The sequence below is a fragment of the Bradyrhizobium sp. Arg237L genome (assembly GCF_029990105.1).
Lineage (GTDB): Bacteria > Pseudomonadota > Alphaproteobacteria > Rhizobiales > Xanthobacteraceae > Bradyrhizobium.
Map to the genome: position 1 here is coordinate 112,941 of NZ_JAQMIL010000003.1, position 57,092 is coordinate 170,032.

The 57,092-nt window shown below is 59.5% G+C and carries 54 protein-coding genes and 2 pseudogenes (1 of these 56 only partly in view); 46 read left to right on the forward strand and 10 right to left on the reverse strand.

The annotated features are described in order from the left end of the window. The 14 genes from OZ411_RS02690 to OZ411_RS02755 all read left to right on the forward strand — a co-directional run. Window positions 1–1,187: the 3' portion of a conjugal transfer protein TraG gene (locus tag OZ411_RS02690; RefSeq protein WP_282526678.1), read on the forward strand. The gene continues 802 nt to the left of window position 1, outside the view; only the last 1,187 of its 1,989 coding nucleotides appear in the window; its start codon lies off the left edge, out of view; its stop codon occupies window positions 1,185–1,187. 6 nt (window positions 1,188–1,193) lie between these two features. Then, window positions 1,194–1,619 (forward strand): CopG family transcriptional regulator, encoded by a 426-nt coding sequence (locus OZ411_RS02695; protein ID WP_282526679.1) that lies wholly within the window; start codon window positions 1,194–1,196, stop codon window positions 1,617–1,619. Window positions 1,620–1,754: 135 nt separating this feature from the next. Then, complete coding sequence (locus OZ411_RS02700) at window positions 1,755–3,083, forward strand: MFS transporter (protein WP_282526680.1); 1,329 nt, start codon at window positions 1,755–1,757, stop codon at window positions 3,081–3,083. 228 nt (window positions 3,084–3,311) lie between these two features. Continuing rightward, window positions 3,312–4,226: a P-type conjugative transfer ATPase TrbB gene (gene trbB, locus OZ411_RS02705; protein WP_282526681.1), complete on the forward strand. Its 915-nt coding sequence runs from the start codon at window positions 3,312–3,314 to the stop codon at window positions 4,224–4,226. Window positions 4,227–4,278: 52 nt separating this feature from the next. Continuing rightward, a complete protein-coding gene (locus OZ411_RS02710; protein WP_282526753.1) occupies window positions 4,279–4,551 on the forward strand; it encodes a TrbC/VirB2 family protein in 273 nt (90 codons plus the stop codon). Continuing rightward, window positions 4,551–4,814 (forward strand): VirB3 family type IV secretion system protein, encoded by a 264-nt coding sequence (locus OZ411_RS02715; protein ID WP_018317694.1) that lies wholly within the window; start codon window positions 4,551–4,553, stop codon window positions 4,812–4,814. The genes OZ411_RS02710 and OZ411_RS02715 overlap by 1 nt, the downstream gene beginning before the upstream one ends. A gap of 10 nt (window positions 4,815–4,824) precedes the next feature. Next, window positions 4,825–7,266, forward strand: a complete 2,442-nt coding sequence (trbE, locus tag OZ411_RS02720) for a conjugal transfer protein TrbE (protein WP_282526682.1) — start codon at window positions 4,825–4,827, stop codon at window positions 7,264–7,266. Next, window positions 7,263–7,994, forward strand: a complete 732-nt coding sequence (trbJ, locus tag OZ411_RS02725; protein ID WP_282526683.1) for a P-type conjugative transfer protein TrbJ — start codon at window positions 7,263–7,265, stop codon at window positions 7,992–7,994. The genes trbE and trbJ overlap by 4 nt, the downstream gene beginning before the upstream one ends. After that, window positions 7,991–8,362 carry a putative entry exclusion protein TrbK-alt gene (trbK-alt, locus tag OZ411_RS02730; protein ID WP_282526684.1) on the forward strand — a complete coding sequence of 124 codons (372 nt, stop codon included), beginning with the start codon at window positions 7,991–7,993 and terminating at the stop codon, window positions 8,360–8,362. The genes trbJ and trbK-alt overlap by 4 nt, the downstream gene beginning before the upstream one ends. Further along, window positions 8,359–9,588 carry a P-type conjugative transfer protein TrbL gene (gene trbL, locus OZ411_RS02735; protein ID WP_282526685.1) on the forward strand — a complete coding sequence of 410 codons (1,230 nt, stop codon included), beginning with the start codon at window positions 8,359–8,361 and terminating at the stop codon, window positions 9,586–9,588. Before trbK-alt ends, trbL begins: the two co-directional genes overlap by 4 nt. Before the next feature lie 97 nt (window positions 9,589–9,685). Beyond that, window positions 9,686–10,369: a conjugal transfer protein TrbF gene (gene trbF, locus OZ411_RS02740; RefSeq protein ID WP_282526754.1), complete on the forward strand. Its 684-nt coding sequence runs from the start codon at window positions 9,686–9,688 to the stop codon at window positions 10,367–10,369. Continuing rightward, complete coding sequence (gene trbG / locus OZ411_RS02745) at window positions 10,366–11,391, forward strand: P-type conjugative transfer protein TrbG (protein ID WP_282526686.1); 1,026 nt, start codon at window positions 10,366–10,368, stop codon at window positions 11,389–11,391. The genes trbF and trbG overlap by 4 nt, the downstream gene beginning before the upstream one ends. Continuing rightward, window positions 11,388–12,599 (forward strand): TrbI/VirB10 family protein, encoded by a 1,212-nt coding sequence (locus OZ411_RS02750; RefSeq protein WP_282526687.1) that lies wholly within the window; start codon window positions 11,388–11,390, stop codon window positions 12,597–12,599. The genes trbG and OZ411_RS02750 overlap by 4 nt, the downstream gene beginning before the upstream one ends. Before the next feature lie 3 nt (window positions 12,600–12,602). Beyond that, complete coding sequence (locus tag OZ411_RS02755) at window positions 12,603–12,848, forward strand: DUF2274 domain-containing protein (protein WP_282526688.1); 246 nt, start codon at window positions 12,603–12,605, stop codon at window positions 12,846–12,848. Here the strand turns inward: OZ411_RS02755 and OZ411_RS02760 are convergent. From OZ411_RS02760 to OZ411_RS02775, 4 genes are all read right to left on the reverse strand, one after another. Continuing rightward, entirely contained in the window at window positions 12,815–13,774 is a 960-nt protein-coding gene (locus OZ411_RS02760; protein ID WP_282526689.1) for a LysR family transcriptional regulator, read from the reverse strand. The genes OZ411_RS02755 and OZ411_RS02760 overlap by 34 nt on opposite strands. Window positions 13,775–13,862: 88 nt before the next feature. After that, complete coding sequence (locus OZ411_RS02765) at window positions 13,863–14,495, reverse strand: acyl-homoserine-lactone synthase (protein WP_282526690.1); 633 nt, start codon at window positions 14,493–14,495, stop codon at window positions 13,863–13,865. A gap of 83 nt (window positions 14,496–14,578) precedes the next feature. Then, window positions 14,579–15,307, reverse strand: a complete 729-nt coding sequence (locus tag OZ411_RS02770) for a LuxR family transcriptional regulator (RefSeq protein ID WP_282526691.1) — start codon at window positions 15,305–15,307, stop codon at window positions 14,579–14,581. A gap of 292 nt (window positions 15,308–15,599) precedes the next feature. Continuing rightward, window positions 15,600–16,142 carry a TetR/AcrR family transcriptional regulator gene (locus tag OZ411_RS02775; protein WP_282526692.1) on the reverse strand — a complete coding sequence of 181 codons (543 nt, stop codon included), beginning with the start codon at window positions 16,140–16,142 and terminating at the stop codon, window positions 15,600–15,602. Window positions 16,143–16,530: 388 nt separating this feature from the next. Between OZ411_RS02775 and OZ411_RS02780 the strand changes: the two genes are divergently transcribed. The 7 genes from OZ411_RS02780 to OZ411_RS02810 all read left to right on the forward strand — a co-directional run bounded on the left by OZ411_RS02780 (window position 16,531) and on the right by OZ411_RS02810 (window position 24,045). Beyond that, entirely contained in the window at window positions 16,531–17,745 is a 1,215-nt protein-coding gene (locus tag OZ411_RS02780; RefSeq protein WP_282526693.1) for an LLM class flavin-dependent oxidoreductase, read from the forward strand. Window positions 17,746–17,796: 51 nt separating this feature from the next. Continuing rightward, window positions 17,797–18,618, forward strand: a complete 822-nt coding sequence (locus tag OZ411_RS02785) for an enoyl-CoA hydratase/isomerase family protein (protein ID WP_282526694.1) — start codon at window positions 17,797–17,799, stop codon at window positions 18,616–18,618. Between the two features lie 55 nt (window positions 18,619–18,673). Then, window positions 18,674–20,569, forward strand: coding sequence for an AMP-binding protein (locus tag OZ411_RS02790; RefSeq protein ID WP_282526695.1), 1,896 nt, complete (start codon window positions 18,674–18,676; stop codon window positions 20,567–20,569). A 13-nt stretch (window positions 20,570–20,582) separates the two neighbouring features. After that, the gene (locus OZ411_RS02795) at window positions 20,583–21,359 is read left to right on the forward strand and encodes a creatininase family protein (protein ID WP_282526696.1); all 777 of its coding nucleotides are present in this window, start codon (window positions 20,583–20,585) and stop codon (window positions 21,357–21,359) included. 14 nt (window positions 21,360–21,373) lie between these two features. Continuing rightward, the gene (locus OZ411_RS02800; RefSeq protein WP_282526697.1) at window positions 21,374–21,877 is read left to right on the forward strand and encodes a flavin reductase family protein; all 504 of its coding nucleotides are present in this window, start codon (window positions 21,374–21,376) and stop codon (window positions 21,875–21,877) included. Window positions 21,878–21,968: 91 nt separating this feature from the next. Continuing rightward, window positions 21,969–22,748, forward strand: coding sequence for an enoyl-CoA hydratase-related protein (locus OZ411_RS02805; protein ID WP_282526698.1), 780 nt, complete (start codon window positions 21,969–21,971; stop codon window positions 22,746–22,748). A gap of 70 nt (window positions 22,749–22,818) precedes the next feature. Then, window positions 22,819–24,045, forward strand: coding sequence for an ABC transporter substrate-binding protein (locus tag OZ411_RS02810; protein ID WP_282526699.1), 1,227 nt, complete (start codon window positions 22,819–22,821; stop codon window positions 24,043–24,045). 60 nt (window positions 24,046–24,105) lie between these two features. Here the strand turns inward: OZ411_RS02810 and OZ411_RS02815 are convergent. After that, window positions 24,106–24,270: pseudogene (locus tag OZ411_RS02815) on the reverse strand (DUF1330 domain-containing protein); the annotation flags it as partial. A 234-nt stretch (window positions 24,271–24,504) separates the two neighbouring features. On the opposite strand from OZ411_RS02815, the gene OZ411_RS02820 reads away from it, so the two are divergent. From OZ411_RS02820 to OZ411_RS02900, 17 genes and pseudogenes are all read left to right on the forward strand, one after another. Then, on the forward strand, window positions 24,505–26,223 hold the full coding sequence (locus OZ411_RS02820; RefSeq protein ID WP_282526700.1) for an ABC transporter ATP-binding protein: 1,719 nt from the start codon (window positions 24,505–24,507) through the stop codon (window positions 26,221–26,223). Next, window positions 26,220–26,489, forward strand: coding sequence for a hypothetical protein (locus OZ411_RS02825; protein ID WP_282526701.1), 270 nt, complete (start codon window positions 26,220–26,222; stop codon window positions 26,487–26,489). Before OZ411_RS02820 ends, OZ411_RS02825 begins: the two co-directional genes overlap by 4 nt. Before the next feature lie 111 nt (window positions 26,490–26,600). Beyond that, a complete protein-coding gene (locus OZ411_RS02830) occupies window positions 26,601–27,287 on the forward strand; it encodes an ABC transporter ATP-binding protein (RefSeq protein WP_282526702.1) in 687 nt (228 codons plus the stop codon). 21 nt (window positions 27,288–27,308) lie between these two features. Next, window positions 27,309–28,706, forward strand: a complete 1,398-nt coding sequence (locus OZ411_RS02835) for an ABC transporter permease subunit (protein ID WP_282526703.1) — start codon at window positions 27,309–27,311, stop codon at window positions 28,704–28,706. A gap of 8 nt (window positions 28,707–28,714) precedes the next feature. Further along, on the forward strand, window positions 28,715–30,130 hold the full coding sequence (locus OZ411_RS02840) for a DUF3526 domain-containing protein (RefSeq protein ID WP_282526704.1): 1,416 nt from the start codon (window positions 28,715–28,717) through the stop codon (window positions 30,128–30,130). 108 nt (window positions 30,131–30,238) lie between these two features. Continuing rightward, a complete protein-coding gene (locus OZ411_RS02845; protein ID WP_282526705.1) occupies window positions 30,239–32,011 on the forward strand; it encodes an ABC transporter ATP-binding protein in 1,773 nt (590 codons plus the stop codon). Window positions 32,012–32,117: 106 nt separating this feature from the next. Next, window positions 32,118–32,429, forward strand: a complete 312-nt coding sequence (locus tag OZ411_RS02850) for a hypothetical protein (protein WP_282526706.1) — start codon at window positions 32,118–32,120, stop codon at window positions 32,427–32,429. Window positions 32,430–33,119: 690 nt separating this feature from the next. Next, a complete protein-coding gene (locus OZ411_RS02855; protein ID WP_282526707.1) occupies window positions 33,120–33,665 on the forward strand; it encodes a TetR/AcrR family transcriptional regulator in 546 nt (181 codons plus the stop codon). A 57-nt stretch (window positions 33,666–33,722) separates the two neighbouring features. Continuing rightward, window positions 33,723–34,368 (forward strand): annotated as a pseudogene (locus OZ411_RS43335) (ATP-binding protein). An 84-nt stretch (window positions 34,369–34,452) separates the two neighbouring features. Further along, entirely contained in the window at window positions 34,453–36,120 is a 1,668-nt protein-coding gene (locus tag OZ411_RS02865) for a transposase family protein (protein WP_282526708.1), read from the forward strand. Between the two features lie 274 nt (window positions 36,121–36,394). Next, window positions 36,395–37,552, forward strand: coding sequence for a thiolase family protein (locus OZ411_RS02870; RefSeq protein ID WP_282526709.1), 1,158 nt, complete (start codon window positions 36,395–36,397; stop codon window positions 37,550–37,552). A 2-nt stretch (window positions 37,553–37,554) separates the two neighbouring features. Next, window positions 37,555–37,980 carry an OB-fold domain-containing protein gene (locus OZ411_RS02875; protein ID WP_282526710.1) on the forward strand — a complete coding sequence of 142 codons (426 nt, stop codon included), beginning with the start codon at window positions 37,555–37,557 and terminating at the stop codon, window positions 37,978–37,980. A 2-nt stretch (window positions 37,981–37,982) separates the two neighbouring features. Continuing rightward, window positions 37,983–39,512, forward strand: a complete 1,530-nt coding sequence (locus OZ411_RS02880; RefSeq protein ID WP_282526711.1) for a class I adenylate-forming enzyme family protein — start codon at window positions 37,983–37,985, stop codon at window positions 39,510–39,512. Window positions 39,513–39,530: 18 nt separating this feature from the next. Continuing rightward, window positions 39,531–40,151: a TetR/AcrR family transcriptional regulator gene (locus OZ411_RS02885; protein ID WP_282526712.1), complete on the forward strand. Its 621-nt coding sequence runs from the start codon at window positions 39,531–39,533 to the stop codon at window positions 40,149–40,151. 249 nt (window positions 40,152–40,400) lie between these two features. Continuing rightward, window positions 40,401–41,492 (forward strand): ABC transporter substrate-binding protein, encoded by a 1,092-nt coding sequence (locus OZ411_RS02890; protein ID WP_282526713.1) that lies wholly within the window; start codon window positions 40,401–40,403, stop codon window positions 41,490–41,492. Between the two features lie 403 nt (window positions 41,493–41,895). After that, window positions 41,896–42,426 carry a cupin domain-containing protein gene (locus tag OZ411_RS02895; protein ID WP_282526714.1) on the forward strand — a complete coding sequence of 177 codons (531 nt, stop codon included), beginning with the start codon at window positions 41,896–41,898 and terminating at the stop codon, window positions 42,424–42,426. 197 nt (window positions 42,427–42,623) lie between these two features. Next, the gene (locus OZ411_RS02900; protein ID WP_282526715.1) at window positions 42,624–44,021 is read left to right on the forward strand and encodes an aspartate ammonia-lyase; all 1,398 of its coding nucleotides are present in this window, start codon (window positions 42,624–42,626) and stop codon (window positions 44,019–44,021) included. A 17-nt stretch (window positions 44,022–44,038) separates the two neighbouring features. Here the strand turns inward: OZ411_RS02900 and OZ411_RS02905 are convergent, their stop codons facing one another. After that, on the reverse strand, window positions 44,039–44,488 hold the full coding sequence (locus OZ411_RS02905) for a carbon monoxide dehydrogenase subunit G (RefSeq protein WP_282526716.1): 450 nt from the start codon (window positions 44,486–44,488) through the stop codon (window positions 44,039–44,041). Window positions 44,489–44,606: 118 nt separating this feature from the next. Then, on the reverse strand, window positions 44,607–45,383 hold the full coding sequence (locus OZ411_RS02910) for an aspartate dehydrogenase (RefSeq protein ID WP_282526717.1): 777 nt from the start codon (window positions 45,381–45,383) through the stop codon (window positions 44,607–44,609). Between the two features lie 121 nt (window positions 45,384–45,504). Here OZ411_RS02910 and OZ411_RS02915 point away from each other — a divergent pair, with 121 nt between their 5' ends. Next, window positions 45,505–46,923 carry an aldehyde dehydrogenase family protein gene (locus OZ411_RS02915; protein ID WP_282526718.1) on the forward strand — a complete coding sequence of 473 codons (1,419 nt, stop codon included), beginning with the start codon at window positions 45,505–45,507 and terminating at the stop codon, window positions 46,921–46,923. A gap of 16 nt (window positions 46,924–46,939) precedes the next feature. Here the strand turns inward: OZ411_RS02915 and OZ411_RS02920 are convergent, their stop codons facing one another. Both OZ411_RS02920 and OZ411_RS02925 read right to left on the reverse strand, forming a co-directional pair. Next, window positions 46,940–47,854, reverse strand: a complete 915-nt coding sequence (locus OZ411_RS02920; protein ID WP_282526719.1) for an alpha/beta hydrolase — start codon at window positions 47,852–47,854, stop codon at window positions 46,940–46,942. A 7-nt stretch (window positions 47,855–47,861) separates the two neighbouring features. Continuing rightward, window positions 47,862–48,815 (reverse strand): amidohydrolase family protein, encoded by a 954-nt coding sequence (locus OZ411_RS02925; RefSeq protein ID WP_282526720.1) that lies wholly within the window; start codon window positions 48,813–48,815, stop codon window positions 47,862–47,864. Between the two features lie 186 nt (window positions 48,816–49,001). Here OZ411_RS02925 and OZ411_RS02930 point away from each other — a divergent pair, with 186 nt between their 5' ends. From OZ411_RS02930 to OZ411_RS02960, 7 genes are all read left to right on the forward strand, one after another. Next, window positions 49,002–49,859, forward strand: a complete 858-nt coding sequence (locus OZ411_RS02930) for a xanthine dehydrogenase family protein subunit M (protein WP_282526721.1) — start codon at window positions 49,002–49,004, stop codon at window positions 49,857–49,859. Between the two features lie 9 nt (window positions 49,860–49,868). After that, entirely contained in the window at window positions 49,869–50,345 is a 477-nt protein-coding gene (locus OZ411_RS02935) for a (2Fe-2S)-binding protein (RefSeq protein WP_282526722.1), read from the forward strand. Then, complete coding sequence (locus OZ411_RS02940; protein WP_282526723.1) at window positions 50,342–52,633, forward strand: xanthine dehydrogenase family protein molybdopterin-binding subunit; 2,292 nt, start codon at window positions 50,342–50,344, stop codon at window positions 52,631–52,633. The genes OZ411_RS02935 and OZ411_RS02940 overlap by 4 nt, the downstream gene beginning before the upstream one ends. A gap of 137 nt (window positions 52,634–52,770) precedes the next feature. Next, window positions 52,771–53,475, forward strand: a complete 705-nt coding sequence (locus tag OZ411_RS02945; RefSeq protein WP_282526724.1) for a TetR/AcrR family transcriptional regulator — start codon at window positions 52,771–52,773, stop codon at window positions 53,473–53,475. Between the two features lie 332 nt (window positions 53,476–53,807). Continuing rightward, window positions 53,808–54,653 (forward strand): ABC transporter ATP-binding protein, encoded by an 846-nt coding sequence (locus OZ411_RS02950; protein WP_282526725.1) that lies wholly within the window; start codon window positions 53,808–53,810, stop codon window positions 54,651–54,653. Further along, a complete protein-coding gene (locus tag OZ411_RS02955) occupies window positions 54,650–55,435 on the forward strand; it encodes an ABC transporter permease (RefSeq protein ID WP_282526726.1) in 786 nt (261 codons plus the stop codon). Before OZ411_RS02950 ends, OZ411_RS02955 begins: the two co-directional genes overlap by 4 nt. A gap of 22 nt (window positions 55,436–55,457) precedes the next feature. Beyond that, window positions 55,458–56,558 carry an ABC transporter substrate-binding protein gene (locus tag OZ411_RS02960; protein WP_282526727.1) on the forward strand — a complete coding sequence of 367 codons (1,101 nt, stop codon included), beginning with the start codon at window positions 55,458–55,460 and terminating at the stop codon, window positions 56,556–56,558. 40 nt (window positions 56,559–56,598) lie between these two features. Here the strand turns inward: OZ411_RS02960 and OZ411_RS02965 are convergent, their stop codons facing one another. Beyond that, on the reverse strand, window positions 56,599–57,090 hold the full coding sequence (locus tag OZ411_RS02965; RefSeq protein WP_282526728.1) for a hypothetical protein: 492 nt from the start codon (window positions 57,088–57,090) through the stop codon (window positions 56,599–56,601). Between the last annotated feature and the right edge of the window lie 2 nt (window positions 57,091–57,092).

A 57,092-nucleotide genomic window follows, 5' to 3' on the forward strand; every position in this document is an offset into this window, starting at 1 on the left:
CCTTGGCCGGCGTCGCAGCCTTCCTGTCCGATCCGAAGCGGCCGATCGAGGCGACGCTGAAGGCGATGATGACCACGCCGCACCTCAGCGAGCAGGGTTCTCACCCCGTGGTCGCCTCGACCGCGCGCGAGCTCCTGAACAAGTCCGAGAATGAGCGCTCCGGTGTCCTGTCCACCGCGATGTCGTTCCTCGGGCTCTACCGCGATCCCGTGGTGGCCCAGGTGACTTGCCGTTGCGACTGGCGGATCGCGGATCTGATCGCAGATAGCCGCCCGACGACGCTTTATCTCGTGGTGCCGCCCTCGGATATCTCACGGACCAAGCCCTTGATCCGGCTGGTGCTGAACCAGATCGGTCGTCGCCTGACCGAGGATTTGCACGCCCGCGACCGCCGACATCGAGTCCTGATGATGCTCGACGAGTTCCCTGCACTAGGGCGGCTTGATTTTTTCGAGTCCGCGCTCGCCTTCATGGCGGGATACGGCATCAAGAGTTTCTTGATCGCGCAGTCGCTGAATCAGATCGAGAAGGCCTACGGGCCCAATAACGCCATCCTCGACAATTGCCACGTCCGTGTCAGCTTCGCGACCAATGACGAGCGGACCGCGAAGCGGGTCTCCGATGCGCTCGGCACGGCGACGGAGATGAGGGCCATGAAGAACTACGCCGGGCACAGGCTGAACCCCTGGCTGGGGCACCTGATGGTCTCGCGCCAGGAGACGGCAAGGCCCCTTTTGACCCCGGGCGAGGTCATGCAGCTTCCGCCGATGGACGAGATCGCGATGGTGGCGGGCACGCCGCCGATCCGGGCCAAGAAGGTCCGCTATTACGAGGATAGGCGGTTCACCGAGCGGGTTCTGCCGCCGCCGGATCCGGCGAGCGCCGGCCGATCATCGCGAACGGACGGTTGGTCAGCGCTAGGACCATTGAAGCCGACGGCAGGTCCAACTGCCAAAGCCGCGGAGGTCGAGGAAGACACGGCGAACAGCGGCCTGCGCCGTGAGCCCGAACTCCCTGATCACGTCGCGATCGCCAAGGAGACGACCGAGCCGACGCCGGCGGAGGAATTTGCCGCCGTTCTTGACGATGACGAGGATGCGGTCCGCCAGTCGCGGCTCATACGCCAACAGATGCGCGGCGTTGCTCGTCAGGTCGCCATGGACCCGAATGACGGTATGGAGCTCTGAGGCATTATGCGCGACCGGATGAACGTCTACTTCCCGCCAGAACTGCTGAAACAGATCTCGGAGCTCGCCGATCGCAAGAAGCTTTCCCGGTCGGCGATCGTGGAAGCGGCCGTTGTTTCGTTTCTGTCACCGGATGGAGCGGACAGGCGTGAGGCAGCGTTCGCCCGTCGCCTCGATCGGCTGTCGCGCCAGATGCAAAGGCTGGAGCGCGACGTGGGCTTGACAGCCGAAAGCCTGGCGCTCTTCATTCGGTTCTGGCTGACGATCACGCCGCCACTTCCCAACGATGCGCAGGCGGCCGCGCAGGCAAAGGGGCGGGAGCGCTTTGAAGGATTTGTTGAGGCACTCGGGCGCCGCTTGCAAAAGGGGCAAAGCTTTCTGCGCGAGATTCCAGAAGATATCCGCCGTCAGGAGCCGGCCGAAGAAGCCTGATTGAACCATGTAAAACGACCGTTTCGTCGGTCCCTTCTTTTTCTTCGCTAGCCTACGACCGCAGCGATTTAGCTGAACTGGCAAAAAGCTGGACGCGCTATCGGCTCGAACGAGCTGACAGCGAGAGGGGCCGGCATGCAAATCTCAAAAGGATGGTGTGGAATCGCGCGCGTTTTTCTCCCTTTTGCTGCTGGATACTATCTTTCGTATCTGTTTCGAACGATCAATGCTTTGATCGCCAGTCATCTCAGCTCGGACACCGGGCTTGGGACTGCCGACCTCGGGTTGCTTACGTCAGTCTATTTTCTTGTTTTCGCGGCGGCTCAGATCCCCGTCGGTATGTTGTTGGACCGCTTTGGTCCGCGTGGCGTCCAAAGTGTTCTGCTCTTGCTCGCAGCATTCGGCGCCGGACTGTTCGCGGTCTCGACCGGCTTCCTGTCGCTTTTGATCTCGCGTGCAATGATCGGGCTTGGTGTGGCGGCGGCGCTGACGGCAGGACTGAAGGTCATCATCCTTTGGTTCCCCAGGGAACGAGTTAGCTTGCTGAACGGCTACATGGTCATGCTTGGATCGCTCGGAGCAGTGACCGCGACCGCTCCCGTCGAATATCTCCTCGCCTGGATGGGTTGGCGGCAGCTCTTTGGAATCCTGGCTGTCGCTACCGGTGCCACGGCCGTGCTCATCTATCTCGCCGTGCCAGAGCGAGACGCTGCCCCATCGATAGCGCGCACAACTCTTAGCTCCGTATTCGGTGATCGGCGCTTCTGGCGCATTGCCCCGTTGTCGGCGACTTGCGTTGGATCGGCCTGGTCCCTGCAGGGATTGTGGGCATCGCCGTGGCTGACAGACGTAGAGGGGCTTGATCGCGCAAGTCTCGTCAGACAGCTGCTCGTGATGTCGATCGCACTTAGCGGGGGTGCCTGGTTATTTGGTACGACGGTTCATCACATCAGACGAAGAGGAGTTGGGGCGGAGGCGATATTCGTGATGGTTGCAGTGCTGTTTATCGCAGCCGAGTTAGCCTTGATCCTGCGAGCGCCGTTGCCATCCATCTTGCCCTGGTCCGTTGTCGCAATTGTCGGAACGGCAACCGTGGTCAGCTTCACGGTGATAGCGGATTACTTTCCGCCGGAATTGGCCGGTCGTGCTAATGGAGCCTTGAACGTCTTGCACTTTGGTTGGGCATTTCTGGCGCAATACGCAACAGGACTTGTTCTGGAGCAATGGTCCCCGAATGATGGTCATAGGCCCGTCCAAGCCTATCAAGTCGCGTTCGGTCTCAACGTAGCAGTGCAGATCGCGACGTTGGTCTGGTTCGCGCTGCCCTGGCGCCGATCTATCGCTTCGTGGATGAGTTCAATCCTCGTCTTCAAGCCGGCTGATGTTTCCTACGCTGTCGAGTCAGTTGGGTTGTATGAGGATTCGGTCATTCTCCTGCCTGCGGATGACGATGCGGAGTGGTGAGCAGCAACTCGCGGCGAACGGATACGATTAAGTAGCCGTCAAATATCAGTTCTCAGTCTTTCTTTTTCTACGCTAACCTACGATCACCGAAAGCGCTTGTTGCGCCAGGTCCGTTGGTGCCTTTTCTAATCATCCCTATCTGAGGGCCTCCGTAGACACCCTCATTCAGTGGGGGCGGCGGTGGCAATCCATTCCTTTCAATCGGAAGCGAATTCGCGTGGTGCGCGAATGCTGCGTAGTGCCTTTGGCGCCGCGATCACTGGCTACCTCGAAGACGAATCGATCATCGAGGTCATGCTCAATCCCGATGGGCGGCTATGGATCGACCGGCTGTCGAGCGGACTCACCGATACGGGCGAAACTCTGTCTGCCGCAGACGGCGAGCGCATCGTTCGCCTGGTCGCGCATCACGTCGGTGCCGAGGTGCATGCCGGCGCGCCACGGGTTTCGGCGGAACTGCCCGGGACCGGCGAACGCTTCGAAGGTCTCTTGCCTCCGGTTGTTGCAGCACCGGCCTTTGCCATCCGCAAGCCGGCCGTCGCCGTGTTCACGCTCGACGACTACGTCGCCAAGGGGATCATGACCTCAAAGCAGGCGCAGATCCTGAAGAACGCAGTCGCCGCACGGAAGAACATCCTCGTCGCCGGTGGAACATCGACCGGCAAGACAACATTGACGAATGCGCTTCTGGCCGAGGTAGCAAAGACTACCGATCGGGTCGTGCTGATCGAGGATACCCGTGAACTTCAGTGCAAGGCGCCAAATCTAGTCGCGTTGCGCACCAAAGATGGCGTGGCCACGCTTTCGGACCTCGTTCGATCCTCGCTGCGACTGCGTCCAGATCGCATCCCGGTCGGCGAGGTCCGCGGTGCCGAAGCACTCGATCTGCTCAAAGCGTGGGGCACCGGCCATCCCGGTGGTGTCGGCACTATTCATGCGGGCACCGCGCTCGGTGCGCTGCGGCGGCTCGAGCAACTCATTCAGGAAGCCGTCATCACGGTTCCGCGTGCCCTGATCGCTGACACCATCAACATCGTCGCTGTCCTTGCGGGCCGCGGTGCTGACCGTCGCCTCGCTGAGCTCGGCCTCGTTTCGGGGCTTGGCGCCGCCGGCGACTACGACCTTTCATCCGCAGGAGACTGACATGCGTCAGCAATTTCGCTTTCTTCGACGTGCATCGTTAGCCGTCTTCGGCATGGTGCTTTTGGGAGCGGCGCCGGCATGGGCGGCTGGCTCGAACATGCCGTGGGAGCAGCCACTCAATCAGATCCTGCAGTCGGTCGAAGGACCGGTCGCCAAGATCATCGCCGTCATCATCATCGTGGTGACCGGGCTCACGCGCGCGTTTGGCGACTCGTCAGGTGGTTTCCGCAGGCTGATCCAGATCGTGTTCGGCCTGTCGATCGCGTTTGCGGCCTCGAGCTTCTTCCTGTCGTTCTTCTCCTTCGGCGGCGGGGTGGTGATCTGATGGATGATCAGGTGGCAGGCTTTGTCGTGCCGGTTCACCGCGCGCTCACAGAGCCAATCCTGATGGGCGGCGCGCCGCGATCGGTCGCGATCGTCAATGGCACGCTTGCGGCAGCCCTTGGGCTGGGATTGCGGCTCTGGATCGCGGGTCTTGTCCTCTGGTTCATCGGCCACATGGCCGCCGTCTGGGCCACCAAACGCGATCCCGCCTTTGTCGATGTGGTGCGCCGGCATCTGCGCATTCCCGCACATCTCAACACCTGAGCCCTCTGTTATGATGAACCTTGCCGAATATCGCCATTCCAACGCGCGTCTCGCCGACTTCCTGCCCTGGGCAGCCCTTGTCGACGAGGGAATCATCCTGAACAAGGACGGCTCGTTCCAGCGGACGGCAAAGTTCCGGGGGCCTGACCTCGACAGCGCGGTGCCGGCCGAACTTGTCGGCGTCGCCGGTCGCCTGAATAACGCCCTGCGCCGTCTGGGATCTGGTTGGGCCGTATTTGTTGAGGCGCAGCGTCATTTTGCTGGGGTCTATCCTCCGAGTATATTTCCGGATGTCGCGTCCGCGCTGGTCGATGCCGAACGCAGGGCCCAGTTCGAAGAGGCCGGCGCCCACTATGAGTCTAGCTATTTCCTAACCTTCCTCTACCTGCCGCCGGAGGAGGGAGCCGCCAGGGCAGAGCGCCTGCTTTACGAGGGCCGCGATCGGACTGTTGGCGCAGACGCGCGCGAGGTGCTCCGCGGGTTTGTCGATCAAACCAACCGCGTGCTGCAACTCGTCGAGGGGTTCATGCCGGAATGCACCTGGCTCGATGATCAGGATACGCTGACTTACCTGCACTCGACGATCTCGACCAAGCGTCACCGCGTTCGAGTGCCCGAAATCCCCGTGTACATCGATGCGCTGTTGGCCGACCAGCCGCTGACCGGCGGGCTCGAGCCGATGCTGGGTTCGGCCAATATGCGGGTCCTGACGATTGTCGGCTTTCCGAGTGCGACGACCCCAGGGATCCTGGACGACCTGAATCGCCTGCCATTCTCGTATCGGTGGTCGACCCGGGCGATCATGCTCGACAAGACCGATGCCACCAAGCTGCTGACCAAGATTCGGCGGCAGTGGTTCGCCAAGCGCAAGTCCATCGGCGCCATTCTCAAGGAGGTCATGACGAACGAGGCGTCGACGCTGCTCGATACCGACGCCCACAACAAGGCGCTTGATGCCGACGCGGCATTGCAGGAGCTGGGCTCGGATCAGATCGGGCAAGCGTTTGTCACGGCGACCATCACTGTCTGGGACCGCGATCCCAACGCCGCCGATGAAAAGCTGAGGCTGGTCGAGAAGGTCATTCAGGGCCGCGATTTCACCTGCATGATCGAGACCGTGAACGCCGTCGAAGCCTGGCTCGGCAGTTTGCCTGGGCACGTCTACGCCAACGTGCGGCAGCCTCCGGTTTCGACTCTCAACCTCGCCCATATGATTCCGATGTCGGCCGTGTGGGCGGGCGAGGCGAGGGATCTGCACTTCAAGGGTCCGCCGCTTCTGTTCGGCAAGACCGAGGGATCAACGCCGTTCCGATTCTCGCTCCACGTCGACGACGTCGGTCATACCCTTGTGGTGGGACCGACAGGCGCAGGCAAGTCTGTGCTGCTCGCGCTGATGGCGCTACAGTTCAGGCGTTACCCGAACTCACAGGTCTTCGCGTTTGACTTCGGCGGTTCGATCCGGGCGGCCGCCCTCGCCATGGGCGGTGATTGGCATGATCTCGGTGGCGCATTATCCGACGGAGGTGAACAACCCGTCGCCCTGCAGCCGCTGGCCTGGATTGATGATCCTTCTGAGCGCGGATGGGCGACGGAATGGATCGGCGCGATCCTGGCACGGGAAAAGGTCGAGATCACTCCGGAGGTCAAGGATCATCTGTGGTCGGCGCTGACATCTCTCGCTTCGGCGCCGAGGCAGGAGCGCACCCTCACGGGCCTGTCGGTCCTGCTGCAATCGAACTCTCTGAAACGTGCCTTGCAGCCTTACTGCTTGGGTGGTCCCTCTGGACGCCTGCTCGATGCCGAATTCGAGCGACTTGGCGAAGCATCGGTCCAGGCGTTCGAAACCGAAGGGTTGATCGGAACGAGCGCAGCGCCGGCCGTGCTGGCGTACCTCTTCCATCGGATTGGTGGTCGTCTCGATGGCCGGCCGACACTCCTGATTGTCGACGAGGGTTGGCTTGCCCTCGATGATGAGGATTTTGCGGGGCAACTCCGGGAATGGCTGAAGACGCTTCGGAAGAAGAATGCGTCCGTCATCTTCGCCACCCAGTCGCTTTCGGACATTGATGGCTCTGCGATCGCGCCGGCGATCATCGAAAGCTGCCCAACGCGCTTGTTGCTGCCGAACGAACGGGCAATCGAACCGCAGATCACTGCCATCTACCGCCGTTTCGGCCTCAATGACCGCCAGATCGAGCTTCTGAGCCGGGCAACGCCAAAGCGCGATTACTATTGCCAGTCTCGTCGCGGCAACCGGATGTTCGAACTAGGCCTTGGTGAGGTTGCGCTCGCATTTACCGCGGCCTCTTCCAAGACAGACCAGGCCGCCATCACGCAACTCATCGCCGAACATGGACCCGACGGCTTCGTGCCCGCCTGGCTTCAGCATCGTGGCGTCGCCTGGGCGACAGATCTGATCCCCAATCTCGTCAATCTGGAGAAATCGCTATGAGACCTCTTGGCCTATTGGCGACCACGGCCGCCTTCGCGCTGTTGCTTGGCGTCACGGTGCCCGCACGGGCGCTGATCGTCTTCGATCCCACCAACTACATCCAGAATGTCCTGACGGCCGCGCGGGAACTCCAGCAGATCAATAATCAGATCACCTCGTTGCAGAATGAGGCACAGATGCTGATCAATCAGGCCAGGAATCTAGCAAACCTGCCGTATTCGTCGCTGCAGCAACTGGAATCATCGATCCAGCGCACCCAGCAATTACTGGCCCAGGCCCAGCGCATTGCCTACGACGTGCAGCAGATCGATCGTGCCTTCTCGACCAGCTATGCACCGGCGACCGGGAGCCAGTCGAACCAGTTGCTGGTCACCAACGCTCAATCGCGCTGGCAAAATACTTACTCGGCAACGCAGGACGCGCTTCGCGTCCAGGCCGGCATCGTTGGCAACCTCAACACTAATCGTATCCAGACGTCCGCACTCGTAACGTCAAGCCAGGGTGCCGGCGGCGCGCTGCAGGCAATGCAGGCCGGCAATCAGATCCTTGCGCTGAACGCGCAGCAACTCGCCGATCTTACAGCTGTCGTGACGGCGCAGGGCAGGGCGCAGAGCCTTGAAGCCGCTCAGCGCGCCTCGGCTCAAGATCAGGGACGAGAACAGCTTCGGCGCTTCCTGACACCGGGGCAGGGCTATCAATCATCCAACGTGCAGATGTTCCACCAGTGACCGACATCCGGGCATTCAAGGCGTTGTCGCTGCTTACGACAATCGGCGTATTGGTCGTCGCGGCCTGTACGATTCAGCTTCGTGGTGGAGACAATCCTCCCCCGCTGGGGAAGGCGGAGCAGACGACAGATGCAAGCAGCTCTGAGCTGGCACGCTGCCGGAGCATCACTGCGGAGGAAACGGCAGGTTTTCAGCATTGCAGGCAGGTCTGGGCCGAAAACCGGCGACGCTTCTTGGCCAAGAAAAACGGTCCCGCAGATCCTTACCAAGATGATTCCGCCGCAGGAATGGCGTCCGCCCCAAAGGATCAGAGCCGGATCCCGCAAGGATATCCGCAACCGGCGATACCTGAGGCGAGCAAGCCATGACGGGTACCGGGATCATCGACCAGTTCCTGGAAACCTTCACGCGTTATATCGATAACGGTTTTGGGCTGCTCGGCAGCGATGTCGGATATCTCGCAACCACCCTTGCTGCGATCGACATCACGCTTGCCGCTTTGTTCTGGAGTTGGGGAACTGACGAGGACATCATCGCGCGCCTCGTCAAGAAGACGCTCTTCGTGGAGGTCTTCGCCTACCTTATCGGTAACTGGAACAGCCTGGCGCGCATCATCTTCGAGAGCTTCGCCGGTCTTGGACTGAAAGCATCGGGCGCAAGCCTATCCGCATCCGATTTCCTGAGACCTGGAAAGATCGCTCAAGTCGGACTCGACGCCGGCCGACCGCTACTCGATTCGATCTCCAACCTGATGGGCTACATCAGCTTCTTCGAGAATTTCGTTCAGATCGTCGTCCTCCTGTTCGCCTGGGTCGTGGTATTGCTTGCCTTCTTCATTCTGGCGATCCAGCTCTTTGTCACCCTGATCGAATTCAAGCTCACGACGCTTGCTGGCTTCGTGCTCATTCCCTTCGGCTTGTTCGGCAAGACTGCTTTCGCGGCCGAGCGGGTCCTGGGCAACGTCATATCATCAGGCATCAAGGTCCTGGTTCTGGCCGTCATCGTTGGCATTGGGTCGACCCTGTTCTCGCAGTTCACCACTGGCATCGGCGGCGCACAGCCGACCATTGAAGACGCGATGACACTGGTGCTCGCGGCGCTCTCCTTACTGGGTCTCGGTATATTCGGTCCGGGTATCGCAAACGGCCTTGTGTCAGGCGGACCGCAGCTCGGCGCTGGCGCCGCGATTGGAACAGACCTTGCTGCCGGCGGCATTGCTGCGGCAGGCGCAGGTCTTGCTGCCGGCGGTGCTGGTCTCGCCGGCGGCGCGATTGCAGGCGCGGCGCGCGGTGGCGGCGCTGTCGTGAGCGGAGCATCAGCTGCTTATCGAAGCCGCGGCCTTGCTGGCATCGCGGAGGCTGGTAGCTCCGCTGCCATGAGCCCGTTGCGTCGTGCAGCAGCTGCGCTCGGCGGAGGTGGGGAAGCCGGCGCGCAGGGCGCGAGCACTTCGGCCGAAGGGCAGCCCGATTGGGCGCGGCGCATGAAGCGTGCCGAGACTATTCGGCACGGTGCCTCAGTAGCCGGCCACGCGGTCCACTCAGGCGATCACGGTGGCAGCGGCTCTTCCGTCGATTTGTCTGAAGGAGAGCGCTGACACGTAGCCACTGCGCCTTCGTCCCGCTGCGCGGGTGACTGAAACGCGGACACCGCACAACTCGAAAACGATTACTCGATCTCAGGGGCAATTATCGATGTTCAAACGACCTTCCGTACACTACGGGCGCATGCCCGAGCCGATCACGCCTTACCAAAAGGCAGCGCAGGTTTGGGACGAACGCATTGGATCCGCCCGAGTGCAGGCCAGGAACTGGCGCTTGATGGCGTTCGGCTGCTTGATGTTATCAGCCGGTCTCGCAGGTAGCCTTGTTTGGCAATCGAGCCAAGGCTCGATCACGCCGTGGGTGGTCGAAGTGGACCATCTCGGCCAGGCCCAAAGGGTTGCGCCGGCCAACATCGACTATCAACCCACTGACGCGCAGATTGCCTACCATCTGGCGCGCTTCATCGAGGATGTCAGAGGCCTGCCGGCCGACGGCATCGTTCTGCGCCAAAACTGGCTCCGGGCCTATGATTTTACGACCGATCGTGGCGCCGCTGCGCTCAACGACTATGCGCGCAACAATGACCCCTTTGCCAGGCTGGGCAAGGCCCAAATCTCGGTGGACGTATCGAGCGTCATTCGCGCGTCGTCGGAGAGCTTTCGGGTCGCGTGGACCCAGCGCATCTACGACAACGGCTCGTTGAGCTCGACTGAGCGCTGGACTGCAATTCTCTCGATCGTGATCGAGACGCCGCGCGATGCCGAGCGCCTGCGCAAGAATCCCCTTGGCGTCTATGTCCGCGCCATCAACTGGTCAAAGGAGTTGAGTCAGTGACCAAGACGCCGCATGACGTTTATTCGAACCGCCCCATCCCGCACAATTCGGCACTGCCGGAATTCGTGGCCGCGAAGCGAGCGATTCTGTTTGCGCTCCTGGTCGGTTCCTCGGCGCTTGGTGGGTGCGCGACGTACATTCCGCCGGAGATCAGCTATGATGCGGAAGTGCCTCCGTTGCCGGCGGCTCCCGCGCCTCTCGACGACAGATTGCGACCGCTTCACGTTCCACCGCTCTGGAAGCCGGTTCTCGGCGGCAAGTCGGGAGGGAAGGAAGACGCGGAACCGGTGAGCCGGGTTGAGACGGCAAATAGCGCGGCCCGCGTCGAACCGCGCAAGCGGGGGTATTTCAACGCGGCGCAAATCTACGCCTACAGTCCCGGAGCGCTCTATCAGATTTACGCCGCGCCGGGCCAGATTACGGATATCGCGCTCGAGGAGGGAGAACAGTTGACGGGATCAGGGCCGATCGCGGCCGGAGATACCGTACGCTGGGTCGTGGGAGATACCGAGAGCGGGAACGGCGACACACGGCGCGTCCATATCCTGGTCAAGCCGACCCGCGCATCGATCGAGACAAACCTGGTCGTCAATACCGACCGGCGGACCTACCTGATCGAGCTCCGCTCCCGAGAGCGGCCATACATGCCGTCTGTTGCCTGGTACTATCCGGAAACAGTGCGCGAACGATCCCGTTCAGTCGCTCTTAAACCCGTTCTCCCGGACCCGGCGCAGCGTATCTCTCGCTATGCCATCGAAGGGGACAGTCCTCCCTGGCGGCCGATTGCCGCATATGACGATGGCCGCAAGGTCTATGTCGAATTTCCGCAGGGGATCGTACAGGGCGAGATGCCTCCGCTCTTTGTGATTGGCCCTGACGGCAAGACCGAACTCGTCAACTATCGCGCCTACGGCAACGTGCTGATCGTGGATCGGCTGTTTGCAGCCGCCGAACTCCGGCTCGGCGGCGAGCTTCAGCAGAAAGTCAGGATTGTCAGAACCGACGGGAGGCCGTCGTCATGAATGCGCCGAACGAGAACAATCAGGTGCAAGGCGCTCCGCCGCAAACGCAAGAGGAGCAGTCAGGGAGCTTTCGCTTGAGAGCAGAGCATCCGCGCGTGACGCGGTTGTCGCGAAAAGTCCTGGCCGGAGGAAGTGCGGTTGCCTTGCTCGTTATCGGCGGAGCGGTCCTGTGGTCGCTACAGGGCAATCGCTCCCGAAACCAGGCGGCTGATGAGCTTTACAGCACTGACCATCATAATGTCGCCGACGGCATTGCTGCTTTGCCAAAGGACTATACCGGCGTTCCTCGCCAGCCAGCCCCGCGGCTTGGTCCGCCTCTTCCTGGAGACCTCGGTCGACCAATCCTTGCCGCCCAGGGCCAGTCGCCGATGATTGGCGGAGATCAGGAACAGCAGCGCAGGGATCAGGAGACCGAGGCAGCCCGCGTCAGCCATTTGTTCGCTTCAACCAATGGGAGCGAAGTGCGTCCGTCCGCCGCTGCGGCTGTTGGCAGCGAGCGCGTCGTGCCACCGAACGCAACAAGCACTGGCGAGGACGGATTTGCGCAGAACGGTCAGGACCGCAAACTTGCCTTCGTCAATGCTTCTGTGGATCGTCGCACTGTCAGCCCTGACCGCGTCACTAGGTCGGCTTCTCCATATATCGTGCAGGCTGGGACGGTCATCCCGGGAGCTTTGATCACAGGGATCAGATCGGATCTTCCAGGCCAAATCAACGCGCAGGTGACCGAAAACGTATACGACACACCCACCGGTCGGTTCTTGTTGGTGCCTCAGGGAGCGCGTTTGATCGGAATCTACGATAGCCAGGTCACTTTCGGTCAGTCCCGCGTCCTGCTCGTCTGGACCCGACTGATCATGCCAAATGGGCGTTCCATCGTTCTCGAGCGGCAGCCCGGTGCTGACGCTTCCGGGTATGCAGGTCTCGAAGACCAGGTCGACAATCACTGGGGTGAGCTGTTCAAGGCTGCGGCACTATCGACATTTCTGGCAGTCGGGACGGAATTGGGGGCCGGCTCGGACACCAACAGCAACGACAGCGCAATCATCCAGGCATTGCGACACGGCGCCTCCGACTCACTAAATCAAACCGGACAGCAGGTGGTCCGGCGCAGTCTCAACATCCAGCCGACTCTGACCGTGCGACCCGGATTCCCGGTTCGCGTTGTCGTCAATCGCGACCTCATACTTGCGCCTTACGGAGGATAGGGGATGCCCAAGCTGAGAATAGGAGCGCTGCCAGACGACAAGCCGGTCAAGGTCACCACTGAGCTTCCAGCGTCAGTCCATCGGGATCTCGTCGCCTATGCAGAGGCCTTGGCGCGCGAAAATGGGCAGCGCATCGATCCGACAAAGCTGATCGCGCCCATGCTGGCGCGCTTTATGGCCACGGACCGCGGTTTTGCAAAGGCGAGACGAGCCGGTCACACCCCGAGAGCTGGCGGAGGTGAGGGATAGCGTTCTGCCAACAGATTGAGGAAACGCTTCAGAGCCGGGTTTTCATTGTCGTCGCGCCAATGCGCGTAAAAGTCCACCCGGCTTGGCCCCCTTTCATCGTGCAACTCCCGGTACACCAGACCAGCGAAACTTGCGCCGATATCCGATTCCATCACCAGACTGACCCCCAGGCCCATACTCGTCAGATTTTTGACAATGCCGCGGCTTACGTCATGGCGCTCTACCGCGGGCCGGTCATGAGGTAACACGAGCTTCGAAATCAAGAGTTCCTCGAGCTCTCGTCCAGGATCAATCTTGCTTAGAAGAATCTTTTCGCTACGCAAATCGGCCCAAGAGATGATCTCGCGTGCCGCCAGGCAGTGATCCTGAGGCAGCGAGATCAAGATGCGTTCGCTCCACAGCAGTCGTGATTTGACGTCCATTGAAGCCAGACGTCCGGGGCTAACGACGACATCGACGGTCCCGTTACGCAGCGCGGTCATCAGATGAAAGCGAGAGCGTTCCATCGTTGCCAATTCGATCTGCGGGAGCAGCTTCTTAAACTCACCTATCGTCGCTCGCAAATTTCCGGTGGACACGGACGTGTAGAAACCAATAGCAAGATGGCCAGTATCGCCGCGACCACCGGACCTCCCGGTGTCAACGAGTATGTCGACCTGTTCCAGGATCAGCCGCGCAATTCGCAAAACCGCTTGGCCAGCGACAGTGGGCTTGATTCCCCCGCTGGAGCGCTTGAATAGTGAAGTGCCAACCAGATGTTCAAGCTGGCCGATGGATCGGCTCAGGACAGTGTGCTTGATCGAAAGCACTTCAGCGGCTCGTCGAAAGCTCCCGTAGTCACAGGCAACCACGGCGAATCGAAGCTGTTGCAGGTCAATGGCGCTCGCTGCGTTACGTCGATTCTTTCTAATCTCAATTTCCGTCATGTTGATAGCCGGTGGACAAACCGCAAGACACAGCGTCCCCCCGCTTAAGGCGGGGACGCGCGCATGTTGCTTGTTGGCATGGATCGTTCTAGGCGGCCGCGGAGACTACTGGCGTCCAAAGGACCGGTGCCGAGAGACCGCCGGCCTCACGAAGGCTGGCCAGAGTATCGCGAGAAATCTCGAGGTAACCCGCCACGGCTAAGGTGTTGCCAAGTGTGGAAGGATTGCCAATACGTCGCAGGGGCCAGCCAGTTCGTCGGAGGATCCTCTCCATTCGGACATCCGTGACGGTAACGATATCAGTCAGCTGTCGTGAAAGCCCGAACTCGACCATTCCTGCAAACAACTCATAAGCGGCACGCGTGATACCATGATCTCCTTTCGGAGCGTCGGCAGGAACGTCGATCGCAAATCTGCTACTTTCCCAAACCTGAGGGGCTGACGGTGCAGGTTGACCTTCAAGAAGCACGGGAAAAGTGTCCCGAAGCATCGTTGGACCAAGCGTGGGAAGCAGGCGAACCGAACCTTGCACTTGGCCGTTTTCATCTACCTGGATTAAGTAGTCGGGGTGCAGCGCATCGAAATCGTCGATCTCCATGTCGCCACTGGACTGGACCTCCCATGCCATGCGCAGCTTGAAGACCCGGTGCCGCAACCGATGCATCTCAACGAGTGTGTTGGAAAGCTCTCCATACACAGGGGGTGTGATCAACTGAATCATAATGCCTCCAAAAGTGTTCTACCTCTTTTGAAGCGCGATTATCGACGCAAATCATCACCTGTAGTTGTAGGGGGAAGAGCACCCTAAATTTGCTTTTTTCTATTTGCAGCTGCCAAGCGCGTCACTGCCTGTGCCATCGTGCGAACGCCCAGCTTTTCCTTCGCATTCTCTAAGTAATACGCAACTGTGTTGCGCGAGATACCGAGAATGCAGCCGATTTCCCAAGAGCTCTTTCCTTGAGCCGCCCACTCCAAACATTCCACTTCGCGGCGCGACAGTCGAATTCCGTCGAGACCATATTCGTTCCCGAGCTTGCGGCGAACGTGAGCATGAAAATACAATGCCATGAGCTGAAGAACACGCGCGTACGAATCAATGCACCTCTCGAACTGTGGCCGGCTCTCGTCGGTGGCGAAAGTCAATGCAGAGATTGGACCATGGCCATCGTGAATGGGAACCGTGAAGCCAAACCGGATTCCGAATTGTGCGGCCTCGTCGAATAGTTGCCGCTGCGCCATCGAACTGGTTTGGGATCGAAAATCGATTCCCCATCGAAAGGGCTCTGGGTTCTGAAGCGCTTCTCTGATGACGGGGTCGATAGTGTGATATTTCTTGTTTAGATAATGGGCCGTCCACCGCGATGGATATGTCGAGATGAGTCGGGGCTTCCTGTTTTCTTCGCTCTTGAGAGCGAGATAAGCGAAACATGATAGGTCCAAAGCGGATGCTGTTTTCGCCAGCGCGTTGGAGAAGCCTTCGGCATCTTCGGCGCCGACTATTGCATCAATGAATTCTCGGAAAACCCGATGCATATGCTTTCCCCCAGACCAGTATGCGCGGAAACCTTGTGGGCGACCTACCGCAGGGTCGTCGCGATGCTGCGCTTGAGGACGCCTTGTCCGTCGGGCTGACGGAAATCCTGCTAACGTCCAGCACCGTCCGCCTCCGCAGCTAGAGCCGAAGGGACTTCATCAAAACCTGGCTCGCACGGGAGCGCGCCAATCACATCTCGATCTCTCATGTACAGCCATGGCCGTTCGCGAGATTCTACGGCTGCGAGGGCCGTCTGGTTGATGGGGTTTGCGCCGGCAGGGCAGGTGTCGGTCAGGGGTCGCCGCGGCCGAGCAGCGCGTGCAGCGCGGCCTGCCGCATGATGGAGGAGATCGATTCCTCGTTCAGGCCCTTCTTGAGCGTCGCAGCCGTGTTGAGCATGGAGAACACGGCCTGGGTCAGCAGTCGTGCCTCGGGTTCGGACAGGTCGGGCCGCAGCGGGATCAGGACGGAGACCCACTCCTCGGCGTACAGCGCCATTTCGCGCCGAATCCGTCTGCGGTCGTGTTCGGGAAGGGCGTGCTCGTTCTTTGTAAAGATGAGCGTGCTCGGCGGTCCTTTCAAAATCAAGCGCATGTGAGACTCGACCATCGCCATGATGGCTGCCTTGGGTTCGGTCGTCGTCTCCGCAATTCGTTTTGCGAACTCGTGCACGATCTGCGTCGGTTCCTCCAGAACCGCGATCAGGAGTGCCTGCTTGTTCTGGAAGTGGCGATAAAGTCCGGGACCCGTGATGCCGGCGCGCGCAGCGATCATCTCAATAGTGACCGCGTCGTACGAATGCTGCAGGAAGAGTTCAGCGGCGACCGCGATCAATTCCCTGCGCCGCCCGCTGCTGTATGGCCGCTTAAGCGGTAGTGGCTGGATGCTCATCGGGACGAACCGTACCCCGCGGCGTGCGCAAGGCAACCCGCTATCCCTCGCCCCAGCGTGAGCCGTCCGGGCCTCAGCGAATGATTCATGTAACGCTCTCTTTCCACCATCATGTGAATCAATACTAACATTTGTCATCGTCAGATCGCGAGTCCGACTGCTTGGCGCCTTGTACTACGCATCTGTTCTCACCGCTAGCAGCACTATCCAGCTAGCCATCTGGCGACGAGCGCGTCGTGGGGATCCGGCTGGCTAAAGGCCGTTGACAAAACCAGGAACCGGGTTCAATGTAAATCCAGATTAACATTCGGGATCACGGGAGGCGCGGCGCATGCGGTTCATCTTTTTCAGCGAGGGAGAGACCCAGCCGGGACATACTCACGCGCATCGCTATCGCGAGCTCATCGACGAGGTGATTCTGGCGGAAAAAGTCGGCTTCGATGCGTTCGGGTGCTCCGAACAACATTTCGCGATCGGCACGGCCTCAACCTCCGCTCCCGAGGTGATCTATCCGTACATGATGGCGCTAACCAGCAGGATCCAGTTCATCCACCTGATCACGCCGCTGCCCAAGAAGATCAACCACGCGCTACGCGTCGCGGAGCGGCTGGCGACCGAGGACATCCTGTCGAACGGCCGCGTCGGGCTCGCTGTCGGCCGCGGCAACACCACCCTCGCGCTGCGCGCCTTCGAGGTCGACCCCGAGGAGACCAAGGCGCAGCAGATGGAGGGCATCGAGGTCATCCGCCGGGCCCTGTCGAACGACATCTTCTCGTTCGTCGGCGAGCATTACAAGATTCCGCCGCGCAGCCTGACGCCCAAGCATGTGACGCTGCCCTATCCGCCAATCATGATGGCGACCTCGAGCCCGCAATCGATCGCCGCCGCCGCGCACATGGGCATCGGCGCCATGATGGGCGGCGGCTATAGCGGGTTCGCTTCCGTGCAGAGGTCGGCCGAGCTCTATGACAAGGAGCTGGCGAGCGCCGAGCACGCATACCCCGTGCAGGCCCAGAAGGTGGCGGTGATATCCGGCGGAATGCATTGCGCCGATACAAACGAGGAGGCGGAGCGGTGGGCGGCCACGCTGGCCCACAGCGTCGCCTTGTCCATTGACGCCTATGAGCGGCTGTCGAAGCTTTCCGCTGACTACGGATCACTCGGCAAGATCAAGAACGTCGACTTCAAGAACGAGCGCTATTTGTTCGACGAATCCGGGAGTTTCATCGTCGGCGACGTTGAGACTTGCACCAAGCAGGTCCAGCGGTTCGTCGACATGGGCATCGACGCGCTCGCGCTGCGCATCGACGGCATGCCTCACAAGGAGCTGATGAAGTCGATCGAGCTGTTCGGCAAGTACGTCATCCCGAGGTTCAAAAACCCTCGGTCGGTCGTGCGCACGTCCGACGCGATCCTTGCCGACATCCGCGCCGCCCGCCCCGCCCACTATGCCGAGCGAGAGGCCTTCGAGAACGCCAAGGCGGCCGCCGCTACGGCCACCGAGACGGTCGATGACGTCGTTCGTAATCCTGCGGCTTCGGCCTGACGCGATGGGGGCTCCACCACCCGCCTGGCGATCACCTGCGAGGGACATCTGATGACGGCTTCATCCACGCGGCACGACAGCGAGCCGGCTTCCGGACTGAGGACCGCCGACGACAACGGCGTAATGGTCGCAACGCTCGACAGGCCGCCGGCCAACGCCTTGAACCGCGCGCTGCTGCGCGCCATGACGGCGCTCTTCCGGGATCGTGGCGAGAGCGATGCGCCGCCGGTGGTGATCACCGGGGCCGGGGGACGGTTCTTCTGCGCCGGCGGCGACATCAAGGAGGCGGATGGGCCCGCCGCCGACCCGATCGCAGACCGGATGCGAGGGTTCCACAACCTGCTCGTTGCGATGGAGCGATACCCTGCTCCGGTGATCGCCGCGGTCAACGGCGACTGCGTCGGTGGAGGCGTAGAGTACGCGCTCTTCGCGGATGCGGTGCTCGCGGCGCCTGACGCCCGGTTCGGATTTCCGGAGATCAGGCATGGCCTTCTGCCTGCGGATAAGGGCATCCAGCGCCTCGTCCGGCTGATCGGGACGCGGGCCGCGCGTGACCTGCTGCTAAGCGGCGAGCTCATCGGTGCTGATCAGGCGGCGCGATTGGGGCTTGTTGACGCCATCGTCACGCCGGACCGATTGCTGGCGGAGGCGCTGGAGCGGGCCCGCGAGGCCGGCCGACGAGCGCCTGTCCTCTATGCGGCGCTCAAGCATGCCGTCAACGATTACGACGACATCGAGGACCAACAGCGGGCTGAAATGACGCTCGCCAAGGCGGCCTCCTGGTTCAATGACCCCGTGGCCCGAAGCCTCCGTGAAGAGTGGAGACGGGGCCGGACGTTGTCGCGCCCCCCGACCGAAGGCCGCCGGCACTGAACACCACACTACACGCAGGCCGGGTGGGCCTGCTTCACGAACCGGAGCGATGAGCATGATCACAAATTCCGCCCCCGCAGCCGCGGCTCGCCCACAGCACGTGCCCGTACTGAGCGGCGTCGTCGACGGCGGCGTTGCCAACTTCGAGGCCATCGAGCGAACCTTCGCCCAGATGGTGCAGGATCGAGCCGAGGTCGAACCCGACGAGGTCGCGTTCTGTCAATGGGACGGTACGCGCGCGATACCGACGACGTGGGCGCAATACGCATCGGCTGTGCGCGAGGTCGCGCTCGGCCTAGCGGCGCTCGGTGTAGCGCGCGGGGACAGGGTCGCCATCATGGCGCCGGGCCGGGGCGAGTGGGTCGTAACGGCGCTAGGCATCCTCTCAGCCGGGGCGATCCCGGTGGGCGTGTACCCGACGAGCTCCGCTGCAGAGGTGAAGCAGCTGGTCGGGCACAGCAACGCCGTCGCCATGGTGGTCGGGGATGCCGCCGACATCGCAAAGATTGCCGCAGTCGCCCCGGAGCTTCCCGCGCTACGGGCGGTGATCAGCTTCGATGGTGCCCCGGCGGGGCTACCCGAAACGGTCGTCAGCAAGAGATGGGCCGACCTGCGCGAGATCGGTCGAGTTCAAGATGCTGCCAACCCATCACTGTTCGACGATCTCCTCGACGATGGGGACATCGACCAACCGGCAGCCTTGTTCTACACCTCCGGCTCCACCGGCACCGCCAAGGGGGTCATCCACACCCACCGCACGCTGCAGTACTCTGTCCTCGGCTCCGCCGTTCTCAACCCGGAGTTGACCGCCACACGCCGAGACTCGCTTAGCTTCCTGGGCCTGTCCCATGTCTCTCCGGCCCTGTCCGGCGTCTTCACGCCGATCATGACACGGGCGGTCGTGACCTTCTGCCGCATGGACCAACTCTCCGAGTCCCTTCGCGGCGTACGTCCTACGGGGATCGTCTGGCCGCCGCGCTTGCACGAGAAGCTGCTCAGCGTGGCGCTGGCCGCGATTAAGGAGTCGCCGGCATCGTTCCAGAAGTCCTACGAGGACGCGATGGAGGTGGCCCGAGAGGTCGCCGCCGCGCGCCGGCACGGCGACGTCGTATCCGCCGAGCTGCAAGCTCACTACGACCGGGCCCTCGAGCAGGTGTTCCTGCCCCTGCGCGCGAAGTTGGGTCTCGATCGGGTCAACGTCGCTTGGACAGCGTCGGGAGCGATGACCCCCGAGGTGCATGCCCTGTGGCAGATGTGGGGGCTGGATTTGCGCGAGCTCTACGGCACCACCGAGACCTGCGGCTGGGTCCTCGCGCACTGGGACCGCTCCTTCCCGCCCCCCGGGACCGTGGGCAAGGCCATGCCCGACCCGCGATTCGCAATCAAGACCAACAGCGAGGGCGAGTTGCTGGTGAAGGCGCCGCTGTTATTCCGCGGCTACTGGAACAACCCGGAGGCGACCGCGGAAGTGATGGACGGGGAGTGGTATCACACGGGTGACCTCGTCGAGATCGACGCCTCCGGCGAGGTCAAGCTCATCGGTCGGACCAAGGACATCATCGTCACCAGCGGTGGCAAGACCATCAGCCCGCAGCCCATCGAGGTGCGCCTCAAGGCCAGTCCCCTCATCGAGGAGGCCGTGGTCGTCGGCGATGGCCGCAAGTACCTCACCGTCCTCATCTGGCCGACCGAAAAGGGCGGCGGGCTCGACAAGGATGTGCTGCAGGAGGGGCTGCGAGCCTGGATCGAGGACCTCAACACTGGGCTCGCGCGTCCCCTTCAGCTCAAGGACTTCCGTATCGCGCCACGTGCGCTCGCCGCGGGTGAGCTCACTTCCAAGGGCACGATCCGTCGGGCTGCGGTGCTCACTTCGTTCAGCGCACTCGTGGATGAGATGTACAGCGCCGCGGAGCACAACGAGTTCGCAGGCCAGGTGCGGCTTCAGGGCTGAGGAGGAACGTGAGATGAAGCATCCCGGGCGACCGCGGGAGCTGCGGATCGAGCATCTGACCAGCGCCGAGATCGCTGAAGCGATCGCTGCCGGTGCCCGCACGGCGATCCTTCCGCTGGGCGCGATAGAGCAGCACGGACCACATCTGCCGTTGTCGATGGACAGCGATCACGCCGACGCGCTCGCGCTCCGTATCGCCCACAAGCTTGGCACTGCACTGGTCCTACCCACGGTCAGGGTCGGGTACTCGCCTCACCACCTTGGCTTTTCCGGCACCCTCTCGGTGCGTCCCTCCACCTTGGAAGCGATCTGTATCGACTACTGCAGCAGCCTGGCTGCGCACGGGTTCACCCGCGTCGTCCTCTTCTCCGGCCATATCGGCAACTACCCGATCATGCGCGAGTTCGAGCCGCGGCTGGCTGCGGCCCTCGCTCCGGCGCTTCAGGTCATCGTCTATAGAGACAGCGCCGCGATTCTGGACGCGTGGCGGAAGTCCGCGCAGTCGCTCGCTGGTCTGGGAAGCCAGGTCGGTGGTCATGCAGACGTGGCGGAGACTTCGGTGATGCTCGTCCTGCACCCCGAGAGCGTTCGGACCGACCGGGCCGCGGCGGGATACCTGGGCACGGTTGACGAGGAATTCCTGCACCGGGCGTTCATCGACGGCATCGACTCGGTCTCGCCCAACGGTGTCCTCGGCGATCCCACCGGAAGTTCGAAGGCGATCGGCCACGCCGCATTGGACGCCGTGACCGATCTCGTCGTCGCGTACGCCACCGCGCACGGAGCCTGAGTCGCATGTCATCTATGAGCGAGCAGATGGACAGCAGGATGCTGCGCGACGCTTTCGGCGCGTTCCCGACGGGCGTGGTGGCCGTGGCGGCGCAGGTCGACGGGAGGCTGGTGGGTCTCGCGGCCTCCTCGTTCACCTCGGTCTCTCTCGAACCCCCGCTGGTGTCATTCTGTGTCGCGAAAGGCTCGACCACGTGGCCCGAGTTGCGCAGAGCCGGGCACCTCGGCGTCACCGTGCTCGCCGAAGACCACGGCGCATTGTGCCGCCAGCTCGCCGGCCCGGCTCAGCATCGGTTCAGCGGCGTCGCCTTCGAGATCACCGACAGCGGCGCGGTGATGCTCACCGAGGGGATCGCCCAGTATGACTGCACTATCCGCGAGGAGTTGGAGGCGGGCGATCACGTCATCGTGCTGCTCCAACTCCATGCCGTCGTCGTCCATAACCGCGGGCAGCCCCTCATCTTCCACCGTAGCGACTTCGGAAGGCTCGCGAAGCTTACGGAGCCAGAGCACATATGACGACTTCGATGCAGTCGATGTCTATCGCCACCCAAATTCGAGTTATGCGGCTGAAGAAGTAAATCGACAAGGAAACAAAAGGAAAAGATCAATGACACAGCGTAGCTACAAGTATCTGATCATCGAGAAGCGGGCCAGCGGCGTCGCCGTTGTGACGATGAACCGGCCGGAAATTCTGAACGCGATCAACTGGGAAATGCACGAGGAGCTGGAGCAGGTCTTTGTAGATCTCGACAAGGACGAGTCCGTCCGTGCGATCGTTCTGACAGGTGCGGGACGCGGCTTCTGCTCGGGTGGAGATCAGAAGTCACTCGACAAGGGCAAGGGTCCGGCGCCAACGAGGGGCGGACGCCACCTCATCCGCAACATGCTTGAGGTCGAGGTGCCGATTATCGGCGCCGTCAACGGCGTTGCTGTCGGTCTAGGTGCAACACTTGCATTGTTCTGCGACGTCATCTTCGCAAGCCCGACCGCGCGATTTGCCGATACCCATGTGACGGCCGGCGTGGTCGCCGGAGATGGCGGTGCGGTGATCTGGCCGCTGCTGATGGGACCGGTGCGAGCGAAACACTATCTCATGACGGGCGAGTTCATTTCCGCGGAGAAGGCGGCGTCGCTGGGGATGATCAACGAAGTCATTTCTGACCGGGACGTCAAGGATGCGGCGATCGAGTACGCCGAGATGCTCGCCGGGGGCCCGCAGAAGTCAATCGTCTGGACGAAATACAGCGTCAACAAGATTATCAAGCAGTACGCGCACCTACTGCTCGATACTTCACTTGCGCTGGAGGCACTAACGTTCACGTCGCCAGAGCGACGCGAAGCTGTAGCCGCATTTGCAGAGAAGCGGAAACGCTTCGCAGAGCGATAGGATGAATGTCGAATCCTGTGATGCACTGAGGAGACATTACATGAAGGATTGCGTCGGGAGAGAAATGGGAATGAGGAACGGGCTTTTGCGCCTGGCCATCGCAACGGTGCTGACGATTGCGCTGTCGGTTTCAGCGGCGAAAGCCCAGAAGAAATACGACCCCGGCGCCAGCGATACGGAAATCAAGGTCGGTCAGACTATGCCATTCTCGGGACCGGCATCGGCCTATGCCTCGATCGGCAAGACAGAGGCCGCCTATTTCAGGATGATCAACGACCAAGGCGGCATCAAGGGCCGTAAGATCAACCTGATCCAGTATGACGACGCCTATTCGCCACCGAAAGCGGTGGAGCAGGTGCGCAAGCTCGTCGAGAGCGACGAGGTGCTCCTGACCTTTCAGCTGGTCGGTACGCCTTCAAACGCCGCCGTGCAGAAATATCTCAATGCCAAGAAGGTGCCGCAGCTGTTCGCGGCCGCCAGCGCCTTAAGGTTCACCGATCCAAAGAACTTTCCATGGACCTTGGGCTATGATCCAAACAACTTCGTTGAAGGGCGCATCTACGGTCAATACATCCTGAAGGAGCATCAGGACGCCAAGATTGGAGTGCTCTATCAGAATGACGATTTCGGCAAGGACTATCTGAACGGCATCAAGGCGGGGCTTGGAGATAAGGCCACCAAGATGATAGTCGCAGAAACTGCTTACGAAGTGACCGATCCGACGGTCGATTCGCAAGTGCTCAGGATCAAGGATGCTGGGGCCGACCTGTTCTTCATCGCCGCCACGCCGAAGCAGGCGGCGCAGGCGATCAAGAGGACCGCCGAGATCGGCTGGCATCCAGTGCAGATCGTCAGTTTGAAGGCTACCTCGGTTGGCAGCGTCCTGAAACCGGCCGGGCTTGAAAACGCCAAGGGTCTTATCAGCACTAATTATGGCAAGGAGGCGCTCGATCCGCAATGGAAGGACGATCCAGGCGTAAAACGCTATCTTGCCTTCATGGAGAAGTATTATCCGGACGGAGACAAGGGCTCGAATTTCAACGCCTATGCCTACGGCGTCGCGCAGCTTCTGACCCACGTACTGCAGCAGTGCGGCGACGACCTTACTCGCGAAAACGTTATGAAGCAGGCGGCCTCGCTCAAGGATTTCATAGGCGACCTCGCGCTGCCTGGGATCACGATCAACACCTCGCCGACCGACTACCGCCTGTTCAAACGGTTGCAGATGATGCGGTTCAACGGCGAACACTGGGAACTGTTCGGCCCAATCCTGGAGGTTGCGGGGCCTGCGGGTTAGTTGCTGAGTTCTGAGATCCAATCGGCGGCCTGTGGGCCGCCGATTTGTTTCCGGAATCGTCTACGTTGGGATCTTCCCAAAAGTCTTGCCGACCGACAGCACCGCGTGTCGGATCAGGCGCGAATCCTTGACCGCGGTTTGACGATGCTTCGCCGCCTCGCGATAGACGGGATCGCGGATCACCTCGACGAAGACGGAGACGCTTGGATATTGGGCGATGAAGCAGGGCCGAGAGCTCCGAAGTGATCGGGCTCGCGTTCCGCCGCTGGCGGCGGCACGCCCCGCAGCAGCTTATCTAATCGGCGCCGACGCCCCAAGGTCTTGACTGTCCCATATGCCATTGACTTGCCCCAAGCGGGCGGACTTTTCGAGCTCCTCTAAATACGTGATTCAATGCGAATATTTACTAATGACTGATAGTCAGTCAGAAGTGCGACGAATGTTGAGGGAAGAAATCGCGTGAACGCGCAGATGCTGCAATTGGTCGGCCCCGTGCGCTGGCGGATCGCCTCGAGCGTCGGCATCGGTCTCTTGGTGACGATCTGTTACGTGTTGCAAGGAATCTTTCTCGCGTTCGCGCTTGCAGCCTTGTTCGTGGGTTCACCCGTAAGCGACGTCATCTGGTGGATCGTCGGCTTCGCCATTGTTGTTGTCGTGCGGGGCGCTCTGGTCTGGTCCGCGGAGATGGCAGCGCAAGCCACTGCGCAGAGCACGAAGGAATATCTGCGCGCGCGTCTGCTGTCGCGTCTGATCGATCTTGGCCCTGGAATGGTATTGCGCCGGCAAACGGGCGACCTGCAGACGACGATCGTCGCTGGCGTCGAGGCGCTCGAAACCTATTACAGTCGTTATTTGCCGTCGATCTTCGTCGCGATCGTCGGATGCATCGGGGTCGTGCTCTATCTCGCCTGGGTCGACTTTAAATCGGCGGTGCTGCTGGGCGCTTTCGTCATTGCGTCTCCGCTTATTGACCGGCTCTGGCTGCGCTGGCACATGCCAAAGTCATACGGCCTCTTCGCCGCCATGGGCGCCTTCGGTGCCTATCTGCTCGACAGTTTGCAGGGTGCCGTGACGCTGAAAGCGTTTAACGCCGCCGCCGCACGCAGGACAAACCTCGCGCAACGTGCTGCAGACCTTCGTCGGGAGGCGATGACCACGCTGTCTGTGTCGCTGATGCGCGCGGGAGTCACCGGCTTCATCACGCTCAGTGGCGTCGCCTTGATGCTCTGCTTCAACGCGTGGCGCGTCGCCATCGGCGATCTCGCACCGGTCGCCCTGTTCATGACGCTCTTTCTCGCACGCGAGGCCTTCCGTCCGCTCGACCGACTCGAAAGGGAATTCCATACCGCGTGGTCGGCCAGCGCCGCGGCTGCACCGATTGCAACGCTACTCGCCACCGAGCCGGAGGTGCGCGAGCCGCCAAAACCCGCTGCGCAGCCAGCGGCAGGCGACACCGTGTTCGACGATGTGAGCTTCGCTTACGGTGAAGCCGACGCACCGGCGCTCTCGTCCGTCTCCTTTGCCGTAAGGGAGAGGGAGTTCGTCGCCCTGGTCGGCCCGTCAGGTGCGGGCAAGTCCACCGTCGTCTCGCTCCTGCTGCGATTCTTCGATCCGACGTCCGGCCATATCAGGATTGGCGGAACCGATATCCGCGAACTTTCTCTCGACACGCTGCGCTCGCTCATCAGCGTCGTATCGCAAGATACCTACCTGTTCCACGGCACAATCGAGGACAACCTCAAGATCGCCAAACCGGATGCGACGCGCGATGAAATCCGAACCGCGGCGAAGGCCGCGCATATCGACGACTTCATCGACAGCCTGCCGCACGGTTACGCCACCGAAGTCGGCGAGCGCGGCGCGCACTTGTCGGGCGGCCAACGCCAGCGCCTGGCGATCGCACGGGCGCTGCTCAAGGATGCGCCGATCCTTCTGCTCGATGAGGCGACCTCAAGCGTCGACCCGGCGAGCGAGCGTGCCATCCAGAATGCCCTCGATGCGCTCGTCGGTCGGCGTACCACACTCGTGATCGCGCATCGCCTGTCCACCATCCGCAAAGCCGATCGCATTCTCGTGCTCGACCGCGGCCAGGTTGTCGAGGAGGGCGATCATCGGAGCCTTGAGGCTAACGGCCGGCTCTATTCTCGTTTGATGCAGGCGCAAGGAGAAGCCGCATGACCGATATGGCCATCACGGACGCGTCACAGACGCGCGAGCACTCGACCGGGATTCTCGGCCTCATTCCACCGGTCCGCAGCCGTCGCCTTGTGGCGCTGACGCTCCTCTCCGGGATCCTTGCACAGGCCGGCGCGCTGGCGAGCCTCGGCGTCGGCGCCTGGCTCGCCACCTACTCGGCCAAAATCCAAGCGGCCGTCGACAGAAGACCCAGCACAGATTGGTCGGGCAGGTTGCGGGCGTGGGTTCGCGCTGCCGTAGACGGTTAGTTCGAGACCGTGAAGATCCGCGACCTCGTATTCCACTAACCGATATCCGTCTCAAAACTCGTGCGGGGAATTTGGAATGATCCTGAAGGTGCGCGCTGTTAGGAGCTTCACATGCTGACAACCGAACATCTTACCAAGCGCTTCAACGGTTTTACCGCGGTCGACGATCTCTCACTGAGCGTCGCGGCCGGCGAAATCTTTGCGCTGCTCGGCCCGAACGGCGCCGGCAAGACCACAACGATCAATTGCTTCCTCGGCTTCCTCTCGCCTGATGAGGGCCGCGTGGTGGTCGATGGCCTCGATGTTGGAACGCATGCGCTCGAAGCCAAGCGGCGCCTTGCCTATATCCCCGAGCAGGTCAACCTTTACGGTCATTTCTCCGGCGTCGAGAACCTGGCCTATTTCGACGAACTCGCCGGCGCGCGCCATGACGATACGGCGCTACGGCAATTTCTGTCCGAAGCTGGCCTGCAAGCTGACGCCCACGATCGCCGCGTGAGTGGCTATTCAAAGGGCATGCGACAGAAGGTCGGCATCGCCATGGCGCTCGCCAAGAGTGCGAAAGCACTTATCCTCGATGAACCGACGAGCGGCCTCGACCCGAGCGCGTCGCATGAGTTCACCGTTTTGCTGCGGCGGTTCGCCGAGAGCGGTGCCGCCGTGCTGATGGCGACCCACGATCTCTTTCGCGCCAAGGAAGTCGCAAGTCGGGTCGGCATCGTCCGTCATGGCAAGCTCGTGCACGTCGCTCACCGCAGCCGAACTCAGTCACACCGATCTCGAAAGACTCTATCTTGAAGTCATGGAGTCGTGACAGCCATGATAGCGACCATCGCCCGTAAGGAGTTCAACGAACTCATTCGTGACGGCAGGTTTCGTTGGGCCGCCTCTATTGTCTTAGCGCTGTTGGTCACAGCCCTTGTAGCTGGCGGTCACTATCAGCGCGATCTGGTCAAACAGCAGCGCGCCGCGCAGGCCGCTGAGCAGGCGCGGTGGTATGCGCAAGACCCGAAGAACCCGCATTCTGCCGCTCACTATGGACTTTATGCCTTTAAGCCGCGTGTTGCTCCAGCGTTTCTCGACCCAGGCGTCGAGCCCTATACGGGCATCGCGGTCTGGCTTGAAGCCCACAAGCAGAACGAGATGATATTTCGGCCGAGTGAGGACGCGACAGTCGCACAACGCTTCGGTGAGATGACAGTCGCCCTCGTGTTGCAAATCGTGCTGCCGCTCGTCATCATCATGCTCGGATTCAATGCGTTTGCCGGCGAGCGGGAGCGTGGCACGCTGCGCCAGCTTCTCAGCGTCGGACTGAGGCCACGGGACCTTGTCGCCGGCAAAATGTTGGGCTCCGCCGCTGCCTTGGCATTGATCGTAGGGCCGGCAGCGCTGCTAGGTGCAACAACTCTCGCGTTGATCGGGCCGGCTGGCGGCGAATTGCGATTCATCCTGCTGGCAGTCGCCTATCTGCTTTATCTTGGCATCTTTCTGTTCCTCACTCTCGCCGTATCCGCACGCGCATCTTCGTCACGCTTTGCATTGGTGGTCCTGCTGGCTTTTTGGGCAGTGAATTGTCTGCTCGCGCCCCGCGTAGTGTCGGATTTGGCGGCGGAGCGCCATCCACTCCCGGAGGGGGTCGCGTTTAAGGCCCGGCTGCAGGCAGCGCTACACGATCCGGCAGGTCCGTCGAGAATGATGAAGGAACGAACAGCCGAATTGCTTCAGAAGTACGGCGAGACGCGAGAGGAAGATCTCCCCGTCAATCTCGCGGGCTTGAGCCTTCAGGTCGGCGAGGAGCACGGTTACGAGGTCTTTGGCAAGTTCTACAATGAACTCTACGCGCCGATGAAAGCGCAAAACCGCCTGCTGTCGCGCGCCGCTGCATTCTTTCCGCAACTCGGTATCCAGGCGATCTCGATGGGGCTTGCGGGCACGGATCTCGCCCAGCATCTCGATTTCATACGCGCGGCGGAAGAGCACCGGCGTGCCGAACTCAAGATCATCAACGACGACATTCTTGAGCATCCTGTGAAGGCCGGAGACGTGCATCTCGGCGATCGCGAACTATGGGCGAGAGTACCCGCATTCCACTATCAGGCGCCCTCCATCGGCTGGGTGCTGTCGAACCACGCACTCACATTTATCCTCCTCCTCCTCTGGTTCGGACTCGCTGCCTGCTTCGCCTGGACCGGTGCAGCGCGGCTCCGCCCGCTATAGGTGATTCCATGTTCAAGACCGTCTTTCGGTGGGAGCTTCGGGCACTGCTGCGGGATCCTGCATTTTGGGCAGTGCTGATTTTCGGCATCGTTGCACTTGGCTTCGCGCTCATTAACGGGGAGCGCTGGCGCGCGCATTTGGACGAAGTGCGCGTAGTGGCTGCACAACAGGACGCTTCGGCGCGCGCGGCGGCTCGGGCGACAGCGGCTCGTATCGACAGTGGACAGCAACCTCCGTCCTTGTTCGATCCACGGAGCGCTTTCGTTTACGCGGATTATCTCATGTCGCATTTCGCCGTTCTGCCGGCGACGCCTCTCGCGGCCCTGACCGTCGGCCAGAGCGACCTCCTGCCGTCGGCGCTGCCGCTTGCGCCCGGTCGCCTTCCTTCGCTCGCAGACGGTTCCGAGCCCGAGAATCCACATCGTCTTCTGATCGGCCGTTTCGACCCCGCGTTTGCCGTCATCTTTTTGCTCCCGCTCCTGATCATAGGACTGAGCTACGCGTTGCTCGCGGGCGAGCGGGAGCGGGGTACTCTGGCGCTCCTGCTCGCGCAACCTTTGACACTGCGAGCGCTGTTCGTCGGCAAGATCGCGCCTCGAATCCTCCTGGTGGTCGGATTGCTGCTGGCGTTCGCCGCGATCTCAGCAGCCATCGTTCCGGTTTCGGCCTGGCCGCGTCTGGCTATTTGGTTCGCCATCGCCATCGCCTACGCGGCTTTCTGGTTTGCCTTCACCGCAGCAGTGGTAACTCGCCGCGGCAACACAGCTACGCACGCAGTGACGTTGGCGGCCGCGTGGCTTGCCCTGACGCTGTTGGTGCCCACGCTTGTCAATCTTGCCGTCAAGACAATAGTGCCCGTGCCCTCGCGGGTCGAATTGATTCTTGCTTCGCGTACCGCGACCGACCAGGCGACCGCCGAGCGCAGCAATCTTCTCGGCGCGTTTTATGAGGATCACCCGGACCTTGCTCCTGCTGGCAGTGATGCCACACATGGCGCAGACTTCATCACGCTGCAGTTGGCCACCAGCCAGAGAGTCGAGCGTGATCTTGCCCCTGTCCTTGCTCGTTTCTCGGATCAACTTGCCCGCCAGCGGCGGCTGGTGGAGAAGCTGAAATACCTTTCCCCGGCACTGCTCGCGCAATCGGCGTTCGCCGACGCAGCCGGAACGGGCTCGGCTCGCTATGATCGATTTTTCGAGCAAGCACGCACGCATCATGCGGAATTGCGAGCGTTCTTCGAGCCGCGCGAGCTGAACAAAGACAAGTTTGTCGCCTGGGATGACGTGCCGGGGTTCGATTACGTGGAGGAACCGATTATCTCAGTTGTCATGCGCCTTGCGCCTGCTTTCGGCGCGCTTCTCTTTGCGGCACTCGCCTTCGGTCTCCTCAGCTGGTTGGCGCTGCGCCGCCAGATCCTCGCGTAATGATGCGCGCAGTGAGGATCGATCCCGTGCTCGATGGAGCAATCATCGGAGCCTTGAAGCCAACGGCCGGCTCTATTCTCTTTTGATGCAGGCGCAAGGAGAAGCCGCATGACCGCTATGGCCATCACTGGCGCATCACGGGAGACGCGCGAGCGCTCGACCGGGATTCTCGGCCTCATTCCACTGATCCGCAGCCGGCGCCTTCTCCTGGCGCTGACGATCCTCTCCGGAATCCTTGCACAGGCCGGCACGCTGGCGAGCCTCGGCGTCGGCGCCTGGCTCGTCGGTCACGCCGTTACAGGAGCCGCGGCGGAAAGCCTCGTCCCGCGGTTCTGGCTGCTCGGCATCGTTGTCGTCATTGCCGCCAGTTCCCGCTGGTGGCAGGCCTATATCTCGCACGATCTTGCCTTCGCGTTGATCGAGACGTTGCAGGTCGGCATCTACGATGGGCTGGAGCGCGCCGCGCCCGGCTACGTGCTCGGCCGGCGGACTGGAGAACTCGCATCCGTAGCAACCACGGACGCTGAACTGATGCAATTCTTCTATGCCCACACGCTAGCGGATTATGTCGGCGCCGCTCTCGTCCCACTTGCAGCGCTCGTGGCGCTCTTCCTCGTTCACCCGCTGGCTGCACTGACGTTGTTGCCGTTCTTACCGCTGGTTGCCTCCGTGCCGTTCTGGCTGGCGCGGCGCGCAGCCGCGCAGGGCGAAGTTGTGGTCCAGAAGCTCGGTCTCCTCAATGCCGAGACCGTGGAAATGGTCCAGGGGCTGCGTGAATTGACCATCTTTGGTCGCGCGCGCGAGTTCCTGACCCGGCTGATGGCACGGACCCAGGCGTTCGCCGTGGCGCAACGGCGCTACGGCTCGCGCGCCGGACTGGAATTTGCTGCCATCGACATCCTGACTGCGCTCGCAGTGCTGACTGTCGCCCTGGTTGGAATTGCGCTGGTATCCCGCGGCAACCTCGACAGGGCGCTGTTCCCGCTCGTCATCGTGCTTGCGGGCGGCGCGCTCGCCCCGATCGTCGAGGTGACGCAGACCGCGCGCAAGCTCGGCGAGCTGCACGCCGGTGCGGCCCGTGTGCTTGGCATTTTTCATCAGCGCGCCGCGATCACCGATAGCGGGCGCAGCGAAAGGCCATCCGACGCGATCGTTCGCTTCGCGGGTGTCGGGTTCGCTTATGCCGAGGGCGGCCGCGACGCTGTCCTCGACGGGGTGGATTTCACGATTCACCCCGGCGAGACCGTAGCGTTGGTCGGCCGGTCAGGCGCGGGCAAGACGACCTGTGCAAATCTCCTGCTGCGATTTTGGGATGTGCGCGAGGGCCGCATCAGCATCGGTGGGCGCGATATTCGCGAGTTACCGGTCAGTACACTCCGGAAACTAGTCGCCTACGTGCCGCATGACGTCCATCTTTTCAACGAAACGATTGCGGACAACATCCGGCTCGGCGCACCCGATGCATCGTTCGCGTCCGTCCAAGCCGCAGCGCAACTTGCGCAGGCGCATGAGTTCATCGAGGCGTTGCCAAGCGGTTACGACACCGTTTGCGGCGAGCGCGGAGCGCGCCTTTCGGGCGGGCAGCGCCAGCGCATTGCCATCGCCCGGGCTCTGCTTGTCGAAGCGCCAATCCTGGCGATGGATGAAGCATCCTCGAGCCTCGATACCGAGAACGAGCGAGCCTTGCAGACCGCCCTGAACGCGATCCGGCGCGACCGTGCTGTGCTTATCATCGCGCATCGACTTTCGACCATCCGTAGCGCGGACCGCATCGTCGTGCTCGGCGGCGGCCGCGTGGTCGAGGAGGGGCGCCACGACGATCTCGTGGCCCGCGGCGGTGCCTATGCCGGCCTTGTGTCCTCGCCGGGAGCCTTGGAATGATGCGCCACGATCTCGCGCAATGGCCGCTGGTCGTCAACGTCGCAGAAGGTGCTCTTACGCTTGAGGATTATGCCGCGGACGCGCCGGCTCGATCGGGCGAGCGGTGATGTTGCATGGAAATGATATTGCGCTGATTGCCGTTAGCGGTTCCAGCGCCGCTTCCGGTACAGACCTGGCCGTGATGAGCGCGAACGACAAGACTGAGACCGAGGCGATGTCTGCACAGGATGAGCGACGAGAATTAGTGTCCATGATCATCTCTGGCATTGTTGCCGTGGTTGGCCTGCTTTGCCTCGGGTACGATCTTTCCGATGACTCACTCGGCCACGGCGATGGGACGGTCACATCGGCGGTCATTTCTCGGGCAGGCGTGATCGTTACGCCGTCCGAACGATCGGGCTATCTCTCGGCGCCGTAGACGGCACCCGCCTCCAAACAAGCGACGGTTGGACGAGCCATGCGCTGAACCCAACTCATCGTGTGGACTTGGCAGAGACAGATTTTCCGCGAGGCTTCCCATGTTCGCCGACAAGGATGCGTTAGCGCATCCGTCCCGCGAGGCCAGGCTCTCGTTGTAGTCTATTGCCGAGCGGCTGGCGCGCTTGAGGAACTCGGACGGCACGATGGTCGCCATGACGCCAGCGGACCATCACGATCTGCTCAAGCGTCCTAATTCCTGGCCTTGATCGCACCTAATCCTTTGCCTTATTGTGGATCGCGATGTCAGCCAATGGCACTAGTCAGCCCGAAGCCGCTCCGCGAAGCCCTAGTATTCGGTTTGAGGCCAACGCCGATCGGGTCCCCACCCAGCTTCTAGGTGTCGCCACTACGGTTGCAGACGCAAGTTGGGTGGCCAACGACATTCTCTGGCCGAGTTGCGTGCCTACGCGTATGTTCACGAAAGCAGATTCGCGCTCGCGCGGTTCGTGCACTAAATTCTCGCGCCCGCCGGTTTGACCACCGACCTTTATCACGTGACGAAGACGATCCGAGATGTCTCGTCATTCTCTCCGACGCACCTCGAATGAGCCAACGCACCATGGCTACTGCCGCGATACTTAGACGACGTCCCCGCACCAAGCCCGCTGAAGTCAGGCGTGAGGAACTCATGGACGCGGCGCAAGCATTGTTTCTTGCGAAGGGATTCGATGCCGCAAGCGTGGACGAAATCGTCAAAGCGGCTGACGTCGCCAAAGGTACCTTCTATTTCTACTTCAAAACAAAGGAAGACGTGCTGCAGGCGCTTCGTGCGCGCTTCGTCGAGGACTTCCATACCCGGCTAATGGATGCGGTCGATTCCAAGGCGCCCGACGATTGGGTGGGGCGGCTGGACGCATGGGTCGGCGCTGGCGTGAACGGTTATCTCGACGAGTTTGAGTTACACGATCTTGTTTTTCACGAATTCCGCCCATCAAATCGACAGAGGAAGCACGACAATCCCATCATCGCACATCTGACAACGTTGATCGCAAGCGGCGAAAAAGCAGGTGCCTGGAAAGTTCGCGATGCGCGTTTGACCGCCGTGATGCTCTCCAACGCTCTTCACGGCGCGGTCGATGATGAAATCGTCGCGTCTGTTAAGTCGAGCCGCACGCGCTTGGTTGCCGAAGTCCGTGCGTTCTGCCGCTTGGCGTTACGGCTCCCAGCCAAATAACAAAAGCGTGGTACCCGCCAAATCCAAATATTCGATGTTGTGGGTGAGTACTATGCTATGAAGGTCGCTTTCGACGAGATCGTGGCGACCGCCGTGAAGCACCAGGGACCGGCTCAACGCCGAGATCAACGAGAAGCAGGTCCGGTCGATCAAGTACCAATTCCCTATCGCCAAGTTACCGCTTGCCAATGATCTCGCCGGTGCCGGCTTCATCGCTCAGCCGAAGCTGCATTCGATCTGTGCCGTGGCCGCTTCTTCAATGTGGCGACCTCGTCAACCGCCTCGAGACCGAGACCCGCAACGGATGCAAGGATGGCTCGCCGAGCATCTGACCCGCACGGGCTTTATTGTCCTGGACGAACTCGAGTAATTACCCTTTGCTCCGTCCCGCGGCCTGCTTCTCTTCCATCTCGTCAGCCGGCTCTGCGAGCGTGCCTCCGTTATCCTCACCACCAATCTCTCGGCGAATGGCCGAGCGTGTTTGGCAATGCCAAAATGACCACGGCGCAGCTCGACCGGCTAATCCATCACTGCGACATCGTCGAGACCGGCGACGACAGCTGGCGGTTCAAAAGCCGCAATGACGTCCAAGCAACTCGCTCGTCTCGCCTCCGCAACCCCGGCCAGTTCCGAACCGAGCGCTGCCGTCAAACCCCGCCGCGAAGTCAAAATTGGGCGCCATGAGGGCGCATTGCCTCACTAAAAATGTTACCGGACAACTTCCCTGTCGAGTCTGGGGCGGAGCTGCCGAATCAGTTCGGTGGCGACTATGGCAGGGAAGATCAGCATGCGCGCAAAGCGCGAGATCACATCAGCGCTGGCCGAGCGTTATCGGTCGAGCGGGCGGCTCGAGAAGGGACGGATCCTAGACGAGTTGTGCGCCGTTACGGGCTGGCATCGCAAGCATGCGGTACGTGCACTTCGGCCACGCGAGACAGTTGGGCCGGGCAAGGTCGAGGCACCGCAAGAGCGCAAGCGTAGATATGGCGCGACGGTCAAGGATGCGATGAAGGCGCTGTGGGAGGCGTCGGATCGGGTGTGCGGCAAGCGGCTCAAGGTGATGATCCCGACCTTGCTGCCTGCTCTCGAGCAACATGGCCGATTGCAGCTTGGCCAGTCGGACCGTGATCGTGTTCTGGCCATCAGCGCCGCCACCATCGATCGCCTGCTCGTCGATGTGAAGATCGCAGCGAGCGGCGGCAGGCGGCGCCGTGCCGGATTCTATTCGGCAATCCGGCGCGAGGTCCCGATCCGCACGTTCAATGACTGGAACAGCCCGGTGCCCGGCTTCTGCGAGGTCGATATGGTCGCCCATGGCGGCACGTCGGTGGCTGGCTCGTTCATCCAAACCCTGACGATGGTCGATGTCGCCACCGGCTGGACGGAGTGTCTGCCGCTGCTGACGCGGGAAGGTTCGCTGGTCGTCGAGGCGATCAACCGCGCACAGAGCCTGTTCCCGTGGCTGTTGCGCGGCGTGGACTTCGACAACGACAGCGCCTTCATGAACGATGTCGTCGTGCCATGGTGTCGCGAACAGAAGCTCGAAGTCACACGCTCGCGCGCCTATAAGAAGAACGATCAGGCGTTCGTCGAGCAGAAGAATGGTGCCGTCGTCCGCCGCCTCATGGGCTATGGCCGCTTCGATGGCGTCGAGACGGCGCGTATGATGGGCCGCCTCTATGCGGCGGCACGGCTCTACGTCAACTTCTTCCAGCCGTCGTTCAAGCTGAAGGAGAAGCGTCGCGAAGGGGCTAAAGTGATCAAGCGCTATCATCTCCCATCGACGCCCTACGAGCGTGCATTGGCACATCCCAAGGTGACCGCGGCCGCGAAGAAACGGCTCCGCGATCAGTATCGCTCGCTCGATCCGGTCGCACTGTTGGCGGAGATTCGCGCAACCCAAGAGGAACTAGGCAATCGCGTCGATCGTCGTGCCGGACAGGCGCGCGGCCTGCAACCCGCTCACACTAGCGCTCTGCCAGCGACCGCGGCGACGTTCGCGAAGACGCTCGGCAAGATGGTGACGGTCGGCGAGCCGCGTGCCACGCACCGGCGAACTCGTCGGCCCTATAAGACCAGAGTTCGCATGCCGTCCAAGCTCGACCCGCATCTTGCTGCGATCGAAGCCTGGCTCGCAGAGGAGCCGCAGCTGACGGCGCTCGCAATTGTCGGCCGGCTGAGCGAGAAATACCCTGAGGAGTTCGGGAAGAGACAGCATTCGATTGTGCAACGTCTGTTGAGGGTGCTCAGACGGAGGGCTGCCGAAGAGTTGGTCGCCCAGGGCCCGCTCGGCGACGCCACGACCGCTGCTCCATTGCCCGGGGTTGTGGACGGCTCGGGCTATGTAGGGCCCGACCCGCCCACAGCCCCTCTCGTCGAGCAAGCCGGGAAAGCCATCTGGCGCGGCCGATCAATCGACATCGGATCGTCATCGGCAATGGCGCTATCAGGGTAACATTCGCAGATGCGGCAATACGGAGGGGCAAATTTGAACGCCGATTAACAGATTGGGCGTCGCGAGGGACTGAAAGTATCGCATAACAGGAATGGCTCTGTGGGAACAACAGGACCGGAAGCTCCCAATTAAATCGACCCAAATTTCCAAAGCGGACCACAGCCATCGCCGAACCTGCTAACTCGAAATCGGAGAAAGAAAAAACTGTACAACCGTACGAATCGTCGTACATTTGTACGGTACGGCAATCAAGCGAAGCCGGATGGGGCTCTCAATGAAAGATGTCGCAATTGCGGGTTATGCGGAGACGAAGATCGACGTGCGGGGAGGCCGAACATCGTATGAGTTGGCAGGAGACGCACTCGACCAGACTTTGCGTCAGACCAATGTAGACAAGTCTGAAATAGATGGCCTGCTGGTGTCCGAAACTATGAGCGAGAGCGCCAACCCGTTCTGGGCGCAGTATATGGCCGACGTTCTGGGCATAACCCCGACTTGGCTTGAACTGCTAGGGCTCGGAGGCGTCTCCAGCATTGGCGGCGTCGCGCGTGCGGCCATGGCAATTCGAAATAAAGCCTGCTCCATCGCCCTTGTGCTCGCTGCAGACGCGCAGTCCAGCAGCCAAACGCCCGAGCAGGGTGCGCAACGGTTCGAGTTTCAGTATCCCACGGGATTACGCGGTCCTGTCGGTGCGTTCGGGATGATCATGCGGCGGTATGACCATCTTTACGGCTTAAACAGGCAAGCCCTCGCTCGGCTCGCCGTGACCCAGCGCAGCCATGCTCTCCTGAATGACAATGCATGCCCGCGCCTGCGAAAGGCGATGACAGAGGAAGATTATCTAAACTCAAAGCTGGTTTCAGACCCGCTGCGCGTCCTCGATAGCGTCATGGTCTGCGATGGCGCGAATGCTGTTCTGATGATGTCCAGCGATGAGGCGAAGCGACGGGGTCTGAAGGCGGTCTATCCGACCGGTTACGCAGAGTTGACGCACTACAAGGTCACTGAATCGCTCACGGAGATCACCGAATCGGGATTTCTTGAGGCGGGTCCGCGTGCGCTGAAGCAGGCCGGATTGCGAGCGAGGGACGTGCAATCTTTCCATCCGTATGATGACTTCATCATCGCGATCATGTTGCAGCTCGAGCAGATTGGCTTCTGCGACGTTGGGAAAAGCGCTGATTTCATCCTCAGCAAGGATATGACGTTCAAGGGGGACCTCCCGCTTAACACTGGTGGCGGACAGATTTCCGCCGGACAGCCGGGGCTTGCCGGGGGAGGGCTTAACCTGGTCGAAGCCGTTCGGCAGATGTTCGGCGATGCCGGACCGCGGCAAATCAAGAGAACTCAGAATGCAATGGTCACCGGCATCGGTGGCATCCCCTATGCTCGCAACTGGTGCACTTCAGCAGTCATGATCCTGGAGCAATAGAAATGAACGAGAACGTGAAAGCACTCCGGCCTCTTCCCAAAACTGGATCATACATCGACACGAAGGAGTTTTGGGACGGAGCAAAGCGCGGCAAGTTGATGTTGCAGTTCTGCACCGAGGCCAAACGTTTTCAGCATTTCCCAAGGCCGGTAAGCCTGTTCACCGGGCGAAAGACCGTCGAGTGGCGGGAAGCGTCGGGCTACGGAACTGTGTATTCGTGGACTGTCACTCGTTCGCCGTGGCCAGGTCACGAACAGCGGGTCCCGTACATCTGCGCCTATGTCGAGCTCGACGAGGGCGTTCGCTTCTTGTGTAATCTGGTCGATTGCGATGAGAATGAAGTCGAGATTGGCATGCCGGTCGAGGTGCGATGGGACCGGCTTACTGAAGAGATCGCATTCCCCGACTTTGCGCCAAGACGGAGATAGCTGTGAAGCTGCCCGCCTACCTTGCTGCTCAAGCACAGCTTCTGCCGAATAAGGCAGCTCTCGTCTGTGGCGAAAACCGCGTCACATTTCGGCAGCTTCACGAGGACAGCAGCCGTATTGCGACCTATTTGCGCAATTCCGGCATCAATGTTGGGGATCGCATCGCGATCTGCCTACCAAATTGCTGCGAGTTCGTGACGATCTTCTTTGCAATCGTGCAGTGTGGCGCGATAGCGATGCCGATCAATATGCGCCTCTCGTCAAGCGAGATCTCGGCGATCATAAAGGATGCTCAGCCGGCTGCTCTATTCTTCAGCGATTCCGAGCGTGAAGCCGTCGCCAAGCTCGACCCTGCAGGCTTTCAGCGTTTCTTTGTCGGAGAGACCTCAATCCCCGGCGAAACCTCGCTTGCAACTCTCCTTGGGACTCAGATCGAGCAGATAGATGTCCCACCAGAGTGCGACGATTGCATGATCTCATACACCTCCGGAACGACCGGGCGACCGAAGGGTGTGATCACCACGCAAGCGAATTATATCGTTGCGAACGGATTCTTGAACGCGACGTATTGGCGAGTATCCGCCGACGATCGTATCTTGGTCACGACCCCGTTGGCGCATCGAACTGCCTTTGCGCGGGTTGGCAATATGGCCGTCCTGGGCGCGACCCTCTACATCATGCCCCGTTTCGATGCGGAGGAGGCGACCAGGATCATTGAGGCTGAGCAGATCACGCTCATCTCCATCGTTCCGACCGTCGGCCGAATGATGCTGCCGTCCATTGAAGCCAGTTCGGACCGGTATCGCTCCCTCCGCGTCCTTGTGGCGACGGGGGAGGCGTTTCCTGTCGAGGCCAAGCGACGATTGATGGCGGCGCTTCCGCACCTTCAAATCTTTTCTTTCTTTGCGATGACGGAGGCGGGCGCGCTGGCAATGCTCCAGCCGCACGATCAACTCAAGTACAGCAGCTCTGTCGGGCGCGTCACACCAGGGGTGGAGCTTCGGCTAGTCAACGAAGCGGGCGAGCCGGTGCGAACGGGTGAGGCTGGAGAAATATGGGTGCGGTCGGGACTCCCGGGCCAGTATCTTCTATTCAGGACATACTTCAGACAGCCGGACGCGATACGCGACGCGTTTCAAAATGGCTGGTTCAAGACAGGAGATATCGGCCGTTTTGATGAGGAGGGGTATCTCTACATCGTCGATCGAAAGAAGGACATGGTCCTTTCCGGCGGATATAACGTGTATTCCAAAGAGGTCGAGCTGGTCCTTCTGCGTCATCCGGGAGTGGCGGACGCCGCAGTGATCGGTGTGCCCGACGAAATCTATGGGGAATCCGTCGCGGCGTTTGTTGAGCTCGATCCCGGAGCCGCCGTATCGGCCGATGCGCTGATTCAGCGTTGCGCGGAGGAACTCGCGAGCTATAAGAAGCCGAAGCACGTCGTGTTCGTGCGTGAACTACCCAAAAACAGCACGGGTAAGGTCTTGAAGACTGAACTACGCAGCGCTTTCAAAAAACCTCAGATCGTTTAGACAATCCACATCGCCGACATGCCAGAAAACTCCGCAGCAACGAAGCAAGGTTCCTCCACTGTCGAAAGTAGAGGAAAGCTTCAGCAAAGGCACATCGCTGGCGTCGTTTACGACCTGATCGCGGAGCGGGGCATTGAAAACGTAACAATGCGGCAGATTGCCGATGCGGCAAATGTCAGTCTTGGCACGATCACCTATCATTTTCGGTCAAAAGAAGAGCTGATCGCGACGGCGCTCGAGTCAGGTTATGCGTTGCCTGACGACTGGGATCAGTACAAGGGCTCACCGGCTGCCCAGCTTCGTCGCATCGCATTGTCGTATATTGAGCAGATGCCCGCGAACCGATGGTGGCGCTTCTGGATCAACTCGGTCGCGATGAGTACCCGAAATGCCGAGCTTCAGGCGATTCAATCCAAACGCTTCGACAAGCAAAGGCGTTTCTGGATCAAGCTGATTGCGGAGGGGCAAAAGGCTGGCGAGATCAGATCGGATCTTGCCGTTGAAGAGACTGCTGATCGGATGCTCGTCGAGGTTCACGGCCGCATCATTCTTCAACTCGTGAAGCCCGGCTCCAAAATGAGAAATGCTGCGCGCGACGCGATCAATAAAATGATCGATGACGTTCTGACAAACGCATAACTCGCTCGCTTTCATTAATCGGCTAGGACGAAAACCGTGCGCTCGCGCGTCTATGCGTGCGCGGATCATATTGTCGCACGCTGGTACGATATGTCGTACAAACGTACGATTTTGCATTGACAGGAGGTTTTCTCCCCGTACGCTAAGGGGATCAATCGCGATCAGCCGTTCAGGAAGTGCGGTATCGGTTGGCGGTCTTGGTCGTTGTTTGAATCTGGGCAGATGCGCTCTTACCAAGCGGGGACAAACATGACCAAATCGTACTCGATATTCGTCGCGATCATGCTTGCGTTGTCTGTAAGTGCAGAAGGAAGCTTGGCTGCGGAGAAAGTTCGAGCGCTCATTCCTGTGCGCAACATCGATGAATCTCTCGCTCCGTTTCCGGTAGCCAAGTATCTGGGCTACTACGCGCAAGAAGGTCTCGACGTCGATTTGCTTGCTGTCGGCGGGTCGAATGAAGTTGCTATTCAGATAGCGGCTGGGAACGGCGACGTCGGGGAAGCAACTCCCGCGCAAGCGGTGATTGGGATGCAACAGAACGCAAGCGCGCCGCTCGACTTGCGGTACTTCTACAACGCGGGCTATCGGAATATTTGGTCGATCTCCGTGCCCGCGGACAGTCCAGTAAAAACGATTGCTGATTTGCGCGGCAAAAAAATCGGAGTGACCGCGTTAGGAAGCGCCGGCACCACGTATGGAAAAGCTTACATAAGATCTGGGGGACTGAATCCAGATATTGATGTGACGTTTGTACCAATAGGGGCGGGTCCCCAGGCTGCGACCGCGATCCAACAGAAAGTGGTAGATGCAATCGTCTTCTGGGACGCTGCCAACGTGCGGTTCGAACTCAGCGGGATTAACGTGCGGCCGCTCAAGCTCGACGCCAAGCTCGAGGCGCTGCCGGATGTTTCGATCCTGGCGCGTAACGATGTTATTCGCGACAAGCCAAAAATGCTGGTCGGTTTCGCGAGAGCTGTCTCCAAGGCGCTCGATTTTACATTGGCAAACCCGCCCGCGGCGGTCTTGATCACTTGGAAGATGTATCCGGAAAGTCGACCAAAAGAGAAAGATCCTCAAAAGGCCTTGGCCCAAGGCCTGAAGATTAGTCAGTTGAGAATGGCCGGGTGGACCAATCCAAAGACAGGCGGCAAGAATGGTCTCTTTTTGGAGGACGATTGGAAGAACCTCGGTGCCTTTTTGCTGAGAGAAAAACAGATCACTCAACCGGTGCCGACATCGCGCATGTACACCAACGACTTTATCGACGAGATCAACAAATACGACAGAGCGGCCGTTGTACGGCAAGCAAAAGAATTCGATCTGAAATCGGTCCAACAATAAACCGCCGCGACGGAGCAGGGCGCCGGCCGACAGGAACAGTCGGCCGGCGTACTTACTTCCAGCCTGTGGGCGAATGGCGGTTAATCGCATCCAGCAACCAGAGCGTTGAATTCCTGGAATTCGTGTAACCCGGTACATCGCTTCGTGTGACTATTCGGCCCATTACGGTCAAGCGGCGTGAGCACCGCGGTGAGCTGCATTCCACTGCGCTCAATTTTGGGCGCTAAGCTACAGATCGTTCCGTACGCGGGTCTTTCTGTTGACTGAATAGTCAACTTAAGATAACAATTGATTAGCCAACGAGGATCGTCAGATGACCCGTCATGGGCGGCGGTGTCCACGTTAGGCTCGCGGCGCCGATGCTCTGCGTCTCAAGCCGCAATCAGATCGTTAGGAGAGTTAAATGGCTGTCGCACGTCACCCTCGTCCCAAGGAATTAGAGTCAGCCTCCCTTGAGGAAATTATGGACCGTTTTGTCGCTCGTTACGCTGACCGGCGCGCTGACTGGGCGGCTTTTGAAGACGCCAAGATCGAGGGCTTCAAGCGTGCGCAGCATCGATTTATCGGTGCAGGCGGTTCCGGCAAGCACGGAGACAAATCGGCGATCCCTCCGGGAAACTTCACGCTCTCAATCATGTTTGTGCCTCCAGGGCAGGGAAATGCGGCGCATACGCATGAGGTGGAAGAGGTCTTCTTCGTTCTGCAGGGGCATCTCGATGTCTTCATTCAAGACGAAGACGGTCGCAAAATCGAGAAGCGTCTTGGACCATGGGAGTGCCTTGCCTGCCCGGCTGGCGTCATTCACGGCTACCACAACAACAGCCTCGAACCGGTCTATTTCCAGGTGATGCTTGGCCGCGGCCGGCCTGAAACGATGGGCTATGCCGACGACGAACTGTATAAGCGTCGTGATGCTCACCTGGCGGCGTCCTAACTGAGGCTCCTGATTGGAGGCTTCTGCTGACGTGTCCTTACGCAGCAGAAGCCTTTCAAGTGGTGGCGGACCGTACTTGGTACAGCACGGATGGTCGTGCAAACTGCGGTTGGAATCGCGACCACAGTATCTTCAGCCTCCTGAACATCCGGCGTCCGGGTTGAGAAGGCAGAGCAATCATGTGACGCGAGACGCACATGAGCCGCATTGAGCATGATTTCCTCGGTCAGCGCGAGATTGCTGACGACCTCTACTATGGCGTTCAGACCGTCAGAGGTTTTGAAAACTTCAACATTACCGGCGTTCCGATGAGCCATGAGCCCTTCTTTGTGAAGGCTTTTGGTTACGTCAAGAAGGCTGCAGCGATGGCAAATCGAGATCTTGGGGTCTTGGCGCCGGATATTGCCGCAGCGATCCTGGAAGCCTGCGACCGGCTCATCAACGGAACCGTGAACGATCAGTTCATCACCGACCTTGTGCAAGGCGGTGCCGGCACTTCAACCAACATGAATGCGAACGAGGTGATCGCCAATCTCGCGCTGGAAACGCTGGGCCGGGAGAAGGGCGAGTATCAGTATGTCAGCCCGAACGATCATGTGAACTATGGTCAGTCGACCAATGATACTTATCCTACAGCGCTTCGTCTGGCGCTGATCATGCGGCTTGAGCCGTATCTTGCTGCACTGGGAAAGCTGCAAGATGCGTTCTTTGACAAGGGAAAGGAATTTTCACGCGTCCTGAAGATGGGCCGGACCCACCTTCAGGATGCCGTGCCCATGTCTCTGGGTTCGGAGTTTCGGGGCTGGGGAACGACCATTGGAGAGGAGATTGACCGTACACGAGAGGTTCAAAAGCTGCTCCGAGAGATAAATCTTGGAGCGACTGCGATCGGTACGTCCGTCACCGCTGTCCGCGGCTATCCTCCCCTGGCGGTGAGACATCTAAGCGATCTGACGGGCCTTCAGTTCGTGCTCGCGAACGATCTCGTTGAAGCGACGTCGGATACGGGAGCTTATGTGCAGCTCTCGGGCGCTCTGAAGCGAACAGCGAGCAAACTGACCAAGATATGCAATGATATCCGGTTGCTGAGTTCAGGGCCACGCTGCGGATTGAATGAAATAAACCTGCCTCAGCTGCAACCCGGTTCTTCAATCATGCCTGGGAAGGTCAATCCGGTCATTCCCGAAGTCGTGAACCAGGTCAGTTTCCTGGTCATCGGTCTCGACACCACAATTTCGCTCGCAGCCTCGGCGGGACAATTGCAGCTCAATGTGATGGAGCCGGTGATCGCTTTTTCGCTGTTCTTTTCCATTCGCACCATGGAACGAGCGGTGACGAGCCTTCGCGATCGTTGCATCGGCGGAATAACGGCCAACGAGGAACATGCGAAAAATATGGTTCTGAACTCTTTAGGCATTGTCACGGCATTGAAGCCCTTGTTCGGCTATCGCGTTTGTGCCGAAATCGCCCGGACGAGCTATTTGGAAGGAAAGTCGCTTCACCAGCTAGTCGTGGTGGAGCGAAAGCTCATGTCTCAACAGCAATGGGATGAAATGCTGAGCTTTGAACGGTTGGTCAATCTAGACTTTTCATAGCTTGAAACGCGCAGAAATCATGCCTGTTTGACGGCTTCTGCAAATCTTTCGAAGAATTGATCAGCAAGCTTTTTTGCCGTGCCGTTGATGAGGCGCTGTCCGAGCTGAGCCAGCTTCCCGCCGATTTGCGTCTCAACCTCATAGGAGAGCAACGTGTTTTCGCCGTGATCGGCGAGGCGAACCGAGGCAGCCCCCTTGGCGAAGCCCGCGATGCCGCCGTCCCCGGTACCGGAAATCCGGTATCCTTCCATGGGCGAAATATCAGACAACGTCACTCGACCTTTGAACTTCGCCTTCACAGGGCCGATCCGATTGATCGCGACCGCCTCAAACTCGTGCTCGGACAGGAGATTAAGCTCCTCGCAACCCGGGATGCATGATTTGAGCGTGTCGGGGTCGTTAAGCTTATTCCAGACTGTCGCGCGGGAAGCCGCCAGCTCAATTGTCCCGCTCATCGTCATCGGCATTATCAAGGTCCTTGTTTAAGTGAGGGAAGGTGGCGTCGAACACCACACTAAGAAATGGGCACGCCGCGAAATGTAAGCTCAAGCGAGCTGAAGTTCGACGGTGGTTCGATCCGTGTCATTACGCAGGGATTAACCCACTTCGCTTTTTAATAGTTTGAACCAGGCTAAAAGGAGCGAGGACTGAGGTCTTGGGGTTGGCTTCAAGCGTCTTCGATCGAATTGTCGTGGAGATTTCTCCGAATTCTCCGCGCGCAACGTATGAATGTAGATTGCCTTCAGCGTTCGGATCGACGATCAAACGGACGCGTGTCTTGTCAAAGCCTAGTCCTGCCAGCGCGATAGCGGCCACGACATTTGCATTTTGCGGAAATATCAGTGCAGCTGTCCGAGCTTCGCAATCAATAATGGTATGAGGCTCAGTCACTCTATCCAACTGCACGATCTTCTCGGCAGCCGTTCCCTTCCACGCCGCGGGGGCTTTTCGTCCAGTGTATTCGACAGATGAGAGGCCTGCCTCTCGCGCAGTGCTGAGCGCGTCTATTCCACCGAGAGCTCCGCCGGGAATCAGCAGCTTGCCACCGCCGCTTGAACTGGCGGACCGAAGCGCTGCCTCCAGTTCTGGATCAGCCAGCGCACCAACGGACACGACGAGCAGATCAGTTCCGCGGCGCAGGACGGTTTCGCCGAAAGTTCGCAGTGCGCCATGACCGGCGCATTCCACCACGAGATCTGGTCGTGCCGATAGTAGTCCCTCGATATCGTCGACCACTGGTTTGGAGCAAATGTCGGCTCGGGGCAACGAAAGGACTGCACAAGTCTCGATTTCCGGCTCGGAGTTCAATTGGGAGATGAGAAATCGTCCGATCGCTCCATATCCGATAACTGCAATCCTCAAGGGGAAACTCCACGGTCCGAGGTCAGCTATATGTTGACGATACAGTCAACATGATGTCAAGCTCTCAAGTCAGATGTCGAGCGCGCGCCAGTCGTGCGCATGAGAGAGCAGGAATATAGGGATGAAGATGGCTGAGAGTTCTGTGCGCGCGCCTGTAACGAAGGACGGTCGCTTCACGGTTATCGATCCCTGGACTCAAGTAGCTGCGTTTGACGTGCAGCCGGGCGGAAACGAGGCGGTTGATCGGACGGCAAAATCCGCGCGATCAGCTTTCCAGGCATCTATCAAGGCATCTGCTCATCAGCGTGCATCCTGGCTGGTCGCTGCAGCCAAGGTCCTCGAGGGCGAGTTCGATCGCCTCGTGGCAATGACAATCTCGCACATCGGCAAGCCGCGCCGGGCCGCGGAAATGGAGGTGAAGCGCAGCATCGCGTTTATTCAGGCGTGCGCGCAGCATATCCACAGCATTGGCGGCGAGGTCATCCCGCTTGATGCTGTCCCTGCAGGCAAGGGATTGTTCGGATTTGCGCGGCGCGTGCCGTACGGCGTCGTGGCCGCGGTCACGCCGTTCAATGCGCCGTCCAATTTGCTGGTTCAGAAAGTCGCGCCGGCGCTCGTGACTGGAAACGCCGTCATCATCAAGCCAAGTCTTGAAGGCACGCAGATCGCGGAAGTGATTGCGAAGGCATTTGTCCAGGCGGGTCTTCCGGAAGGGCTCATTCACGTCATTCCGGGCGACCGTGACGAGGCGCTTGCACTTGCCGCGCATCCGGACGTGGATGTCGTTACCCTGACGGGAGGAACTGCGGCGGGAGACGCTTTAGCGCGCGCGGCAGGCGCGAAGCGCTTCCTCGGCGAACTTGGGGGAAATTCAGCGAACATGGTTGCCGCAGATGCGAATCTCGAGGACGCCGTTGCGCGCCTCATTCCATCATCTTTCGAAGCAAGCGGTCAGCAGTGCATCTCGACCCAGCGGATCATCGTGGAGACGTCGATTTTCGATAAGTTTCTCGAGCGCTTCATCGAGGCGTCCAAGCGGCTCAAACTGGGGGATCCCAGACTGCCCGAGACCGATCTGGGGCCTGTTGTAAATGCGCGCGCTGCAGCCCGAATAACCTCTATGCTTGATGATGCGCGGGCACTTGGTTGCAGCATCGTGAGCACTGGTGAAAGCGCTGGATGCGTCATTCCGCCAACGATCGTCGTCGATCCTCCTCCAGAGGCGCGACTGGTTCGCGAAGAGGTTTTTGGTCCAGTGGTGGTTGTCATGCGGGCTGACAGCCTCGACCATGCAATTAAGATCGCCAACGAATGCGAGTTCGGACTGCAGGCGTCGTGTTTCACGACGAGCCTGGCGTCGGCAATGCGGGTTTCGGAGGAGTTGAGGGCGGGTTCCGTCTGGATCAACGAAGCCAGCCGCTTCCGTCTCGATAACTATCCCTTCGGAGGCGTTGGCAGGTCAGGCGTGGGCCGCGAGGGGCTCCCATACGCCCTTGAAGAATACACACAGCCGAAGTTTACCGGCGTCAGGATTGCCTGACGCTGGATGAACGAGCCTAGGACGGCGGTGTTTCCTGCATAAATTCAAGGCAGGCGCGACCTAGTTCGTCCCGGGCAGTGTTGAAGTGGGCAATGATCGATGTGTGATTATGCCCCTTCATCCACTTGAACGGCGGAGCGCGTCCCTTCGTGGCGGCTAAGCGGTGGGCGAGTTCGAAACAGTAAACGTCAATGAGAGGATTCTCAAACTCGGCGCAGGCCACGAAGGTGGGCGGGCTTTGAGCGTCGATATGCGAGACCGGCGATAGATCATCGTAAATTGATGTATCCGGACCGTAATAGGCCATGACGCGTTTGGCGTTCGGATTATCGTCTCGCGCATCAGCGCGGACTCTCCCGCTGATGATCAGAACACCGGCAAGGCCGTGGCCAGCAGTTGGTTGCAGCCTTTTATCGTAGGCATAGCTCCCGACATGAGCGCCTCCCGCGGAATGGCCCATGAGGAATATGCGCTTCGGATCGACGTTAATCCGGCTGGCGTTGGCCCGAACCCAGCTCACGACTTTCGCGATGTCGAACGTTGCTTCCGGATACTGAATCTCGGGCGCAAGGCGATAGCCGACATTAACGCCGACGACGCCGTGCCGGGTGAAGTAATACAGCACGTTGGCGTAGATTTCAGTGCTGCGATGCCGGCTGCCCTCGGTGAAAGCCCCGCCGTGCACGAAAATGAGAGCGGGTCGTTTTCCGACGGCGCCTCTCGAGGGGGTAAACAGCTCAAATTTCTGCCTCTCATGCTCCCCATAGGAGATAGTCTCGACAGCGATGTTGTCCTTCGGCGACCGCTTGAGCACGTCGGTGAACCTGTCGATCATCAACTGAATGTGGCCCTTTGTGTCGGAGGCCCAAACCGGGCCGACCTTCGCCATGAGGTCGGATAATTCAGACGGTATCGTCGGCAGCACAGTCATTCTGCACTCACAGCTTCAGAAGTTTTCGCGCGTTTTCCCCGACGAGTTTACGTTTGTCATCCGGCGATAGTTGAAGCTGATTGATCCAATCCATGCCATCCTGGTTCACGACGTAGGGGTAATCGACGGCGAACATGATCCGGTTGATGCCAAGCTCGAGCATTGTGCACATGAGCGCGGGCGTGGAAAAAAATCCGCTCGTCGTCACGTGGAAATGTTCACAAAACGTCTTGCGGAAATCGAGCGGCTTCTGGCCGGGGCGGGCGAGCGCCTGATTGACGCGCCATAGCAGAAATGGCAGCGTCTCTCCAAGGTGCCCGAGGATGATCTGGAGCTTTGAGTATTTCTCAAGCGCTCTGCTCAAGATGAGCCGGATAGCAACGGTCGCCGTCTCGACTGTGAATCCCCAAGCCGGCCGGATAACGGTCGGAAATTCATTCGCATAGTCGTCGTAGTAAAGTTTGGTGACGTCCGAATTTGGAACCGAGGGATGCAGATAAATCGGAACGTCAAGTTTTTCCGCGACTTCAAAAATTGGCCAGAACCGCTTATCGTCGATGAACAGGCCGTTTGTTAAGCCGTGAATCATCGCCCCCTTGAAGCCCAGTTCCTTGATGCATCTCTCGAGCTCTAACGCCGCCTGTTCTGGAACCGGAGTCGGAAGGGCTGCAAATGCTGCAAAGCGGGATGGATATTTGGCGCAAGCCTCGGCGAGGCGATCATTCGTTCGCTTTGTCAGGTCGACGGCGATCTCTGGCGGCAATTTCTGTGCAGCCGGTGCGCCGTGGGAAAGCACCTGGATATCGATTCCGGCTTCATCCATCGCACGGAGTCGAACGTCGCCGATCTCCGTCAATAGATCCTGGACGTGCGACTTGTTCTCGCCACCGGGAAAATGCCTTGCCAGTTCAGCATCCCAATAGTGCTCTTCGATGGCAATGACTGGCGCATTGTTATGCATTGCAAAATCCCACTTTTATGCTCTCATACGATTTGACACAGGCTACCCATGTGTTGACCGAATAGTCAACAATCCATATAGTGATCTGGGATTGCCTGGTCACTAACAGCCGTCAGCTTAGGTAGGCGCGGGTGTATCACTTTGAGGAGGCCGTAAGCCGATGGTTGTTTATCGCTGGGGGGCACAATGAAGCCGCCGGTTCTGGAGTATGCCGCGCCCACTTCTGTCGATGAAGCTGTGAAGTTGCTGGCATCAAGCAATGGGAATGCGAAGGTCATTTCCGGCGGACAAAGCCTGATGCCAATGTTGGCCTACCGTCTCGCGTCGCCGGACCTCCTCGTTGATCTCAAGCATCTCAAAAATCTGAACGCAATCACCATCGATGAAGATGGAGTGCGATTGGGCGCGAAAGTGCGCTGGTGCGATATCGAGGCAGACAAGCGACTTTCTGTCAGTCATCCGCTGCTTGCAGAGGCGATCAAGCACGTTGCGCATTACCAGGTTCGGAATCGGGGAACGGTCGGTGGGTCTGTCGCTCATGCGGATCCTTCGGCTGAAATGCCGGGGATCGCACTCACGTGCGAAGCGCAAATGACCATTGTTGGTCCCTCGGGCACGCGGACTGAGGAGGCCGCCGAGTTCTTTATCGGGCCGCTTCAAACGACTCTCGAGCCGGACGAAATTGTGACGGAAATTCGGTTGCCTGCGTGGAGTTCGAAGCGAAAGTGGGCGTTTCTAGAGTTCGCCCGGAGGAAGGGCGATTTCGCCATGGCAGGAGTCGCTCTTTATTACGATCTCGACGAAAAGAATCAGATCGTTGGCGCTCATGTGGGTGCCATCGGCATTGCGGATCGGCCGATTCGTTTAAACGAAGTAGAGGCTTTGCTGAACGGAAATCCCCTGACCGAAAGCCTGATTGCCGCGGCCTCTGCGAAGGCAAGACAAACCGTAGATCCGCCGTCCGATATTCACGCGCCGAGCGAGTATCGGGCAGCCCTTGTCTCGACACTCCTGGCGCGTGGCCTGAAGAAAACGGCGATTTAGGAGCGGATTATGCAAATCGAATTCGATCTCAACGGCAGCTCCGTAAAAGCCGATGTCGAGCCGCGCACCACCCTTGCCGACTGCATCCGCAATAATCTTGGGCAAACGGGAACGCATCTCGCGTGCGAGCACGGTGTATGCGGCGCGTGCACGGTGCTGGTCAACGGTGAGGCTGTACGTTCGTGCCTGATGTTGGCTGTTCAAGTACAGAACGACAATGTGGTTACCGTAGAGGGGCTCTCGGGTGACGAATTGTCGCCGCTGCAAGCCGCATTCCGCAAGCACCACGCGCTGCAATGTGGGTTCTGCACACCAGGCTTCATCACGACAGCGCACGCGCTGCTCAGCCACGAGCCGGACGTCGATGAAGAGCGAATTCGTGATGTCCTCTCCGGCAATCTCTGCCGGTGTTCGGGATATATCCCCATTGTCGAGGCCGTCTTGGAGGCGCGCAGCTCATACCGGAATGCAGGTGGCAAGTCATGAAAGTATCAAATTCCTACATCGGCCGCCCGATGGAGCGCGTTGAGGACTTCCGCTTGGTGCGGGGCGCTGGCACTTACGTCGCTGACGTCAACAGGCCAAACCAGCTCTATGCGGTAATTTTGCGAAGCTCCACTGCTCACGGGATTATCGAGTCGATCGATACTCAAGCCGCTCTCGCACTCGAAGGCGTTCACGCCATCCTGACGGCTAAGGATTTCGGAAATACGGTTCCGCGGATTCCGTTGAGGTTGCAGCCATTACCGCAGCTTGAGACCTTTCATCAACCTGTGATTGCAGACGGCAAGGTTCGCTATGTCGGTGAGCCGGTCGCCGTGGTGGTTGCTGAAAGCCAGGCCATTGCCGAGGACGCGCTTGAATACGTTGGCTTGGACATTGAACCGCTGGCCCCTGTCGCCAATCGTGCTCATGCAGAAGCTAAAAAGTCACTGCTTTTCGAAGAACACGGTTCGAACGTTGCCATCACCTGGAAGGCCTTCCGCGGCAATGCGGACGAGGCCTTTAAGACTGCCGATTACGTTCGGCGTGAAAGGTTCAAGGTACAACGGCACGCTGCGATGTTCATGGAGCCACGTGGCTTTGTGGCAGAGTGGGACAATGCGGCCGGCAAATTGACCGTATGGGGAGCGGCGAAGACGGCTTGGTATAACCGCCGTACTCTCGCTGCCCAAATGGGCCTCGATCTAGAGGCGGTTGATCTGATCGAGGTGGATGTCGGCGGCGGTTTCGGATCTCGCGGAGAATTCTATCCGGAAGACTTCCTTATCCCGGCCGCAGCGAAGATCGTCGGCCGGCCCGTTAAGTGGGTGGAAGATCGGCGCGAGCACATGATGAGCGCTAATCACGCGCGCGATGTGGAGTGCGAAGTCGAGTTCGCCGCAACACGCGACGGCAAGTTCATTGGGCTGCGAGGAGAGGCGTGGTGCGATACCGGAGCTTATGTCCGGACGAACGGTTCGGTCGGGCCGCGCAACATCGCACAATACATGAGCGGTCCGTATTGTTTCGAGCACATCGATATCAAAAGCGCGATGTTGACCACAAACAAGACGCCCTGCGGAACGTACCGAGGCCCGGGCCGCTATGAAACAGATTTCATTCGCGAGAGGATGATTGATTTGGCCGCTCAAGACCTGAACATCGACCGTGTCGAAATACGCCGGCGAAATCTGGTGGCGGATGCTCAGATGCCTTATCCGCTTGCGTCGATTACCCCCTACGACAGTTCGACGGATCTCGACAGCGGTGACTATCAGGCGGTCTTTGATCGCTGCTTGCGCGAATTCAAATGGGAAGAGAAATCCAAGCTTCGCGGACAGCTTATCGATGGCTACTATCACGGCCTGGCCGTGGGAAGCTTCATTGAGGGGGGCGCGGCAGGCCCCAAGGAAGAAGTTCGACTGGTGTTGGAGCCCGGTGGATTGCTGACGGTCTACATGGGATCGTCTTCGGTCGGGCAGGGGCTGGAAACCATCATGGCGCAGATCGCTGCGGATGCGATGGAGATCTCATACGAGAAAATTACGATCCTTCACGGCTCCACGAGCTACGTGAAGGATGGCTATGGAGCCTATCATTCTCGCTCAACCGTGATGGGAGGATCTGCAATCCTCGTTGGTGCTGAGAAGTTAAAGGACCTCATCCGAGAAAAGGCGGCCGCTCGTTTTGGATGTGCGCCAACTGACGTGTCGCTCGGTGAAGAGCGGGCAACTTTCCGACAATCCAGCATACCGTTCGGTGAGCTTTCGGAAGAGCCGCTGGAGATCGAAGCCGAATTCCTCAACAAGAAGTACACATGGGCTTACGGCACCCAGGCCGCCCACGTCGGGGTCGATCCTGGCACCGGTCACGTCAAGGTCCTTGACTACATGTCGGTCGAAGACGTGGGGCGCATGATCAATCCATTGACCCTTCACGGACAGGCCATCGGCTCCATTGTTCAAGGTCTCGGCGGCGCCTTCCTCGAACATCTCGTTTACGACGATGAAGGGCAGCTTCTGACGGGTTCCTTCGCCGATTACCTCATGCCAACGGCGTCCGATTTCCCCAAGATCCAATCGATCACGGTTGAACTGAAACCCTGCCCAAATAATCCCTTGGGCGCCAAGGGCGCGGGAGAGGGGGGCCTTATCCCTGTGGGCGGCTTGATGGCAAATGCTATTGCCGACGCGCTGTCCCATCTCAACGTGCAGCCTATGGAATTGCCGCTGTCGCCGCCGAAAATCTGGCAGTTAGCTGAGAATGCGAGTGCGGGTGTTTCGCTGGCTTAGAGCGTTTTTGTTTGATTTTCGCGAGCGTTTACGCTCTCTCGTCTTATGGTGAGGGCACGCTCGCGTCCAAAGAGGCATATGGGCCTTAGGATACGGAGGAGTTTTCACTTCAGCTATCGAAGATAAGGGAGACCGTCTTGGCGCGTCGAAGTAGCGATCCAGCTCGTGTTCGGGAAAAGATTCTGAAGCTCGCCATGGAGGAATTCGGTCGTATTGGATTCGAAGGGGCGCGCGTTGATCGGATTGCTGAGCGGTGCAATCTCAGCAAGAACATGCTGTACTACTATTTCAAGTCCAAGGAGGGATTGTTCGTCGCTTCGCTTGAAAAGATGTACGAAGCGTTTCGTGATCAGCAGCGGGATTTATCCATCCGCGCAAGCGATCCAATGTTCGCAGTGGAGCAGCTGATCGAGCACACGTTTGTTGCTCTCGAAAGCAATCCGAATCTTATTCGGCTGCTCAACGAAGAAAATAAGCATCGCGGCAAATACATTCGAAAGTCGAAGCGGATTCGGGATCTGTACAATCCGCTTGTCGAGACCCTCAGTTTCATTCTCGATCGCGGGCGGAAGGATAAGATATTCCGGGCGGATCTCGATCCCACGCTGGTTTATCTGACGCTGTCGTCGCTATGCTATCACTATCTCTCAAATCAATACACCTTGGAAATTGCCCTTGGCCGTGATCTCAGTTCTGTCAGTTCGCGCCAGCACTGGGTCCGTCACGTGACAAACGTTGTCCTGCAATTCTGCATCTTCGATCCAGAAGATATGTTGCGCCAAAAAGCTGGAATGAAATCTCTCGAAATCGATGCGCGCGAACGACGCAAGGTCGAGTCTTGAAAAATAAGACTGTGCGCGCAGCACAAATCGAGTGCAGTGCACGCCATTCCGAGAGCTGCGCTCCGTTCCGTTAACATCCGCATTTATGATTGAAGGCCAACTGGTTAGATGAGGTGACGACAGAGAATTCGTCGCCTCTCGCTACATTTGGTCGTGTCGAATTTGCAGAAGCTACAACAATTAGGCAATTCGCGTTGCGTGTTGCCTGAATGCTTTGCAGCAAAAGACATTTGTAGCTAGACAAATCCTAAAAAGCCCAGTTAACTTCCTGGTCAACATAGACCAAATCGTCGCGTATGTGGCGCGACAGATTAAGGCGAAGTGGATTAGGGATGATTGGTTCGAGCGCCCAGCTGAAAAACAGGGATGGTGAACGCGTTGCTGATATTCCCGCGAGGCCGGCAATGATCAGAATCGCTAATTTGGAAAAGCGATTTAATACGCGATCAGGTGAGACGGTAAATGCGCTGACGAATGTCAATCTCGACATTCGCGAGGGCGAATTCATTTCGGTCGTGGGGCCGAGCGGATGCGGCAAGACGACGCTGCTGCGCATTTTAGCGGGACTGGAGCAGGCGACGTCGGGCGTGGCGGAATGCGCGGGCGCGCAGATTACCGAGCCGCGTCCCGATGTAGGAGTCGTCTTTCAGCAGGCGACGTTGTTGCCATGGAATACAGTGCTTGAGAACGTTCTGCTTCCCGCAAGGCTCCGGCACGATAAATCTGAAGCTGTTGTTACGCGCGCTCGAGGACTCTTGTCCTTCATGGGCCTGCAGGATTTTGCGGAAAAATATCCGTTTGAACTGTCAGGCGGCATGCAGCAGCGCGTGTCGATTTGCCGCGCTTTGATGCGCGAACCGCGCATCTTGCTCATGGATGAGCCGTTTGGTGCGCTCGATGCAATGACTCGCGAAGCCATGAACATGGAGCTGATGCGAGTTTGGTCGGAAGAGAAGAAGACCGTCGTCTTCATCACCCATAGCATTCCGGAAGCCGTCCTGCTTGGCGATCGCGTCGTTGTCATGTCCCCGCGGCCGGGAAGAATATCGGAAGTCATCGACGTTGATGTCGGTCGTCCCCGCGGCCTCCAAACGATGGCGACGCCGCGGTTTGGCGAGCTCTGCGATCACATCCGTACAATCTTCGGCGCACAATCAATGACGGCGACCTCGCTATGAGCAAAACCTCATCAAACAAAAACCGGCTTCAATCGATTGTGCTCGCGGTTGTACTTTTAGCCGTCTGGGAAGGTGCATGTCGCCTGTTTGATATCTCGCCGATCGTCCTGCCGACGCCGAGTTCTACCGTTGTGCGCCTCTACGCTTTGTTTGAAAGCGGTACGATCTGGCCTCATCTCTGGGCAACGCTTTTCGAAATCTTGCTAGGGTTTGTGCTCGGCTGTATCGCCGGCCTAGTCGTCGGCGCGATGATATCCCTAATCCCGGCGTTCGAGCGGCTCGTCTATCCTTATCTGGTTGCTCTTCAGACGCTGCCCAAAATTGCCATAGCGCCACTCTTCATCATTTGGTTCGGCTATGGATTGACTTCGAAAGTCGTCATTACGGCTCTTGTCTGCTTTTTTCCTGTCCTCGTCAGCGTCATCGCCGGATTCCATTCAACGGATAAAGATCAGTTGGACATGATGAAGGCGTTCGGCGCGACGAAGTGGCAGGTTCTCGTTCGCCTGAGAATTCCTTCAGCGTTGGTTTTGATCTTTGCCGGATTGGAGATTGCTGCAGTGCTCGCAGTCATCGGTGCGATCGTGGGAGAGTTCGTTGGTGCGCAAGTTGGATTGGGATATCTCGTTGTTACGCTGAATTTCAGCATGGATGTTCCGGGCGTCTTTGCAGTTCTCGTCGTCCTGTCGGTGATCGGTTTGGCGATGCATGGCCTCATGCGCTACGCGGCTCGTCGTTACATTTTCTGGATCCGTCGTAGCGAAGCGCCGGTAATGACTTAAGCGATCCTAAAAGGAGTCGGATATGCCGATTAGACGTTCCCTGCGCCGCCTGTTTCTTTCATCGATGATCGTTGCTGCTGCTGTGTGTGACTTCAGCGCCGCAAACGCACTCGAGAAAGTCCGGGTACTGATCCCAGTCCGCAATATCGATGAGGCTTTTTCACCATTCGTCGTCGCGAAGGAAAGAGGGTATTTCGCTTCCGAAGGTTACGACGTTACGTTGATCGCCGTCGGTGGCTCCAACGAATCGGCAATCCAGGTCTCGGCGGGCAATGCGGAAGTCGGCGCCGCCTCTCCAGGCGAAGCTCTGGTTGGGGTTCAGTCCGGAAAGCTCGACATTCGGTACTTCTACGGGCTCTACTATTCGAATATCTGGTCGGTCGCCGTGCTACCTGATAGCCCAATCAAAGCGCTCAGCGACCTGAAAGGCAAGAAGCTGGGCGTCCAATCAATGGGAAGCGCTGGCACGACCTTTGGCCGCGCGTTTGTACAGGCCGCCGGCCTGAATCCCGACAAGGATATTTCCTTTCTGCCGATAGGTGTGGGAGCGCAAGCCGTTACGTCGATCCGTGAGAAATTCGTTGACGGCCTCGTCTACTGGGATGCCGCGCTAGCCAAGTTCAAGTTCTCAGGCCTCGACCTTCGCGAACTACCGGTAGCGGAAAATCTGCGCTCGCTACCGGATGTCGGATTGCTGGCCCGCAGGCAGACGATCGAGAGCAATCCGAAGATGCTAACGGGAATTGGACGGGCCGTTGCAAAGGGCTACGACTACTCAATGGCGAATCCGGAAGCGGCGGTTCTGATAACTTGGAAAGCGTATCCCGAGGCCGCATCCAAAAACCCAGATAGGGCCGCAGCGCTTAAGGAAGGGGTAATCGTCAATCAGGCGCGGCTCGGCATTTGGAATACGCCTAAGATTGGTGACAAGCACGGCACGTTAGTCCCTGACGATTGGAATCGGCTAATCAACTTCTTCGTCGACCAGAAGGTCTTACCGGCTCCCCTGCCTATCGATCACGTTCTAACGAACAAGTTTATAGATGGTATCAACAACTACGATAGAGCGGTCATTATCAACGATGCGAAGAAGGAAGACAGCTTCAAGCTTCAGGGCGGTTGAGGATCGTCACGCTCGGCCATGTTAAAATCTGGCGTGGTCTTCAGGCCCGGTGGGGTGCAGTTGGTTTCGCTACCCCATCATGACGAACGGCAGGATCGCCGCCGCACCAGCAATCGCGTGCCAAGGCGGCTAATCGCCAGAGCGCGGGGTAGCGCGCCGATCGCATAGCCGATCTAGGCGCCGCGCAAAGACCCGCACCGTGCGATGCCGTGCCCTTCGTTGGCCAGAACCGGTGCACGATCTCCTCGCCAAGCTTTTGCAGGTTTCCGGTTATGAGAACGCGGTTGAGCAACACCCCGTTGAAACGGTTGGCGCCGGAGTTCTGCAGTCCCAGGCCGAGGGCGAGAATGATCGGGCCTGAGGCGACGTCCGCGAAATTGCAAAGTTCGCTAACAGCATCGCGATGACAGCCAGCACTATCCATATCCGCGTGCCCGCGCGATCCGCGAGCCATGCCAAAACGACTCCAGTGAGGAACACAAGGACGATAAGTCGCGACTTCAATGCCGAGAAAGATAGTGTTGCCAATCATGG

Excerpts from the sequence above, each read along its gene's own strand:
- OZ411_RS02700 (WP_282526680.1), top strand. The coding sequence starts at position 1,755 with ATGCAAATCTCAAAAGGATGGTGTGGAATCGCGCGCGTTTTTCTCCCT.
- OZ411_RS02695 (WP_282526679.1), top strand. The coding sequence starts at position 1,194 with ATGCGCGACCGGATGAACGTCTACTTCCCGCCAGAACTGCTGAAACAG.
- OZ411_RS02760 (WP_282526689.1), bottom strand. The coding sequence starts at position 13,774 with ATGACGGAAATTGAGATTAGAAAGAATCGACGTAACGCAGCGAGCGCC.
- OZ411_RS02805 (WP_282526698.1), top strand. The coding sequence starts at position 21,969 with ATGACACAGCGTAGCTACAAGTATCTGATCATCGAGAAGCGGGCCAGC.
- OZ411_RS02930 (WP_282526721.1), top strand. The coding sequence starts at position 49,002 with ATGAAGCCGCCGGTTCTGGAGTATGCCGCGCCCACTTCTGTCGATGAA.
- OZ411_RS02790 (WP_282526695.1), top strand. The coding sequence starts at position 18,674 with ATGATCACAAATTCCGCCCCCGCAGCCGCGGCTCGCCCACAGCACGTG.
- OZ411_RS02965 (WP_282526728.1), bottom strand. The coding sequence starts at position 57,090 with ATGATTGGCAACACTATCTTTCTCGGCATTGAAGTCGCGACTTATCGT.
- OZ411_RS02935 (WP_282526722.1), top strand. The coding sequence starts at position 49,869 with ATGCAAATCGAATTCGATCTCAACGGCAGCTCCGTAAAAGCCGATGTC.
- OZ411_RS02950 (WP_282526725.1), top strand. The coding sequence starts at position 53,808 with ATGATTGGTTCGAGCGCCCAGCTGAAAAACAGGGATGGTGAACGCGTT.
- OZ411_RS02895 (WP_282526714.1), top strand. The coding sequence starts at position 41,896 with ATGGCTGTCGCACGTCACCCTCGTCCCAAGGAATTAGAGTCAGCCTCC.
- OZ411_RS02780 (WP_282526693.1), top strand. The coding sequence starts at position 16,531 with ATGCGGTTCATCTTTTTCAGCGAGGGAGAGACCCAGCCGGGACATACT.
- trbL (WP_282526685.1), top strand. The coding sequence starts at position 8,359 with ATGACGGGTACCGGGATCATCGACCAGTTCCTGGAAACCTTCACGCGT.
- OZ411_RS02920 (WP_282526719.1), bottom strand. The coding sequence starts at position 47,854 with ATGACTGTGCTGCCGACGATACCGTCTGAATTATCCGACCTCATGGCG.
- OZ411_RS02955 (WP_282526726.1), top strand. The coding sequence starts at position 54,650 with ATGAGCAAAACCTCATCAAACAAAAACCGGCTTCAATCGATTGTGCTC.
- OZ411_RS02885 (WP_282526712.1), top strand. The coding sequence starts at position 39,531 with ATGCCAGAAAACTCCGCAGCAACGAAGCAAGGTTCCTCCACTGTCGAA.
- OZ411_RS02800 (WP_282526697.1), top strand. The coding sequence starts at position 21,374 with ATGAGCGAGCAGATGGACAGCAGGATGCTGCGCGACGCTTTCGGCGCG.
- OZ411_RS02755 (WP_282526688.1), top strand. The coding sequence starts at position 12,603 with ATGCCCAAGCTGAGAATAGGAGCGCTGCCAGACGACAAGCCGGTCAAG.
- OZ411_RS02845 (WP_282526705.1), top strand. The coding sequence starts at position 30,239 with ATGACCGCTATGGCCATCACTGGCGCATCACGGGAGACGCGCGAGCGC.
- OZ411_RS02710 (WP_282526753.1), top strand. The coding sequence starts at position 4,279 with ATGGTGCTTTTGGGAGCGGCGCCGGCATGGGCGGCTGGCTCGAACATG.
- OZ411_RS02890 (WP_282526713.1), top strand. The coding sequence starts at position 40,401 with ATGACCAAATCGTACTCGATATTCGTCGCGATCATGCTTGCGTTGTCT.
- OZ411_RS02770 (WP_282526691.1), bottom strand. The coding sequence starts at position 15,307 with ATGCATCGGGTTTTCCGAGAATTCATTGATGCAATAGTCGGCGCCGAA.
- OZ411_RS02715 (WP_018317694.1), top strand. The coding sequence starts at position 4,551 with ATGGATGATCAGGTGGCAGGCTTTGTCGTGCCGGTTCACCGCGCGCTC.
- OZ411_RS02825 (WP_282526701.1), top strand. The coding sequence starts at position 26,220 with ATGACCGATATGGCCATCACGGACGCGTCACAGACGCGCGAGCACTCG.
- OZ411_RS02940 (WP_282526723.1), top strand. The coding sequence starts at position 50,342 with ATGAAAGTATCAAATTCCTACATCGGCCGCCCGATGGAGCGCGTTGAG.
- OZ411_RS02750 (WP_282526687.1), top strand. The coding sequence starts at position 11,388 with ATGAATGCGCCGAACGAGAACAATCAGGTGCAAGGCGCTCCGCCGCAA.
- trbF (WP_282526754.1), top strand. The coding sequence starts at position 9,686 with ATGTTCAAACGACCTTCCGTACACTACGGGCGCATGCCCGAGCCGATC.
- OZ411_RS02835 (WP_282526703.1), top strand. The coding sequence starts at position 27,309 with ATGATAGCGACCATCGCCCGTAAGGAGTTCAACGAACTCATTCGTGAC.
- OZ411_RS02830 (WP_282526702.1), top strand. The coding sequence starts at position 26,601 with ATGCTGACAACCGAACATCTTACCAAGCGCTTCAACGGTTTTACCGCG.
- OZ411_RS02915 (WP_282526718.1), top strand. The coding sequence starts at position 45,505 with ATGAAGATGGCTGAGAGTTCTGTGCGCGCGCCTGTAACGAAGGACGGT.
- OZ411_RS02865 (WP_282526708.1), top strand. The coding sequence starts at position 34,453 with ATGCGCGCAAAGCGCGAGATCACATCAGCGCTGGCCGAGCGTTATCGG.
- OZ411_RS02870 (WP_282526709.1), top strand. The coding sequence starts at position 36,395 with ATGAAAGATGTCGCAATTGCGGGTTATGCGGAGACGAAGATCGACGTG.
- OZ411_RS02850 (WP_282526706.1), top strand. The coding sequence starts at position 32,118 with ATGTTGCATGGAAATGATATTGCGCTGATTGCCGTTAGCGGTTCCAGC.
- trbB (WP_282526681.1), top strand. The coding sequence starts at position 3,312 with ATGCTGCGTAGTGCCTTTGGCGCCGCGATCACTGGCTACCTCGAAGAC.
- OZ411_RS02795 (WP_282526696.1), top strand. The coding sequence starts at position 20,583 with ATGAAGCATCCCGGGCGACCGCGGGAGCTGCGGATCGAGCATCTGACC.
- OZ411_RS02900 (WP_282526715.1), top strand. The coding sequence starts at position 42,624 with ATGAGCCGCATTGAGCATGATTTCCTCGGTCAGCGCGAGATTGCTGAC.
- trbJ (WP_282526683.1), top strand. The coding sequence starts at position 7,263 with ATGAGACCTCTTGGCCTATTGGCGACCACGGCCGCCTTCGCGCTGTTG.
- OZ411_RS02925 (WP_282526720.1), bottom strand. The coding sequence starts at position 48,815 with ATGCATAACAATGCGCCAGTCATTGCCATCGAAGAGCACTATTGGGAT.
- trbE (WP_282526682.1), top strand. The coding sequence starts at position 4,825 with ATGATGAACCTTGCCGAATATCGCCATTCCAACGCGCGTCTCGCCGAC.
- OZ411_RS02960 (WP_282526727.1), top strand. The coding sequence starts at position 55,458 with ATGCCGATTAGACGTTCCCTGCGCCGCCTGTTTCTTTCATCGATGATC.
- OZ411_RS02905 (WP_282526716.1), bottom strand. The coding sequence starts at position 44,488 with ATGCCGATGACGATGAGCGGGACAATTGAGCTGGCGGCTTCCCGCGCG.
- OZ411_RS02855 (WP_282526707.1), top strand. The coding sequence starts at position 33,120 with ATGGACGCGGCGCAAGCATTGTTTCTTGCGAAGGGATTCGATGCCGCA.
- OZ411_RS02810 (WP_282526699.1), top strand. The coding sequence starts at position 22,819 with ATGAGGAACGGGCTTTTGCGCCTGGCCATCGCAACGGTGCTGACGATT.
- OZ411_RS02765 (WP_282526690.1), bottom strand. The coding sequence starts at position 14,495 with ATGATTCAGTTGATCACACCCCCTGTGTATGGAGAGCTTTCCAACACA.
- OZ411_RS02785 (WP_282526694.1), top strand. The coding sequence starts at position 17,797 with ATGACGGCTTCATCCACGCGGCACGACAGCGAGCCGGCTTCCGGACTG.
- OZ411_RS02840 (WP_282526704.1), top strand. The coding sequence starts at position 28,715 with ATGTTCAAGACCGTCTTTCGGTGGGAGCTTCGGGCACTGCTGCGGGAT.
- OZ411_RS02875 (WP_282526710.1), top strand. The coding sequence starts at position 37,555 with ATGAACGAGAACGTGAAAGCACTCCGGCCTCTTCCCAAAACTGGATCA.